At 36.4% G+C, this 55,318-nt stretch carries 50 protein-coding genes and 3 pseudogenes; 46 read left to right on the top strand and 7 right to left on the bottom strand.

Features of this window, described 5'->3' with window-relative positions; translation table 11 throughout:
* From QQS35_RS19555 to QQS35_RS19475, 17 genes and pseudogenes are all read left to right on the top strand, one after another.
* Positions 1-491 (top strand): annotated as a pseudogene (locus QQS35_RS19555) (hypothetical protein); the annotation flags it as partial.
* Between the two features lie 74 nt (positions 492-565).
* A complete protein-coding gene (locus QQS35_RS19550; RefSeq protein ID WP_285933920.1) occupies positions 566-1,177 on the top strand; it encodes an HNH endonuclease in 612 nt (203 codons plus the stop codon).
* A gap of 2 nt (positions 1,178-1,179) precedes the next feature.
* Positions 1,180-1,746: an SMI1/KNR4 family protein gene (locus QQS35_RS19545; RefSeq protein ID WP_285933919.1), complete on the top strand. Its 567-nt coding sequence runs from the start codon at positions 1,180-1,182 to the stop codon at positions 1,744-1,746.
* Positions 1,747-1,880: 134 nt separating this feature from the next.
* On the top strand, positions 1,881-2,009 hold the full coding sequence (locus tag QQS35_RS19540) for a hypothetical protein (RefSeq protein WP_285933918.1): 129 nt from the start codon (positions 1,881-1,883) through the stop codon (positions 2,007-2,009).
* Entirely contained in the window at positions 2,010-2,198 is a 189-nt protein-coding gene (locus QQS35_RS19535; RefSeq protein ID WP_285933917.1) for a hypothetical protein, read from the top strand.
* 25 nt (positions 2,199-2,223) lie between these two features.
* Positions 2,224-2,316: pseudogene (locus tag QQS35_RS19530) on the top strand (pre-toxin TG domain-containing protein); the annotation flags it as partial.
* A 193-nt stretch (positions 2,317-2,509) separates the two neighbouring features.
* Entirely contained in the window at positions 2,510-3,574 is a 1,065-nt protein-coding gene (locus tag QQS35_RS19525) for a 3-deoxy-7-phosphoheptulonate synthase (RefSeq protein WP_285933916.1), read from the top strand.
* Between the two features lie 232 nt (positions 3,575-3,806).
* Positions 3,807-3,908: pseudogene (locus QQS35_RS19520) on the top strand (helix-turn-helix domain-containing protein); the annotation flags it as partial.
* A gap of 64 nt (positions 3,909-3,972) precedes the next feature.
* Positions 3,973-4,935: a helix-turn-helix transcriptional regulator gene (locus QQS35_RS19515; RefSeq protein WP_285933914.1), complete on the top strand. Its 963-nt coding sequence runs from the start codon at positions 3,973-3,975 to the stop codon at positions 4,933-4,935.
* Between the two features lie 75 nt (positions 4,936-5,010).
* On the top strand, positions 5,011-5,643 hold the full coding sequence (locus QQS35_RS19510; RefSeq protein ID WP_285933913.1) for a type 1 glutamine amidotransferase family protein: 633 nt from the start codon (positions 5,011-5,013) through the stop codon (positions 5,641-5,643).
* 1,358 nt (positions 5,644-7,001) lie between these two features.
* Entirely contained in the window at positions 7,002-7,544 is a 543-nt protein-coding gene (locus QQS35_RS19505; RefSeq protein WP_285933926.1) for a CPBP family intramembrane glutamic endopeptidase, read from the top strand.
* Between the two features lie 187 nt (positions 7,545-7,731).
* Positions 7,732-8,493 (top strand): ATP-binding cassette domain-containing protein, encoded by a 762-nt coding sequence (locus tag QQS35_RS19500; RefSeq protein WP_285933912.1) that lies wholly within the window; start codon positions 7,732-7,734, stop codon positions 8,491-8,493.
* A 72-nt stretch (positions 8,494-8,565) separates the two neighbouring features.
* Positions 8,566-9,237, top strand: a complete 672-nt coding sequence (locus QQS35_RS19495) for an AAA family ATPase (RefSeq protein ID WP_285933911.1) — start codon at positions 8,566-8,568, stop codon at positions 9,235-9,237.
* A 161-nt stretch (positions 9,238-9,398) separates the two neighbouring features.
* On the top strand, positions 9,399-9,584 hold the full coding sequence (locus tag QQS35_RS19490; protein WP_285933910.1) for a hypothetical protein: 186 nt from the start codon (positions 9,399-9,401) through the stop codon (positions 9,582-9,584).
* 180 nt (positions 9,585-9,764) lie between these two features.
* Positions 9,765-10,229, top strand: coding sequence for a hypothetical protein (locus QQS35_RS19485; protein ID WP_285933909.1), 465 nt, complete (start codon positions 9,765-9,767; stop codon positions 10,227-10,229).
* 384 nt (positions 10,230-10,613) lie between these two features.
* A complete protein-coding gene (locus tag QQS35_RS19480; RefSeq protein ID WP_285933908.1) occupies positions 10,614-11,441 on the top strand; it encodes a nuclease-related domain-containing protein in 828 nt (275 codons plus the stop codon).
* Between the two features lie 80 nt (positions 11,442-11,521).
* Positions 11,522-12,427: an alpha/beta fold hydrolase gene (locus QQS35_RS19475; protein ID WP_285933907.1), complete on the top strand. Its 906-nt coding sequence runs from the start codon at positions 11,522-11,524 to the stop codon at positions 12,425-12,427.
* Positions 12,428-12,815: 388 nt separating this feature from the next.
* Here the strand turns inward: QQS35_RS19475 and QQS35_RS19470 are convergent, their stop codons facing one another.
* Entirely contained in the window at positions 12,816-14,003 is a 1,188-nt protein-coding gene (locus tag QQS35_RS19470; protein WP_285933906.1) for a Gfo/Idh/MocA family protein, read from the bottom strand.
* A gap of 546 nt (positions 14,004-14,549) precedes the next feature.
* Here QQS35_RS19470 and QQS35_RS19465 point away from each other — a divergent pair.
* The 11 genes from QQS35_RS19465 (at position 14,550) to cydC (ending at position 32,693) form a co-directional block, all read left to right on the top strand.
* Positions 14,550-15,836, top strand: coding sequence for a Gfo/Idh/MocA family oxidoreductase (locus QQS35_RS19465; protein ID WP_285933925.1), 1,287 nt, complete (start codon positions 14,550-14,552; stop codon positions 15,834-15,836).
* Between the two features lie 331 nt (positions 15,837-16,167).
* Positions 16,168-17,031: an ABC transporter permease gene (locus tag QQS35_RS19460; RefSeq protein ID WP_285933923.1), complete on the top strand. Its 864-nt coding sequence runs from the start codon at positions 16,168-16,170 to the stop codon at positions 17,029-17,031.
* Positions 17,031-17,900: a carbohydrate ABC transporter permease gene (locus QQS35_RS19455; RefSeq protein WP_285933905.1), complete on the top strand. Its 870-nt coding sequence runs from the start codon at positions 17,031-17,033 to the stop codon at positions 17,898-17,900. The genes QQS35_RS19460 and QQS35_RS19455 overlap by 1 nt, the downstream gene beginning before the upstream one ends.
* Positions 17,901-18,008: 108 nt before the next feature.
* Complete coding sequence (locus tag QQS35_RS19450; protein WP_407933996.1) at positions 18,009-19,520, top strand: type 2 periplasmic-binding domain-containing protein; 1,512 nt, start codon at positions 18,009-18,011, stop codon at positions 19,518-19,520.
* A gap of 160 nt (positions 19,521-19,680) precedes the next feature.
* Positions 19,681-21,954 carry a helix-turn-helix domain-containing protein gene (locus tag QQS35_RS19445; RefSeq protein ID WP_285933903.1) on the top strand — a complete coding sequence of 758 codons (2,274 nt, stop codon included), beginning with the start codon at positions 19,681-19,683 and terminating at the stop codon, positions 21,952-21,954.
* Positions 21,955-22,062: 108 nt separating this feature from the next.
* Positions 22,063-24,180 carry a glycoside hydrolase family 65 gene (locus tag QQS35_RS19440; RefSeq protein ID WP_285933902.1) on the top strand — a complete coding sequence of 706 codons (2,118 nt, stop codon included), beginning with the start codon at positions 22,063-22,065 and terminating at the stop codon, positions 24,178-24,180.
* A 168-nt stretch (positions 24,181-24,348) separates the two neighbouring features.
* Positions 24,349-25,500, top strand: coding sequence for an oligogalacturonate lyase family protein (locus tag QQS35_RS19435; protein WP_285933901.1), 1,152 nt, complete (start codon positions 24,349-24,351; stop codon positions 25,498-25,500).
* A gap of 1,323 nt (positions 25,501-26,823) precedes the next feature.
* Positions 26,824-28,161: a cytochrome ubiquinol oxidase subunit I gene (locus QQS35_RS19430; RefSeq protein ID WP_285933900.1), complete on the top strand. Its 1,338-nt coding sequence runs from the start codon at positions 26,824-26,826 to the stop codon at positions 28,159-28,161.
* Between the two features lie 14 nt (positions 28,162-28,175).
* On the top strand, positions 28,176-29,219 hold the full coding sequence (locus tag QQS35_RS19425; protein ID WP_285933922.1) for a cytochrome d ubiquinol oxidase subunit II: 1,044 nt from the start codon (positions 28,176-28,178) through the stop codon (positions 29,217-29,219).
* Positions 29,220-29,234: 15 nt separating this feature from the next.
* Positions 29,235-30,971: a thiol reductant ABC exporter subunit CydD gene (gene cydD / locus QQS35_RS19420; protein WP_285933899.1), complete on the top strand. Its 1,737-nt coding sequence runs from the start codon at positions 29,235-29,237 to the stop codon at positions 30,969-30,971.
* Positions 30,972-31,070: 99 nt separating this feature from the next.
* Positions 31,071-32,693 carry a thiol reductant ABC exporter subunit CydC gene (gene cydC, locus QQS35_RS19415; RefSeq protein WP_331490870.1) on the top strand — a complete coding sequence of 541 codons (1,623 nt, stop codon included), beginning with the start codon at positions 31,071-31,073 and terminating at the stop codon, positions 32,691-32,693.
* A 196-nt stretch (positions 32,694-32,889) separates the two neighbouring features.
* Here cydC and QQS35_RS19410 read toward each other — a convergent pair whose 3' ends face one another.
* From QQS35_RS19410 to QQS35_RS19400, 3 genes are all read right to left on the bottom strand, one after another.
* Positions 32,890-33,279 carry a hypothetical protein gene (locus QQS35_RS19410; protein WP_285933898.1) on the bottom strand — a complete coding sequence of 130 codons (390 nt, stop codon included), beginning with the start codon at positions 33,277-33,279 and terminating at the stop codon, positions 32,890-32,892.
* Between the two features lie 594 nt (positions 33,280-33,873).
* On the bottom strand, positions 33,874-35,115 hold the full coding sequence (locus QQS35_RS19405; protein ID WP_285933897.1) for an IS110 family RNA-guided transposase: 1,242 nt from the start codon (positions 35,113-35,115) through the stop codon (positions 33,874-33,876).
* Positions 35,116-35,536: 421 nt separating this feature from the next.
* Positions 35,537-36,277 carry an NADPH-dependent F420 reductase gene (locus QQS35_RS19400; protein ID WP_285933896.1) on the bottom strand — a complete coding sequence of 247 codons (741 nt, stop codon included), beginning with the start codon at positions 36,275-36,277 and terminating at the stop codon, positions 35,537-35,539.
* Positions 36,278-36,498: 221 nt separating this feature from the next.
* Between QQS35_RS19400 and QQS35_RS19395 the strand changes: the two genes are divergently transcribed.
* The 8 genes from QQS35_RS19395 to QQS35_RS19360 all read left to right on the top strand — a co-directional run bounded on the left by QQS35_RS19395 (position 36,499) and on the right by QQS35_RS19360 (position 44,316).
* On the top strand, positions 36,499-36,858 hold the full coding sequence (locus QQS35_RS19395) for a winged helix-turn-helix transcriptional regulator (protein ID WP_285933895.1): 360 nt from the start codon (positions 36,499-36,501) through the stop codon (positions 36,856-36,858).
* Positions 36,859-37,491: 633 nt separating this feature from the next.
* A complete protein-coding gene (locus tag QQS35_RS19390; RefSeq protein ID WP_285933894.1) occupies positions 37,492-37,917 on the top strand; it encodes a MarR family winged helix-turn-helix transcriptional regulator in 426 nt (141 codons plus the stop codon).
* A 202-nt stretch (positions 37,918-38,119) separates the two neighbouring features.
* Entirely contained in the window at positions 38,120-39,463 is a 1,344-nt protein-coding gene (locus QQS35_RS19385; RefSeq protein ID WP_285933893.1) for an NtaA/DmoA family FMN-dependent monooxygenase, read from the top strand.
* Between the two features lie 17 nt (positions 39,464-39,480).
* The gene (nfsA, locus tag QQS35_RS19380; protein ID WP_285933892.1) at positions 39,481-40,221 is read left to right on the top strand and encodes an oxygen-insensitive NADPH nitroreductase; all 741 of its coding nucleotides are present in this window, start codon (positions 39,481-39,483) and stop codon (positions 40,219-40,221) included.
* A gap of 38 nt (positions 40,222-40,259) precedes the next feature.
* Positions 40,260-41,693 (top strand): MDR family MFS transporter, encoded by a 1,434-nt coding sequence (locus QQS35_RS19375; protein WP_285933891.1) that lies wholly within the window; start codon positions 40,260-40,262, stop codon positions 41,691-41,693.
* A 166-nt stretch (positions 41,694-41,859) separates the two neighbouring features.
* Entirely contained in the window at positions 41,860-42,897 is a 1,038-nt protein-coding gene (locus QQS35_RS19370) for an LLM class flavin-dependent oxidoreductase (protein WP_285933890.1), read from the top strand.
* Between the two features lie 34 nt (positions 42,898-42,931).
* Complete coding sequence (locus QQS35_RS19365; protein ID WP_285933889.1) at positions 42,932-44,059, top strand: NtaA/DmoA family FMN-dependent monooxygenase; 1,128 nt, start codon at positions 42,932-42,934, stop codon at positions 44,057-44,059.
* Positions 44,060-44,094: 35 nt separating this feature from the next.
* Positions 44,095-44,316 (top strand): hypothetical protein, encoded by a 222-nt coding sequence (locus tag QQS35_RS19360; protein WP_285933888.1) that lies wholly within the window; start codon positions 44,095-44,097, stop codon positions 44,314-44,316.
* Between the two features lie 281 nt (positions 44,317-44,597).
* Here QQS35_RS19360 and QQS35_RS19355 read toward each other — a convergent pair whose 3' ends face one another.
* On the bottom strand, positions 44,598-44,987 hold the full coding sequence (locus QQS35_RS19355) for a hypothetical protein (protein ID WP_285933887.1): 390 nt from the start codon (positions 44,985-44,987) through the stop codon (positions 44,598-44,600).
* Between the two features lie 532 nt (positions 44,988-45,519).
* Here QQS35_RS19355 and QQS35_RS19350 point away from each other — a divergent pair.
* Both QQS35_RS19350 and QQS35_RS19345 read left to right on the top strand, forming a co-directional pair.
* Positions 45,520-45,909, top strand: coding sequence for a hypothetical protein (locus tag QQS35_RS19350; protein WP_285933886.1), 390 nt, complete (start codon positions 45,520-45,522; stop codon positions 45,907-45,909).
* A 244-nt stretch (positions 45,910-46,153) separates the two neighbouring features.
* Entirely contained in the window at positions 46,154-46,339 is a 186-nt protein-coding gene (locus QQS35_RS19345; RefSeq protein WP_285933885.1) for a hypothetical protein, read from the top strand.
* A gap of 63 nt (positions 46,340-46,402) precedes the next feature.
* On the opposite strand, the gene QQS35_RS19340 is transcribed toward QQS35_RS19345, so the two are convergent.
* Entirely contained in the window at positions 46,403-46,990 is a 588-nt protein-coding gene (locus tag QQS35_RS19340) for a CBO0543 family protein (RefSeq protein WP_285933884.1), read from the bottom strand.
* A 421-nt stretch (positions 46,991-47,411) separates the two neighbouring features.
* On the opposite strand from QQS35_RS19340, the gene QQS35_RS19335 reads away from it, so the two are divergent.
* From QQS35_RS19335 to QQS35_RS19300, 8 genes are all read left to right on the top strand, one after another.
* Entirely contained in the window at positions 47,412-48,407 is a 996-nt protein-coding gene (locus QQS35_RS19335; RefSeq protein ID WP_285933883.1) for a tetratricopeptide repeat protein, read from the top strand.
* 400 nt (positions 48,408-48,807) lie between these two features.
* Entirely contained in the window at positions 48,808-49,992 is a 1,185-nt protein-coding gene (locus QQS35_RS19330) for a glycosyltransferase family 4 protein (RefSeq protein ID WP_285933882.1), read from the top strand.
* Entirely contained in the window at positions 49,977-50,594 is a 618-nt protein-coding gene (locus QQS35_RS19325) for a TVP38/TMEM64 family protein (RefSeq protein ID WP_285933881.1), read from the top strand. Before QQS35_RS19330 ends, QQS35_RS19325 begins: the two co-directional genes overlap by 16 nt.
* Positions 50,595-50,786: 192 nt before the next feature.
* Complete coding sequence (locus QQS35_RS19320) at positions 50,787-51,803, top strand: glycosyltransferase family 4 protein (protein WP_285933880.1); 1,017 nt, start codon at positions 50,787-50,789, stop codon at positions 51,801-51,803.
* Positions 51,804-52,070: 267 nt separating this feature from the next.
* Positions 52,071-52,427: an RrF2 family transcriptional regulator gene (locus QQS35_RS19315; protein ID WP_285933921.1), complete on the top strand. Its 357-nt coding sequence runs from the start codon at positions 52,071-52,073 to the stop codon at positions 52,425-52,427.
* 30 nt (positions 52,428-52,457) lie between these two features.
* Positions 52,458-53,363: an NAD(P)/FAD-dependent oxidoreductase gene (locus tag QQS35_RS19310; protein WP_285933879.1), complete on the top strand. Its 906-nt coding sequence runs from the start codon at positions 52,458-52,460 to the stop codon at positions 53,361-53,363.
* A gap of 35 nt (positions 53,364-53,398) precedes the next feature.
* A complete protein-coding gene (locus tag QQS35_RS19305) occupies positions 53,399-53,626 on the top strand; it encodes a class I SAM-dependent methyltransferase (protein ID WP_285933878.1) in 228 nt (75 codons plus the stop codon).
* A 198-nt stretch (positions 53,627-53,824) separates the two neighbouring features.
* Complete coding sequence (locus QQS35_RS19300; RefSeq protein WP_285933877.1) at positions 53,825-54,424, top strand: class I SAM-dependent methyltransferase; 600 nt, start codon at positions 53,825-53,827, stop codon at positions 54,422-54,424.
* A gap of 52 nt (positions 54,425-54,476) precedes the next feature.
* Here QQS35_RS19300 and QQS35_RS19295 read toward each other — a convergent pair.
* The coding region (locus QQS35_RS19295) for an IS3 family transposase (protein WP_285929948.1) at positions 54,477-55,318 on the bottom strand (842 nt) is incomplete at its 5' end.

Raw genomic sequence — 55,318 nt, 5'->3', positions numbered from 1 at the left:
ACAAACAAAGGCAAGGGGAACAAACAAGTGTTGAAGATATTGTTTTAATATCAAATACGGCACTCCAAACGTTGATAGGACAAAAGGTAAGTCAGATTCCTTATAACGTCATGACTACAGAAATAGTACAAGATCGAGTAAAAGCTGCAAAATCAGCAAAAGCATCCATGGAAGTTATGAAAAATATTCTGCTAGATGAAGCAAAAAAGATGGGTGTTAAAACGACGAATAGTGTTTTAGAAATTTTCTCTACGATAGTCAACGATCATATAGAACGTTCCGATAAAACATTCGACTCTGTGGGTGACTTTGGTAATGCGATGACCTTTGGTGTTCCCAAAGGTATCTATTTAGGATTAATGGATAACTATTATCAAATGCTCGAAGATCCATCTTTGCGAACCATTAGTAATTATGTATCAGTTGGTGCCACCGATATGGTCATAGGGGCAGTTACCCAGAAGACCCACTATCTCCAGATCACTTGTTGAATAGCTTCGGATTTGCCTCGACGGTAGTCGGAGGAGGGGCTTATAGTAAAGTATTAGGTGATTCAAACCTATCGATGCCGAATAAAGATATAATTGCCAAAACTCAACAAATGGCAAAAGAACCAAGCGAAGTTGGGAGAGCTACCCTGCAAGATATGTTGGATTCCTTACAACCTTACCGATTGGACCCGGCCTTGGGAACGGTGGGTGGTCCGATGAATGTGGTTAACCCGGGGCTGTTGAGGAAGAAGTTGGAAGATACTTATTCGTTGGTTGTTAAGAGTATAGAAAATCCCAAAACAAGGTTACCAAGAACAAATGGTAAATGGGATGGAGAGCTTGGTAATGGGAAATGGTATTCTGATAAACCTGAAGTTAAGAGTGTAACGAATGGCAAAGGTGTAGAATTTATTGATGGTAGACCTAACTTCACACCTTGGAGTAAAGGTTCTATTAAATTTAAAGAAGGTATGTTAGATGGCTCTAAAAATGATTTTAATTTAGTGTATGAAAAAATTATGCAATTAAAAGGGTTTAGGTCACAAAATCAAGCAAAGTCCTGGTTAAAAGAAAAAGGCTTAACACCTCATCATAAAAGTTCTACTGAAATTGAGTTAATTCCAATAGATTTACATGCTAATATACCACATATAGGTTCAGCATCAGATTTAAGAGGAGGAAAATAAAAATGGACAAAATAATAAAGCAAAAATTAGATGAAATAATTGATTCAGAAGTGGTTGTATCAAAAAAAGAAAACGCGTATAAGTCAATCGAAACAATTGAAGGATTGTATGGAGTAGATTTACCATTAGACTATAAAGAGTTTTTACTTGAATATGGAGGATGTTTTATTAAAGAAAATATAATGTATCAGCCAATTGAAGTTACCCCTGTAACTCCCGAGGATGGTTTTGACTCGATAGGTGGTTTTTATGGTATTACTAATAATGTCTATAATATTGAATCAATCATTCAAACTTATAAAGGTATTTTAGGAAGTATTGTAATGCCTATCGCAGATGCAGATGGGGGAGATTTAATATGTATAGGCTTAAAAGATAAATACAGGGGAAAAATTTATTATTGGTATCATGAAAACGAAACGACTGATGAAGATGGAAAAGAATATTATTACCTTATAGCAAACTCATTTGAAGAGTTTATTTCAAAATTTTCATTTCATGAAAGAAAGAATAATGTCAATATAGATGATATCGAACTCTTCTTAGACGAAGATTTACTAAAAGATTAGTATTACATAAATAAATTATAAAAAACCTTGATTGCCAAAGTGCCTTTTGGACTAACATAAATTAGTGAGACAATATAAAACACCTTCGGAAATGGTACACTTAAGACAAGTACTAAAATCGGAGGTGTTTTTGCATGGGTAAAAAAGTATATTCAAGTGAACTTAAATGGGCAGTCGTCAGAGAAAAATTAAGTGGTAAGTTGACAACGAAAGAAATTCTATCCAAATATGATATTAAAAATAAATCTCAGGTAGAGACGTGAATGAAGTGGTATAAATCGGGAGAAGTTCATCGATTTGATCAACCAATTGGCAAACAATATACTTTCGGCCATGGTCCGGAATTTATGAGCGATGCGGAGAAGAAAGACCGTCAAGTATCTAATTTAAAGATGGAGAATGAAATCTTAAAAAAGTATTTGGAACTAGAAAAGGAGTTGGGAAAAGAATAGCCCTTCAATTGGTTGAACAGTTCAATATGATTACCTGCGAGTGAAAGATGGCGTCGATCCAATTACCGGTGTTGAACTAACAGCTGGTCAACGGGTAACCTATGCCGCAATGGCTGCGGGTATTGGGACCAGACCCTGTAGAAAGAGAAAGTGATCGTTTTGTCTGTAAGCGAAGGACATTATGATGTGGGGAATAGGCCTATTGGAATCAGATTATAAATTGAGATTTGGGGTCACCCAGGGATGAAGCAGTTTGAGAATTGTCAAGCTCGTATCCCCGTTGTATAATAGGAAGTTAAATAACAAACTTTTTGTGCGGTTTAGTAAAAAGGAGTATTAACATTATGACATTTAGAGAAATAAGCCCTAAAATCAATATTAAAGAAATGAAAGAGCTTGGGAAATTATCAGGAGAAGCGTTAAAGCATAAAGAAAGACGTGATAAGGAACTTAATGCAATTATTAAAGGTGAAGATGATCGCTTGCTTTTGGTAATCGGTCCTTGTTCATCTGATAATGAAGAAGCTGTTCTTGAATATGCTCGCCGCTTAGCAAAATTACAAGAGGAAGTTAAGGATAAGATTTTTATTGTCATGAGGGTATATACGGCAAAACCACGTACCAATGGTGATGGATATAAAGGTTTAATCCATCAGCCAGATTCAAAAGGTAGTCCTAGCTTGATTAACGGAATCAAAGCTGTTCGTGAATTACATTATAAAGTAATTACAGAGACTGGTTTAACAACAGCGGATGAAATGCTATATCCTGAAAATCTTCCTTTGATTGATGATCTTGTCAGCTATCATGCAATTGGGGCGCGAAGTGTAGAGAATCAACAACATCGATTTGTTGCCAGTGGTATTGATGCACCAACAGGCATGAAAAATCCCACTTCAGGTAATTTGAACGTAATGTTTAATGGTATCTATGCTGCTCAACATGCACAAAATTTTCTGTTTAATTACGCTGAAGTAGAAACGGAAGGTAATCCTCTTGCACATGCAGTTCTACGTGGAGGGGTAAATGAGTACGGAAAAAATATCCCAAATTACTATACAGAAAATTTACTAGACGCTATAAAATTTTACGAAAAAATGCATCTTGAAAATCCGTTTATCATGATTGATACGAACCATAATAACTCTGGTAAACAATATTTAGAACAAATTCGTATTGTTCGTCAAATTTTAATTAATCGTGAATGGAATAAACAAATTAAGAAATATGTTCGCGGATTTATGATTGAATCTTATATTGAAGAAGGACGGCAAGAAGAACCAATAGAATTTGGTAAATCAATTACAGACCCTTGTCTTGGATGGGAAAGTACAAAAGAACTTATTTATGAAATTCATAAAACAGAGGAAAAATAATGTAAAGGTGTCAGACACTCGCTAGTGACTGACACCTTTTTCTTGGATGCTTTAGGGAACACTTGTTCTGGATGATTTACGATATAATCTACGAAGATAATGTTCTATAAGGAGAGGTCGGCTAACCCCATTTGATGAAGGTGCTTAAATGTTATTCGATATTCTATTAGAGTAAAAGTTTTTAAGTTGTCTTATTTCGAATTTCTTTAATAAGCAAAGATGGAGTAGAACCCAGGTTTATAAAGAAGGAGATATGACTGTATATCACATTTGTGAAATTACAAATGTGTCTAGGGTCTCGTTATATAGAAAGCTATCGGAAATGGACAGTTGATGAGTTATACCAAAAATCGGAAAATATATAATAGAAAATAAATTTCATATAGAGGTGGAAGTGTATGCCTAAAATTGACAATATGCTAGCGATTCTTTGGATGCTTCGTTCAGGTGAAAAAATTACTGCAAAACAAATTTCGGAAAAGTTAGAGATGAATATAAGGACTGTGTACCGTTATATTGATACAATTTCAACAAGTGGCGTACCTATAATATCAGAACCAGGACATAACGGTGGATACACTTTATTGAACAATTTTATTGAGGCTCCTCTTTTTTTTGATTTTGAGGAGCAAACTTCACTATTGCACGCTGCTGATTTTGCAGAAGAAGCCGGATATTATGGAGGTGAAGCACTAAATAGGGCCATTTCAAAACTAAGTAAATACTCAAATGAAGAGCAGGAAACAAAGATAAACCAACATGTAACTAGTCTTGAAGTAATAAGTCGATTAAGTTCACGCTCTATGGAACCTTTTTTGAAGGAGTTGGAGCAGGCCGTAGCTGACGGGTACGCAGTAAAAATTACTTACCATAAAATTGACGAAAAGCAATTAACTTATAGATTGGTTGATCCGTACAGAATTATCTATTGGAATAATAAGTGGTATGTGATTGGATTTTGTAATCTTAGGAATGATATCCGTAGTTTTAGAGTAGATCGAATGGAAAGTCTAATGCTAACTGAAAGTAAGTTTAACCGGCCAGAAAATTTTTCAGCACGTGACTTTTTTATAAAAAATCTTTTACCAACTATAGAAGATAAGGAAGGGATTATTTCTTTGGTTATTAGTGGGGATAAAAATGTATTGGCTGATATTTGCCAACATTGGTTTTTAGGACATTATTTACAAGAACGGACTTCAAATCAAGCAGTATTCCTTCTTGAAAAAGATATCATACATACATATGTACCTTATTTACTTTTACCGTACAATAAATCTATTAAAGTTATTGAGCCAATCAGCCTTAAGAAAAGAATGATTGAAGTTTTGTCGGAATTAATAACATTTCATCAAAATTGATTACTTCCCTGACGCTAGGTGTCAGGGAAGTAATGTTATAGTTGGCTATATCAATTGTGATTGGAGTGTTATTGGATGCAAACAAAAAAAGTTTTTCTATATGTATTTAATACAATGTCGGACTGGGAATATGGATATTTAATTGCTGAACTAAACTCTGGAAGATATTTCAAAAAAGATTTAGCACCTTTAAAAGTAATTACAGTAGGAGCTAATAAAGAAATGATTACTACTATGGGAGGACTGAGCATAAAACCAGATATTTCCCTTGATGAATGTACTCTTGAGAGTAAAGATCTTTTAATTTTACCAGGAGGGACTACTTGGAGTGAAGAAATTCATCAACCTATCTTGGAAAGAATTGGCCAAGCTTTAAAGCTTGGTACTATTGTTGCTGCAATTTGTGGTGCAACGGAGGGCCTCGCGAATATGGGATACTTAGATACTAGAAAGCATACAAGTAATAACTTAGAATATACTAAAATGGTTTGTCCTAACTATAAAGGAGAAAAGTTTTATGAGTTGGGATCAGTGGTATCTGATGCGAATTTAGTTACTGCATCAGGAATAGCTCCTCTGGAATTTGCAATGGAGGTACTGAAAAAAATAGATGTATTTACACCAGATGCATTACATTCATGGTATAACCTAAATAAGACTCATAAACCTGAATACTTCTTCCAGTTAATGGATTCAATGAATAGATGAGCTAAAAAAAGCAACTTAGCAGATTTACATTAGTTTAAATAATTACCATGTTTTAGAGAAATTCAAAGAATGGTTTTTGAATATAACTTAAAAATGCTTATGGAGTAATGAAAAAGCCTAATTTCTCTATTAATTAACGGTAAGTTGGGCTTTTTAGTATTGAAAATTCCTTGACGTTGTACATCCGCATTTTCCTGACGATACGCCAAAAGTAAGCAGGTGTAGTTATTTATACTATTGAATACGCGTTATGCACCGATAAGGAACGCTTGTTCTCATTTTTTGGATGATTTATGATATAATCTACTTAGATAATGTTCTTTAAGGAGAGGTCGGCTAACCCCAGTTAAAAGGGGGTGATGCCTATATAAGTATGTATGAAAGTTTTGTTTCCATGTTTAGATTTGGAACTTTCTTGACTGCATTTCTCGCTTTGATCGTTTCTTTGATCAATAGAAAATAGACCTCCCTATTTCCCCACAAGTCTTTAGGTGAGGTCTATCGCAAAAACGTACCAATCCCTCTTGGGGGAACCGCTTATCTATAGGCCACAGTTACCTCTGTGGCCTATTTAGTTTATTACTTCTATGTGTAAATTATAACATATTTTATGCATATCAAAAGTTTAAAGCGTAGTGAGTAGTATGTTAATTGTGAGTGGCTGTTACCACGTGATTTTCTATTTTAACAGATTACGGGTGGTGCCTGGCACTAGTACTGAATTTTAATGATAGATTTCTTCAGAACTAGATAATTAATCAAAATTGAGTTGACCACTAGTAGTAAATCCTTATTTAACCTAAGATCCTTTTTTCTTCTCAGTTTTATATTCAGTGATTTTGTGCATCAAATTTTCTATCTATTTTACTTTAATAGATTGATAGTTTTTGACTTATTAATAAAAACTATATTCAATTTAATCTTGTTAAAAGGTATAATATAGAAAATGATAGTATTAGTCTGTCCCCCTTATAGTGGTGATACCAATCAAAATCTCGTGAAACAATCCTGTGAAACGAGATTATTCGGGAAGTGAACAGGCACCTGTATTCAGAGAGGAACTAGTAATGAAAAAGCTGATAGGTACAATTTTAAAGACAATAATCTTTTTTACAGTATGGATAATTTTGCTTATCCCAAATCTACAATTTAATAATGATGCATAACAGAGGGTATGGCTTGAATTCGGTCCGCTTGCTGCTGTTATTATACCGACTATAATTTTTGTGTTCATTGCAGAAAGGAATAAAATTAGGGTTCCGATAACACAAGATTTTGTTAAAAATTCCATAATAGGTATTGCATTAGGTGTCTTATGGCTATGTAGTGTGATAGCCTTTCTTTTGCTTACAAATACTATGAACATACAAGGACAAAATAATATTAACCTTATATGGATTTGGATTTTGGCAGCCCTTTTTAATGCAGCAATGCAGGAATTGCTTGTAAGGGGTTATCTGTATCAATTGTGGAAGCAAAAATATAATGTGGTTGTGGCAATTGTTTTAACAACTGCGTTATTTACCTTTATGCACGCTGGAGCATTTGAAGCAGGTATAATCCCAGTGATGAATGTTATTTCAATGAGTGTGTTTATAACATTACTATTGGAGTATACAGGTACAATAATTGCACCAATAGTTGCTCATTTTGTTTGGAATACGATTGGGGCAATTATACTTGGTGGTGTTTCTTTAGCACCTGATTATCCAAATCTTTTTAATAGCACGTTTCAAGGCAATTCACTAATATCAGGTGGCACCTATAAAATTGAAGGTAGTATTGTCGTTTTGATTGTTAACTTAATTCTGATTGTGAGTCTGTTCGCATGTAATAAAAGAAAAAATCGTATTCTAAAAGGAACAGGGAGTTTGCCACAAAAGGGCGCAATTGCTAAATAAGACTCAGTTTTTAAATACTTTACTTTTTAGGCTTCAAATTTAAACAGCCTTTAATACTGAATAATTATGTGCAACATTTAAAAGGTCTTTTACAAAAAATGATTGATTAATTGAATTAATGTTTATTTATTATATTTTCCCTTATAAGGGATCAACTATTTATGCTACGAAAATAAAAAAACTGAAAATGATTGCTTCATGGAAAGGAATAGATTTAGACGATTCTCTCCATATATTTCAAGGTATTAAATATGGATTAGGGGCTACTGGAACTTTTTTTAACACGAGCAAATATTTTGAGATTTCATTTTTGTTCCTAATTGTTGACTATTTAAAAAAGCAACCATTAGAAAGACGTAAAGAAATCTTAAATGATCCGAATAAATTAAAAAATGCAACAGAAGATGTACGCAAAGAAGTTGGTAAAAGAGTGCAATCACAGCATATTGTCCTACATCTATTCCTTCCAGAAAAATTTGAACGTATTGCAAGTAGTGGAAAAAAAGTAAGAATAGCTAAAGCATTCTCAGTTTTAATTACAAATACATCAGTTTCAGGTTTAGATCAACAACTTCTTGTAATAAGAGAAAAGTTAGAAGAAGAGTATTCAAATGAAACAATCGACTTCTATGAGACATCAGGTATTGCGAAAAGGTGGCAGAAATCAGTAAAACCTGAAATTCCTGTTGAGGATGATGGAATTGGATTGGGACATTCTCTTATTGAGAACGCTATCCCTACAGTTAATTTTAAGGATGTTAAAACTTTCCAAGATGGTTTAGTATTTAAGAACTTTGAATTACTTCTAAATCAAGTTACAACTGCAATTAGAAATGGAAAGCATATTATTTTGACAGGACCTCCAGGTACAGGTAAATCGAAATTAGCTAGTATGATTTGTGACATGTACAATGTGGAGGCAAAAATGGTAACTGCATCTTCTAACTAGTCAACCTATGAAACGGTAGGAGGTTATCGTCCAGATAGTGAGAGTAACTTGTATTTTGATAGTGGTATCTTTTTGAACTGTGTTAAAAATAAAGTAACGAAGAAATCTGAAAACACATGGCTTATCATTGATGAAATCAATCGTGCAGATATTGACAAAGCTTTTGGTTCATTGTTTTCCATTTTGACGGGAGATGAAGTGACGTTACCGTTTGACTCTAAAAGCGGAAAAACAATTACGTTGAAACCTCAAGGAGTTATGACTACCTTTGAGCCAGATGATCATACCTATGTAATACCAAATGACTGCCGTATCATTGCAACGATGAATATCATTGATAAAGCCTCTTTATATGAAATGAGTTATGCGTTTATGCGCCGTTTTGCATTTATTCCTGTTGGGATTCCAAATGATATTAACGACGACTTAACGCAACAATATTTAGATGTATGGGGTATGGATACCTATCCAAATGTATCGACACTAACAGTCATCTGGAAGGTGATTAACAATTACCGTAAAATTGGCTTAGCAATCTTTGAGGATATTGCAAAACATACACAGGAAAGTGAGGACTATACGTCGGCCATCATTTTATATGTGTTGCCGCAGTTTGAGGGATTATCGCTGCAACGTATTCAAGAGTTTATCAAGCAAGTTTCCGAACAAACTGATGTTATTATTGATTTAGATTATCTGAATGATTTCGCAGGAGATTTCTTTGGTAATGGTGGATTAGAATGAGTGTCAAAAAGGAGAAGTTACTTGAAGAAATCTCAGGGTATCTCCATGGCTATTTAAAGGCAGGGAGAGTAAAGATAAATTCTTTTCTTTCAAAAATGAATGTCAATATATCCAATATAGATTAGTTATTAACCATTCGCTTTTTGCTGAAAGAAGAAACAATGGAATTCGCAAAAATATTGCCTGTCCTTTTAAAGCGGTTTAAAACAACAACCATTGCCAAAAATGAAACACATATCGGTGAAGTTAGAGGGCAGATTGATTGGGGAGAAACAACCAAAGAACGCTTAGCGAGAAACTACAAAGATAGGACGATATTCTCGACCAGTGAAAGTGTACGTTCCTGATTAGAAACACTTACTTGATCAATACGTTGGATGTAAATGTTCCTTTTATAAGCATGCGCTATATTTTGTTTTAATTGTTTCCACTCAGAAAACCATGCTGCTTTTTCAAAGCCTTTTGTATATGGATCTTTTATTAAAAAACTTCTCCAAGAAACATTCATCGCACCGGAGAAAGAAGACGTGTTGTTTGAACTTTACTGGATTGTTAAACTAATTAAACAAAATACAAATAACAGTCAACTGCATTTAATGGATGGAACACAGAATATGTTGGCTTCTTGGGAAAAAGAGTCTTATCTATATAAACTCTACCACGATTCAACAGGGTCAAATAATATTTCCTTTCGTGTATCAGAAAATGAAGTAGCTGACAGCAACAATCCTTATTTAATTCAAAGATATCAATCTTTCGTTATGTCGAATAAATTAACTTCAGATATTTTTGATCGTGGATCAACAAAATTATTCTGGAGTGGTCGACCTGATTTCCTACTAGAAGTCTATGAAAAGGAAACAAATCTATTAGTGAAATTAATTATTGGTGAAGTGAAAAATACATCAAGTGTAGAATATGCAATTACAGGATTAAGAGAGTTAATAGATTACTTTCATCTAGCGAAAGATAATAAATCAGACTATTATTAGATGGTTCTGTTGCTGTTCAAGGAATATTATGTTTAGATGATGTGAATTTTAACGAAGGAAATGGTTGGAGTATACTAAGCGGCTGGATAAACATGAAAAGGAGACTGTTTCATCTTTTAAAAAACTTAATAACTCAGTAAATCAAAAACATGATGAGCTTGCTGGAGAGGTAAATCGTGTGCAAGTTGAAAACAAGTCGCTTATTAAGGGAGTGTCTAATATAAATAAGATCTATTTTGTAATAAACACAGCATTTAGTACAACTGTGCTGGGTATTTTAGTGTATTTAATTATAAAGTTAAATTGAAAAATATCCGATTGTTTGAGATTATTGAAGTTTAATCTGAGTATCGATTATAAATATACACCTCAAGGAGCAAAACCATGTTTAAATTTTTAAAGAAAAAGCAACCAGAAATAAAAGCTCAAGAAGTAAAACCAAAAACTAAAAACAACAAATCACCAACAAATAGAACCAATGATGAACTGGCAGTGGTTAAAGGACAGATTGGTGAGCATAAGATTGATATTCAGCTCGCACAAATGCCGAAAGAATATCGATACATAAATGATGTCATGATTAAAAATGCGAAATCAAAATCTGGATATTCGCAAATTGATCATGTGGTAATCACGCCTTATGGGATTTTTGTTATCGAGACGAAAAATTATCAAGGAACTATTTATGGTGGGAAAGATAGAAAGACGTGGTTAGTGAATGGGAAGTTTAAGTTCATGAATCCTTTCTATCAAAACTATGGTCATATTAAAGCACTACTACAGGTTGCTGGCAGTAAATACGAGGATCTTATTATATCCATGGTATCTTTCACAAAACGGTGCACATTTAAAATTGATGTAGAATTACGGAAGATAGCTTCCAACCATTTAATCGTCTATGATATTGAACTATCAGAATTTATCGAAAGAAAAGTCAATGTGCTTAGGTTGCAACATGACAAAGTGCTTTTAACAAAAGAGGAAATTGATAAAATCTATCAAAGTGTGCTAGAGGCAAACATAACGGATAAAGCCATTCGTTTACAACATAACGAAGCGTTAAAGAGTGCGCCTATTCAAACAACTCCAAAACCATCATCTACGAGTAAGTGTGTAGTTTGTAATAAAGCAGTGTCAGATAAAGTAAAAAGTTTTTGCCTATCAAACAAGCGATTTAACGGAAAAGTGTATTGTTTTGACCATCAGAAATAAAAGTTAGAGAGTCTATTTAATTAAATAGGCTCATTTTTTAGTTTTTGTTGACTTAAAACACAGATAAAAAGGAGAATATTATGAACGGACATATAACAGTTAAACATAAAAATATTTATTATAAGATTCACGGTGAGAATCATTTACCTGTATTTTTGTATTTACATGGGGGACCGGGAGCTGGTTCTTATGACTTTATTGAACATCAAGGTCAGCGGCTTTCACAGTTTGTGAGAGTCATTGCAATTGATCAAAGAGGGGTACTTCGATCGGATCCAATTGGGGATGAAGAATCATTCGGAATTTTTGACTTGATTGAGGACTGTGAATCCATTCGTGAGCAATTGGGGATAAAGAAGTGGGGTATCATTGGCCACTCATTTGGTGGGTATTTAGCCGTACATTATCAATTGCATTATCCGGAAAAAGTGACACAGATTCTGTTGGAATGTCCTATTTTTGATTTAGGAAGCACCGCCCGCTCACTTATTATAGGTGCTAATCGGGAATATAAGCGATTAGGAAAACATGGAATGGTGGAAGAGTCCTTGGCCGCTTCAAAGATAACTGATCCAGAAGAAACTTGGGAAAAATGTATAGAGTTTCTCGTGGATTTGGGTGAATATAAAGACAATTTGTATGTCCATGGGGAAGAAAAACACTTTTTTGATGATCTTGCCGAAAAGTCTGGTATTCCGCAAGAAAACTGGGAACGAGCTAGTAATCATCAGCTAAAGTTATATCAGGAAGGAAAGGTTTTTGAATCACTGCTTCCTCAACTTGAATCTGTTAATTGTCCAATGCTATTGATAAAAGGCAAATATGACTGGGTGACTGCAGATGATCAGCTTGCTGCGTTTACTAATGGGCAATCGAATCGTAAACTATACATGTTTAACCACAGCGGTCATTTTCCTAGGTTTGAAGAACCTGAATTGTATGTTAAAGTAATAAAAGAATTTATAAGCCATTCATCGGTGATTTAGTAGTGGGAATAAAAAGAAAATTTTTTTTAGTGAAAGGGCAATTGATGAAGATTAACTATAGAATTATTCAAAATTTTTTCAAAATGAATTCTATTTATTTATCGTGGAATATGGGATTTAGTTGTTTTTAATCAAACTTTACTTTAAAGCTATACTTGAACTGGATTCATCAGATAGCTTAAGGAAAGTAATGATCCAGCGACTTAAAATGGAAACGTATGGGTCAGTCCCTTCAAATAGACAAGTTTTGACGAAGAGGACACACATCCAATAAACAAGCAGTGAAATCAACCTAGGGACAAGAGGGGCACATCATACCTATGTCCCTCTACAGAGACATGATAAATTCAAAAGTAAAAACAGATTTCAAAACAAAGATCTGGTTTCTTCATGATTCCAAAAGTCTCACTGTCTTTCCTCTCTCAGCCCATTCTATCCCTTCATCACTAGGAAGTCTCCACTTGGTGTAGCAAGCTTGTAGCTGTTGTTCTAATCCATCCACCCACCATAATTTTTCTGCTTCTTCATAATTTACTAACACCTCTGAAAAAACTGTGGCATTTTCTAAAGACTCATGGATAGCCTGTATACAGGATACATGTGTAGAGGCTGCTTCTACACCACACAGAATATCTTTGTGCTGATTTGCTACCGCATCAATACAAACGTTTAGCTTGGCTAAAGTATTTTGTTGTGGATCTTTATACACTTTTTTATCTCCATTAGTAAAGCTAGCAACAATCTCGTTATGATTATTGTTAGGATTATAGGATATCGTTGCATTTTCAAATTCAATCTCATATTGTGGACTCTTATTCTCTAGTACGGTATGTGAAGCGTAATAATAAATTTCTACGTCTTCTGTAGTGTTCATTTTTATTGCACACGTGTCGAAGGTTTCTATATCATTTGTCCGATACAGCTCAGCGGTCACATCTTTTAGCAAACAGCTACTATCGATGGAAGATCCTAATAAATAAAACATGTGGTGTAGAAAATGTGCGGTTGCATTGTTCGCAATACTGTCAAAAATCATTTCATTATTAGAACTGTATTTTTTCCCCGCCCATCCAGTTCGTGCATAATATTCCTCGTTTCGCGGCCATAATACGATTGATTTCATCCGTTTTGGTTTTCCAAATAATCCATCAAGTACATCTTGTTTCAATTGTTGAACTGATTCTGTAAATGACCAGTTATAGCCAATAGCAAGAAACTTACCAGTTTGATCTCTCACTTTCATCATTTCTCCAACTTCTTTTGGATTACCAGTTGCAGGTTTCTCGCATAATACATTACTTCCATTTAACATTGCATGACAGGACTGTTGCTTATGGAGATGAATTGGTGTTGATATAATTGCGAGATCTGCATTGTAATTTTGATAAAAGGCTTCCAATGTATCGTAAATAGGTATATTTTTTTCAAGTAATTGTTCGTAATAATTGGAGTGTTTCGGATTAATATCAACAACACCTACTATATATGCAATTTCACTTTCATCTAGTGAATTTCTAACGTAGACGCTACCGTATCCACTTATCCCAACTAACACAATAGAAACTTTATTCTTCATGTAAATCCCCCTTGACTTTACTTATTTCTTTACTGAAATATCATAATCCATCAATTGTATTAGAACTTACACTATAATTCATTTTTGTTCGAAATCTATAATATTATATTAGACCTGTGAAACCAAGGAACCATTCTTACAAAAAACAAACAATTATAACATTCGAACATAAATGAAAGCGCTACAATCTAGTCGTATCAACGGTTTGAACTGCCTCTGGTTTTTGTGTGTTAAATCGAGAATTGATTGGTTGTCTAATTGCAAATGAAAGCGCTAAGATTAACCTAATCAATTTTTAGTCCCTTCCGTTGTTGCAAATCTAATTCAAAGAAAACCAAAATAATACAATCATCATTTTGAACGAGGTTAAGAAAAAAGCACTTCTCACAATTGGGCTAGAATTAGATTTAAATCATTTCGATATTTAGAAAAGGGGGGAGTATATAGAAAACATTCGAACAATCCTATCAAATTAAGTATGAAACGCAATGTTTCATTACGGTAAAAGAAGAACACCAAAACAATAGCAACATTAGGGAGCTGTATATAATGAAAAAGAAATATGTATTAGTTGGGACTGGAGGAAGATCAGAGTTTTTCTATGGTGCAGTAGTACGAGATTTCGGTGAGACCAGTGAATTAGTTGGATTTTGTGATATAAATCAAACGAGAATGAATTACGCCAATCGATTATTAGAAGAAAAATACGAACACCCACAAATCTCAACGTATTTGACTAGTGAATTTGATGAAATGGTCGCTAATGAAAAACCTGACACAGTGATTGTGACATCGGTGGATCGTACCCACCATACTTATATTATTCGGGCGCTTGAACTTGGATGTGATGTTATCACCGAAAAGCCAATGACTGTCGATGCGGAAAAGTGTCAGGAAATTATTGATATTGTGAACAAGACAGGTCGGCAAGTTCGAGTATCATTCAACTACCGATATGCACCACACAACACAAAAATTAGGGAACTAATTAAGCGAGGTACAATAGGCGATGTATTTTCCGTGAATTTCGAATGGGCGTTAAATACGCAGCATGGCGCTGATTATTTTCGTAGGTGGCACCGCGATAAACGGAATAGCGGTGGACTGTTGGTACATAAATCAACCCACCACTTCGATTTAGTTAATTTTTGGTTAGGAACAACACCAGAAACCGTCTACGCCTCTGGTGGGTTGCGTTTTTATGGTAGAGAAAATGCTGAAGCAAGAGGTGTTACTAATTTCTATCAACGAGCACATGGTAGTGATAATGCAAAGGATGATCCGTTTTCGATTGATTTAGAGGCAAATGAACATTTGAAGGAAATGTATTTAGAAGCTGAAAAAGAAGATGGATATCAACGTGATCAAAGTGTGTTTGGCGATGGAATAAATATTGAAGATACATTAGGTGTCATGGTTAATTACAAAAATAAAGCAATTTTAAATTATTCATTGAATGCATATTTGCCATGGGAAGGCTACATTGTTTCATTTAATGGAAGCAAAGGTCGAATTGAAGTCCGTGTTCGTGAGCAATCGTATATTAACTCAGGTGGAAATAAAGATGACGAAGGACGATTAAAGGAAAAGTCCATTAAAGTTCTGCCGATGTTTGGAAAAGCGTATGAGGTGGATGTAATACAAGGAAAAGGTGGCCATGGTGGTGGTGACCCTGTCCTATTACAAGATATTTTTGGTACACCTGTAAATGATGAATTTAATCGGGCAGCTTCTCATATTGATGGTGCAATGTCTATTCTTACAGGAATAGCAGGAAATAAATCATTAAACACAGGACTACCTGTTCGTGTGAATGACCTAGTGAAATTCTAACCCATTGTGGTCTGTTTCCTGGAAGAGTAGGGATATTAAGTTAGACTTCTACCGACACGACTAACCATTCTTACAAGTGACGAACAATTTATACTATAGGGCATATACACATACATCAGAGACTAGTAATGATAATAGATTAAAGCCTTTCTATATTTTGTGTATGAATTGGAAAATCAAATTTTTATTTGAAAGATAAAAATTAGAGAGGGGGAAGGGAATGAAGAATTATGCGAATAATCCAACAATTGATTCGGGAGTGAAACGAAATATTCCGATCAAGTCTAAGAGGAAGAAGAATCGTTATATAGAAAACATCCAAAAACATTGGATGCTTTATCTGATGATTCTCCCAGGGTTAATTTATTACATTATCTTTAAGTATATCCCGTTACTTGGAAGTGTGATTGCCTTTCAGGATTATCAAATTTTAAATGGGATAATGAACAGCCCTTGGGTAGGTTTGGAGAATTTCTATCATCTATTAAATTATCAAGATTTTCATGAAGTATTAAGGAATACTGCATTAATTGCCTTGTATCAATTGATTTTTCAATTTCCGGCACCAATCATCTTTGCTTTATTGTTTAATGAAATAAGGCTAATGATTGCCAAGAAAACGATTCAAAGTTTGTTTTACCTTCCGCATTTCTTATCTTGGGTTATAGTCGGTGGGATTGTATTTGAATTATTGTCTACAGAAGGGGTTATTAATGCCTTCCGAGAAATACTGGGGTATGAACCGATCTTATTTATGCAAGAAAAAGAGTATTTTCGAACTATTGTTGTTTTTTCGGGGATTTGGAAAGAGGTTGGTTGGGGAACAATCATTTATTTAGCTGCCATTACAGCGATTAACCCATCATTGTATGAGGCTGCAGTAATTGATGGAGCAAATCGTTGGAAACAAACGATCCATATTACATTGCCACTATTATTCCCAACTATATTAATCCTTTTCTTACTGAACATCGGGAACTTCTTGGAGTTAGGTTTTGACCAAATTTTCAACTTGTTAACTCCGATGACTTATTCTGTTGGAGATATTATTGAAACATATGTGTATAGAGCAGGTATTCTCCAAGGGCAATATAGCTTAACAACTGCGATCGGATTATTTCAATCTGTTATAGGGTTTGCGCTGTTATGGATTTTTAATCGGCTCGCAAGAAAAACAGGACAGGGGTTGTGGTAATGCGAATGTCAATTGGGGAAAGATGTTTTCAAGTATTTAACTACTCGTTTTTGATCATAGCAGCTGCAACTATGATTGCACCATTACTGCAATTATTAGCCGTCTCCTTTAGTTCACCAGTAGCCGCAGATGCAAAAAAGGTATTTTTATTGCCAGTTGATTTTACAGTAGACACGTGGGTGCATATTTTGCAAAATGATGTACTTTGGAGATCATTTTTTGTTACCGTTTTCATTACTGTGGTAGGTACATTTTTGAGTATGTTATTCTCTGTTTTAACAGCGTTCCCGTTATCTAGAAAAGACTTTCTACTACGTAAACCAATTATGTTTGCGATTGTTATTACAATGATATTTAATGCGCCGATGATTCCGTTTTTCCTAACTGTAAGAGAAGTAGGCTTAATGGACTCGGTTTGGGCACTGATTATTCCTGGGTTAATTAGCACATTCAACATGGTTATTATCCGTACCTTTTTTATGGGAATACCGAGTGATTTGGATGATGCTGCCAAAATTGATGGATGTAATGAATTCGGCCTCTTGTTTCGTATTTATTTACCATTATCGAAACCAGTGTTAGCAACGATTGGCTTGTTTTATGCAGTTGGTCTTTGGAACACATTTAAAACAGCGGTGCTTTTTGTGCGAAATCCAGATTTATGGCCATTACAAATGCGCCTACGTTCCTTTTTCGTATCAGAAGAACAATTATCGACGGTTGATTTGCTTGTTGGGGATTATGACTTTAATACGACAACATTGAAGGCAGCAACAATCATCTTTGCGACAATTCCAATCGTAATTGTTTATCCATATTTACAAAAATATTTTGTAAAAGGTGCAGTGCTAGGATCACTGAAAGAGTAAGACATCGAAATGTTATAAATGGCATAAAAGCCATTTAAATAAATGAAAAAAGGGAGGATTTTAGTTATGAAAAAGTCGTACTTGTTACTTATCCTATTGATTATGTCGATGCTCGTAATCGCTGTTGCATGTGATGATAATAAAACTGACGGAAACAATGATTCCAATTCTGAGAGTAATCAAACAGAAGGAAATGAAGAAGAGTCTGATGAGCCTGTAGTTGTAAAAGTATTTAAAAGTCATCTTGGAAAAGGAACGATTCCAGAAAGTGACGATCCGCATGTGCAGAAAGTTATGGAAGCTACTGGGATAGAATATCAATTAATTACTACACCCCCAGGATCTGATCCAGCAGAATATATTAACTTAATAATGGCGGAACAAGATTTACCAGATATCCTACGACCTATTGGTGGGGTTGAACAAACACTAATTTCACAAGGAGGAGCACTTGCACTAGATGAATTGCTTCCTAAATATGCACCACATGTATGGGAGCAAATTCCAGAAGAAGCATGGAAAATCGTTCGTACCGCATCAGATGATGGGAAAATTTACTATGTACCTAAAGTATTTATGATTCCTGAACGTTCACCACTATTGCGTAAAGATTGGTTGGACAATATAGGAATGGATATGCCTGAAACAACTGAAGAATATAAGGAAATGTTAGTTGCTTTTCGTGACGAAGATCCGAATGGAAATGGAGTACAGGACGAATTACCGACGTCCGGTAGAGAATTTGGAAGATGGATGGACCACCTATTTGCGATGTTTGGTGTAGCGATGTGGGAAGGCTACCCAGAGTGGGATATATATAACGGAGATATTAACTATGCAGGAACAACAGAGAATATGAAAGCTTCAATAGAATTTATTCGTGAGCTATATCAAGAAGGTTTACTAGACAATGAGACATTCTTAAATAAAGGAGATGTTTGGGCAGCAAAAATTGATAATGGTTTAGTAGGAAGCTGGTATCATCTACCTGCAAACTTAAATGATAATTTAATTATCATGCGAGAGCATTCACCTGATGTAGAAATTAGTGGAATGTCATTACCAAAAGCAGATGGGTTTGATGGTTATATTACCCAAAAGAGTATGGGTGAGCCAGAATGGATGATCCCAAAAACTGCTGAAGAGAATGCAATTAATGCACTGAAGCTGCTTGATTTCTACTATGACCCTGCCAATTCAGAGTTCATTCAGTATGGAATTGAAGATGTGCAGCATGAAGTAGTCAATGGAGAAAAACAGTTAATTCCTGCAACAGATGAAACACCAATTGCGTTAGGTATGTTGAACTTTACAACACAGGAAACAATGGACTTACGAATTGAAAATTCTTTCGAAGATGAAGATCAACAAATGATCAAAGATATCTTTAAGACTGCTACAAAAGATTCGCGACGGATTGCGGGTGATGGGATGCCTATTTCTGTGTATGAAGGCTATCCAGACATACAGTCCCATAAGTTGTTCCAAGAGTATATGACAAATATCGTTATTGGTGAATGGGAACTGGAGCGGTTTGATGAATTCGTCGAACGCTGGAAGGAAGCTGGTGGTGACGAAATAACAAAACGAGCACAAGAATGGTATGCACAAACAGAGTAGTAATTAGAGATTGACTATTATCAAGCACTCTTCTAATCATGTAAGAGGAGTGCTTGTGCCCATGATAGATGACGAGGTAGATAACAATATTTTTAAATAGATATAATCTAGTTGGACTTGAATAGAATAGTATGAAAACTATTAAATAAGGGGGAACCATATGATTCATATCTTTGAAAAATGGTTCAGACGTACGTTGTCCAATACGCAAACCCGTCTAGTACTTATTCTAATGTTATCTATCTGTGTTATTATCCTGATCGTCGGTCTTACATCTTACAATACTTCCAGGAATGTATTGCAAAAAGAATTAAATGCACCGCAACAACAGATGTTACAAATTAGTATGAATCATATCGATCAATACTTGAAGGAATCAGATAAAGTGGCAATTAAATTATCATTGAACAGTTATGTTAGTGAGTTTTTGACAAATGATAACCAAATTTCGCACCGGAATATTTCTCAATTATATCAAAATTTAGAAACCCTAATAAAAAATACAGCTTATATACATAGTATTTATATTTATTCAACTGATCAAAAAAGTATTGTAGGTTTGCCTCAAGGATTTAGTTCAGATCTCACTAATTTCAATGATTCCAAATGGGTTAGTGTCGTCGATGATTTTGTTGAGGATGAAATGGTGCTCGTAAAACAAAGATTTGTCCCTAATGGTCTGAAATATGAGGAATCAAATGTTACATTATTTCGAAAAGTAATGATTCAAGGTGAAATGAAGGGTGTCATTGCAATCAATCTAAAACATGAAGATTTATTTGCCAATTTAATCCCAACAGATGGTTTTAATTCAGATAGTATGCGCTTTATTGTTGATCAAAGTAATAATCTATTATATGTAACAAAAAACAATAGCTTTGATTCAGAAACGTTAGACTATGTAATGTCGAATGTAAATGAGGGGAAGTTAGATGAAATTAAATATCAAGAAAACATATTGCTGACTAACCAATTACAATCATCGTTTACTGGGTGGGAATATGTGTCTGTCGTTTCACAAGATAGCATACTGGCAAAAGCAAAAACGATTCGTAATGTTGTTTTTTCTATGTCTTTACTAGCCTTATTTGTAGGTATCATTGTTATTATTTATATTCATACTGTTGAATTACGACCGATACGTCGGATTAAACAACTATTTTCGATGGATGAGGAACAGATGTATCACCGTGATCTAGTCCACTTGGAACGATTGGTGTCTGATTTAGTCAGTGACAATAAACAACTTTCTCGTGTAATTCAAAAAGTAAGACAAGAGGCGATAACGAAATTTTTTTATGATATATACAAAGACAAATTGAAAGATGGTAACGAATTACAAGATAAGTGGCAGATGTATTTTGGAAAATGGACAGAAGATCCCATGATTATTGTAATGATTTCGATGGATAATTTTTATAAATGGAAGGATCGGTTTTCTAGACAGTACCAATCTGTCATTAAGTTTGCGATATCCAATGTTATGACAGAGGTATTAAGTGCACATTGGCGTACAGTATGTGTCGATGTGGAGCAAGACACAATGGTCATTATGTTACAACATAGGGAAGGAAAAGTAGAGTTAAAAAACCATTTAAGAATAGCTCTTTCAAATATTTATGAAGTTCTTGGTTTTACAGTAACTGTTGGTGTTAGCAACCCTAGAAGTGGTGTGGAAGGAATTATACCATCGATAAAAGAAGCAACTATTGCCCTTGATGAACGATTGTACAAAGGATATGGAAAGGTCATCTCCTATAAAGATGTTTCGAGGAGTGATACACAATCAACTTCTATCAATCCAATTGAAACCGAACAGTTAATGGAATTTATTCGTGTGGGTGATACACAAGAGTCGATACAAAGGTTGCATCGTATTTTTGCAATGATCGAACAAAATCATTCAGACCCTCGCACCGTTTATTTATTTTTAGAAACACTAGGGGAACGTCTAATGCATCGTAATGCTAACCGTCAACAAGTGGTTACATTTGTGAATCAGTTAAAAACGATGGAGTTAAAGGAAATTTTAATGTTGTTTATCGAAAAAGTTACAGATAGGACAGAACAAATACAACAATTAAGTCAGTCGAAACAGCATATCTTATGTCAGAAAATGATTGATTACATGAATGCGCATTTAGGAGATACAATTGGAATTCCTGAATGCGCGGATTCAATCGGGGTAAGTGTTAGTTTGGCAAGTCAATGGTTTAAAGAGGAAACAAACGAGACGATCTATAGTTATTTAACAAAATTGAGGATGGAAAAAGCAGCGCAGCTCTTAGTTGAAACAGATGAGAAAATATCAACTATTGCTTTTAAAGTAGGTTATCAACATGAAAACAGTTTTATTCGAGGGTTTAGAAAGAATAAGCACATGACACCAGGAAAATATCGGGAAATGCTAAAAAAACAGGCGAATATAGATTAAAAGTGTGGTGTTAACGATGGCATAACTTTGAACCAATCGTGACTTTTATTTGATGAAAACACTATTACATCCTTTCCCATGTTTTTAATAACGAAAAAGGAGAATTCGATGGATAGAAAAAAGATTGTTACAAAACACAATCCAATAGTGACAAAAGTAGATCCAGTGGCTCCACTCTCGATTGGTAATGGTGAATTCGGATTTAGTCTTGATGTGACAGGACTACAGACCTTTCCAGAAGCATATGAATCACCACTTGGAACACAATCAAATTGGGGTTGGCATTATACGCACGGAAAAGACGTATATTCAGACAATGATATTGTATATCAAAAATTTGATACCTACGGAAGAACTGTCGGTTATCCAATGAAACCTGAGGGGAAAGATGAAGCTTATCATTGGTTACGTCAAAACCCACATAGGCTACAACTCGGTCGTGTTTCCTTTCAATTTTTAACAAAGGATGGACGAGAGGTAAAAGTTGATGAGTTGACGAAGATTGAGCAAAGACTAGACTTGTGGAAGGGAATTATTGACAGTAGGTTCGTTGTCGATGGAGTGGGCGTCCGTGTGAAAACGGCCTGTCATCCAAATCAAGATTCGATTGCAGTTTCTGTTTGGTCACCACTGATTTCGGAAAATCGGTTACGTGTTTTTCAGTTATTTCCTAGTCCAGATATTACACATGATAGTTGGTCCAAGGCGATTCACCCCAATTGGAATCAAGATGCTCGTCATGAGACGGATATTGTTAATAAATCAAGTCAACATGTGCTATTGAAACGAGTGATGGATGAGGACTGTTATTATGTACGCTGGGATTGGACGGCAGGACAATTGGTGCAAACAAAGAAGCATCAATTTACGTTACAGCCTTCGGACGATTCAAAAGAGCTTCACTTTACTGTATCCTACAAGCCTGATGCACCTTCTCAAGTAGAGGTGACTGAAGTGTTTAATGCGAGTGAACTTCATTGGCAGTCCTTCTGGGAGGGTGGGGCATTTGTGTCCTTTGAGGGAAGTACTGATGAACGAGCTTTCGAGTTAGAGCGAAGAGTGATTTTATCCCAATATTTAACTGCGATTCACAGTGGTGGTTCGATTCCACCACAAGAAACAGGTTTTATGTACAACAGTTGGTTTGGTAAGCATCATTTAGAAATGCATTGGTGGCATGCCGCCCATTTTCCACTTTGGGGTCGTGCTGAATTATTAGAAAAGAGCATGGGATGGTATCTTGATATTTTACCACTTGCACAGGAATTAGCGGACTCACAAGGGTATGCAGGTGCACGGTGGCCCAAAATGGTTGGCTTTGATGGGAAACAAAGTCCGTCTCCTGTTGCACCAGGCCTTATTTGGCAACAGCCACACCCAGTCGCTTTGGCAGAATTGTTGTATCAAGCAAATTCTACAAGACAAACATTGCAAAACTATCAAACTATTGTATTTGATTCCGCTGATTTTATGGTAGATTTTGCACATTGGGATGAGGCGAGCAAATCATTTGTACTTGGGTCACCATTAATTCCAGCACAAGAATGCCATGATATGACAGAAAGTAAAAATCCACCATACGAATTGGAGTATTGGAAATATGCACTAGAAATAGCGATAGAATGGGCGAATCGCCTTGGAGTTTCTGCAAATCCTATTTGGAAAAAAGTAGCCAGTCATTTAGCTAAACCAACACATCTCGATGGCGTCTATTTGGCACATGAAAATTGCCATAACACATTTACCGAAAAAAACCATGACCACCCGTCAATGTTAGCGGCCTACGGTGTTTTATCAGGAACATTGATTGATCCAACGATTATGAAAAATACATTGGAAAAAGTGAAACATGAATGGCAATGGGAGACGGCATGGGGATGGGATTTCCCAGTCTGTGCCATGACAGCTACTCGTTTAGGTGAACCAGAACTAGCCGTTGATTTTTTAATGATGGAAGCAACGAAAAATACGTACTTAGTCAACGGCCATAACTATCAACGCCCAGGATTAACCGCCTACTTACCTGGCAATGGGGGCTTACTGACCGCCATAGCCATGATGATAAGTGGATGGGCAGTGGGAAATGTGGCTAGTACTCGTATTACAGCACAAAGTCAAGGATATGAAAACGAGGCTCGTTCTTCAGGCCAAGCTAATCCATGTCCTGGATTTCCTAAAGACGGCACATGGTCTGTTCAGGCAGAAGGATTGCAACCATGGCTTTAAACATGGGAATCGGAACGGTTTTTTTTGCACTGTAAAATTACTTGGAAAGGCTTCCCTAGCATGTTTTGCGGGTCACAGAAAAGCGAAAAAGCAAAAGTATGACTCGCAAGAGGTTGAGATGGATTAAGTATATGAGAAATGTACTCTGAGTTAAAAAATCAAAGGGGGATGTTACAAATAATGGGTAAAGGTAAAGTGTGGTTACCAGAGTGGAAACAGTATAAGGACAGGATTACAGGTGTTTCAATCACACAACTTACCGATTATACAGGCCATAGTCATCACCTATATTTTACTGAAAACGGCTGGTATGATAACGATAACAAACTACTGTTTTGTTCGGATAGGGAGAACAAAACCAATTTGTTTAGTATCGATATTCAATCAGGTGAAATTGTGCAATTGACTGATCATGATACAACCTATGGCAATCTGTCCACTTGTTTAGATACAACTGGCAAGAAGGCCTATTTCCGCAGAAGGAATCAACTGATTGAGATTGATTTAGAGAACTTAAACGAACGCTTAATCTATGAAGGTCCAGCTGATCTGGTCGGCGGTAATATTAACTGTACTACGGATGGTAAATCAATCATTACTTGTGTGCATGAAGATTTTTCCAGTAAATTTACGATAGATTTGAAGAATGGTTATGTTGGTCATCGCAAATTAATGGAATCAAAACCGAAGTCTCAAATCATGGAAATAGATATCGAAAAAGGCAAAGAAAGAGTAGTACACGAGGAAGAGAATTTTATTACCCATATCAATACATCTCCGAAGCATAGTCACTTAATCACTTTTTGCCATGAAGGACCCTGGCAATTGGTTGATCATCGAATTTGGGGTCTAAACTTAAAATCGGGTGAAGCTTGGAAAATACGTGAACGGAAACGAGATCACGAGATGGTTGGACATGAATATTGGTATCCCGATGGGGAGCATATTGGTTATCATGGGTTTAGACAAAAAAATGGAACAGGATTTTTTGGTAAAATTCGTTACGATAATACCGCAATGGAAGAGGTAGAGTTTGACTTTATCAACTGGCATGCCCACTCTTTTGGTTTCGATAAAGTGGTTGTCGATGGTAGAGCACCACTTCATAATTTGATTGTGTGGCAGAAAGAGAATGGAGTATTTTCTAAGCCGAAAATACTATGTGAACATAGGTGTAGTTTTCATGTGCAAAAGGTTCATGCACATCCACGATTCACACCATCAGGAGATAAGCTGTTGTTTACGAGTGACCGTAATGGCTATGGGAATATATATTTAGTCGATTTACCAACTGTCTTTGAACAATTACCAGATTATTAGAGACAAAGGAACCAGCAATCGCTTGTGCAGTGTATTGTGACTCTTTAGGGTATGATGTGAGCATCATTTTGGGTAACTAATATTGTTGTCCACCTTTAAAAGGAGGCTCTAGCCACTCTTGTACTTAATTAATGTATAATCTGTGTGCTGAAGAATACTCGATGCGTGAACATTTTTAAGAATTAAGTATAAGCGGCAAGGCCTTTTATATAATCTCATTGTTGGGATAGACAACTGGCTTCACCAAAGGCTTATAGTAGGCCAGGTTTTCTTAGGTTGCAAACTGACATGCACGGATGTTAAAAATATACTCGTGCTTGTCAAAGTGTTTGTACACGGTGACAGGAATCGTGATTGGATAAGGCTCAGATATTGAACAAGATACATTAGCAAGTGTAAAAATTTGTGAAGATGGAACAATTAATGCGAAAATTGAACTAGCCCAAAGCGATGTTATTAGTCCTAAGGATTTAGCAGTAACCAGATATAGTCAATTATCTGATGAATTATTATACCGTGATGATTGGGAAACCTTGACGATAGAGTTTGTTGGAGTTAGAAAAATCATTATGAACATATCAGAAAAGGAAACTAATGAGTTCGGAGATTATTTTCCAACATTGGAAATTGAAAAAATTTAGAATAACTAAAGCACCCTCTTGGGGGTGTCCTTTTTATTATATCTGCGTAACTTAATGGGTAAGTAGACTTCACCAATATACATATAGGATATGTAGGTTTACTGCCCTCCCAATGTTCAGAGCAAATAATAAGAAATAACCTATTTTGTAACCATAATCAAATGTTAAAGTGTCAGGCACGAGACAAGGACAATTGTCTAGTGCCTGACACTTTTTTAAAATCACCCTCTATTTGAAGGAGTTACCTTACGAGATATGAAGCCATACAAATATAACCGCATCATATCATCCGTGAGATCACGTAGCTGCTCAGGGGTGAATAATAAATCATCAGAGTCGTTAGGTCATAACGGATAAAACCGTTTTGCTTCCCGAGCTTCCTTATTTCCATGTGATACGTGTTATAAGTTGTTTTTTTAACGGCAGCAAGGTCATCCTGGATAGATGCGATAGCTGTATCTAATTAACTAGATATACAATCCTAGCGACAGGTCCTCGATTTTCAAAGAAAGCATAATCTTGTTTTAATACTTTGAGTACCATTGGTAAGAAAGTAGACAGGAGAACCGTGCCTGTGTCATGGGTGCTGACAGGCACTATTTACGACGCAAAAAATGAATGTATAAAATATCCATCTAGAACAAGAATAACCATGTAAATTAAGTTTGAAAGGGAGAGAATGATGGATAATGTATTGCTTGCTCGAATGCTGTTTGGGTCTTCCCTGATCTTCCATATTATTTTTGCAACATTAGGGGTGGGCCTTACGCTAATGATTCTCATTGCTGAAATATTGAGGGTGATTAGAAAAGACAATGATTATGGAATCCTTGCAAGGAGATGGACAAAAGCTGTTGCTATTTTACTTGGTGTGGCCATTCCATCTGGCACGATTGTAGCTGTCATGCTTGCATTATTATGGCCAGGTTTTATTGAGGTCGTAGGACAAGTCATTGCTTTACCTTTTACGTTAGAAATATTTGCATTCTTTATTGAGGCTTTATTCCTTTCGATTTATGTGTATGCTGCTAGTCGATTAAGTTCTACGATGCGGATCATCAGTGTTTTTTTCGTCGCACTTGGAGCTACAGCATCTGCTGTATTAATTACCAACGTACAGGCATGGATGAATACACCAACTGGATTTAATGTTGTGAATGGAGAAATTACAGATGTTCGTCCGTGGGAAGCGGTCTTGAATCCAGCCTTTGGATATACGGCTGTGCACGTAGCAAGCAGCGCATATATGGCAACTGCGTTTGTTGTTGCTTCTGTTGCAGCTTATCAATTATTAAAACCCAATTTGAAAGCAAGTGAAAGAACGTATCATAGAAAAGGGCTAATGATTGCGCTTGTTTTTGGTGCCATTACATCTATTTGGACTGCAACAAATGGTCATTCATCTGCTGTAGGGTTACATGATAACGTACCAGTTAAGCTAGCAGCTGCTGAAGGGCTATTTGAAACACAGTCAAATGCTCCACTAGCAATTTTTGGTACACCTGACCCAGAAGCAAATCGGGTTGTCGGCGGTATTGAAGTACCAGGAATGCTCAGCTATCTGGCAACTGGCTCTACGGATGGGGTGGTGGTTGGACTAAATGAATTTCCACGGGACGAGTGGCCACCTCTATTTGTTCATACATTATTTAACATCATGGTCGGCATTGGGACTTTACTTATTGGGCTATCATTTGGAGCGTTAGCTTATCGTATTGTTTTTAAAAAAAGAGAATATCCGAATTGGCTGCTAATTCCTTTAATTGGAGGGGGACCTCTTGCCATGCTCGGCATTGAAACTGGTTGGATTTTTGCCTGCATTGGAAGACAACCTTGGACAATTTATGGCATACAACGGACTGCAGAGGCTGCAACCAAATCAGCAAACCTCGGAACATTCTTTGTCATATTTATTACGCTATATGTTTTCTTATTAGTAATAACAGCACTAGTTATGCGTATCTATTTCCGACGCAATCCACTTATAAATGAATTTAACAGTCAAACCACATCGGTTTAGAGAGGAGGGGAATTATAATGGAAGCTTATGTTGCGATTATAATCATCTGGTTGTTTTTGCTTTTCTATGCATTAGGTGGAGCGATAGATTTTGGTGCCGGCTTTTGGTCCATGTTCTATTTTGGACGGAAAGAAACGACAGCGGCAAGCATAGCTAACTTGTACTTAACTCCTTCCTGGAAAGTAACGAATGTCTTTTTAGTTTTATTTGTTGTCGCTTTAGTCGGTTTTTTTCCGCACGCTGCTTTTACTTTAGGGTCGTTCATGATTGTTCCAGTAAGCTTTGTGCTCATTTTACTTATCATAAGAAGCGCTTTTATGGTGTATTCCTATTCGGTACAAAAGTATACGAAGCTATTTACTTACATCTCTGGAATTACCGGTCTATTAATCCCAGCACTAATGCTTAGTATTCTTCCAATCATGATTGGTGGGTTTGTCGAAGTGGTTGGTGACCGTCATTATATTCTTTATGACAGACTGCTTACTAGCCCAACACTTTATGCACACATCGGCTTTGGATTATCTGCGGAATTGTTTCTATCCTCTCTATTCCTAAGCGATTACGCTAGAGAAGCTAAATCAATGGAAACGTATAAGGTGTATAGAAGAAATGCGATCATTCTAGGTCCGATTATGATTGGTATGGCTGTTGCTGCAACCATGACACTCATACCAGAAGCGATGTGGATGGTTGAAAATATGGCAAGACAATGGCATCTATTCGCATTAAGCATCGTTGTTTTTTCTGTCGGATATAGTGCACTATGGTGGCCTTCGAGGAAAGGACGGATCGGGCAACCTCGAGTTTCTGTCCTATTTATGGTGGTTCAAATAGGCTTAGCAAGCTTTGCATATGGTTGGAGCCATATGCCTTACATTGTCTATCCAAAACTGACAATATATGATGCGTTTACCAATATTGAAATGTATTATTCACTCCTTTGGGGATATGCAATCGGTATGGCGATTCTTGTGCCATTATTCTATTGGTTTTGGCAGCTATTCCTTAAAGATAAGCGGTATCTTACAAATGAAAAAGTGGACGATGTGCGGTAACTAGGAGGACAAAAGGTGAAACAACTAAAAGATATTGCCAAAAAACATAAAAAGGATACATATTCTCTTTCGTTTACTGCGTTTGTTATTGGGGCTATGACGGTAACGCAAGCTTTATTAATTGTGTCGATTGTCATGCTCATTTTTTTGGAAGAGAAGTCGTTTTCAGCTGTTACTTCGCAATTAGCAACTCTTCTAGTTGTGTTTTCACTAAGGGGGGGTTTTTCCTATATTCATGGAAAAATTGGTATTGGAATGGCATCGAAAGCAAAAAATCATTTTCGTAAATCATTGATTACGCAATACACGAATAACCCTATTCAAACATCTATAAAAGGGCAATCAGGTAAACGCGTAACGCTTGTTACGGATGTGGTTGATGAAATTGACCCTTATTTTAGTAAATATTATCCACAAAGAATCTTATCTTCTATTGTATCACTCATGCTATTAGCAGCAGTGTTTTGGCAAAACTGGGTTTCAGGCGTCATTATGCTTGTGACGGCTCCTCTCATTCCAATTTTTATGATAATAATTGGTAAGAAAACGGAAAAAAAGGCCATCCAGCAATTGGAAAAACTCACTTCCCTTGCAGGGAAATTTCTTGATAGCTTGCAAGGGTTAATCACATTGAAGCTTTTCGGAAAAGGGAGGGAAGAAGCAGCCGCCATAAAAAAGAGTAGCATGGAGTATCGTACAGCAACAATGGATGTACTTAAATTCGCATTTCTTTCATCGCTTGTACTCGAGCTCATTTCGATGCTTGGGATTGCGTTAATTTCTTTGGAGGTTGGACTTCGTCTAGTGGTTTATCAAAACATCTCTTTTTTTGCAGCATTTTTTGTCCTGGCAATTGCTCCTGAGTTTTATAAGACGTTGAAGGATGTCGGCAGTGCCTTCCATGCAGGTAAAGGAAGTATTGCTGCTGCACAAAAAATAGTAGATGAGTTGGAGGAATCTGATCAAATCATCCAATGGGGGAACGAACAGTTGTCACAAGCAGCTGGACCTCCAAGCATCAGGCTGAACAATCTTTCTTTTACGTATGGTGAGGATCATTTTTCTTTAGAGGGTATCGATGCAGCATTCGATCCTTATAGCCAAATTGCCATTGTTGGTCCAAGTGGTTCTGGCAAAACAAGCTTACTTCACTTAATAGCTGGCATGTACTTGCCTTCAACCGGAGAAGTTTTGATTAATAATCAGTCACTTTTTAACTATGATGAAGGAGAATGGTTCGACAAGCTCATTTATATATCACAGGACCCTTACATTTTTTCAGGTACAATTAAAGACAATATCTTGATTGCCTGCCCTGGGAAAAATATCTCCCAAGAAGTGCTGACCTATGTATTAGAAAAAGCAGGGCTTACAGAGCTTATTGGACAATTAGAAGATGGCACCAATACGTTAATTGGGGAAGGTGGCAGAGGTTTATCTGGTGGGGAAAGACAGCGAATTGCACTTGCCCGTGCCTTTTTAAAAAGACCTTCGATTATATTGTTTGATGAGCCTACCGTTGGATTAGATCTATATACAGAAAGCATTTTGCAAGAATCGATAAAAGAGCTGGCTCAAAACGCGACAATCATTACTGTCGCACACCGATTACATACAATTAAACAAGCAGACTGTATTTTGTATCTTGAAAAAGGGACTTTAATAGGGAAAGGTACGCATCAAGAGCTTATTGAAAATACAAAGGATTATTTGACGATGTTAGAAGAACAGCAAGGAGGTATTGCTGGATGACGGATTTAAAATTCGTAATCAAGTTGATGTTAATCGAACGGAAAGATATGTATATTTTCGATAGTATTTGGAATACTTGCTGGAATATCCACAGTTGCCGTGTTTGCAAACAGTGGTTATATCGTATCGAAGGCAGCACTTCTTCCACCGCTTTATATACTAACTATTTTTGTAGCGTTGTTAAAATTATTCACCGTCATTCGTGCCTTTAGTAAGTATGCGGAACGCTATTACTCACACAAGGCTACGTTTACTATACTAAGTAATGTAAGGACCTTTTTCTTTACAAAACTAGAAGCCCTTGCGCCTTCACTTTTTCAAAGATTTCGCAGTGGTGACTTGTTAGCCAGGGTTGTTGGTGATGTCGAAAGCTTGCAACACTTATTTCTTCGCGTTATTTATCCACCAATTGTCATGCTCGTTGTTTTCCTTACGACGATCATTTTTACAGCACTATTTTCCTTGCCTGTTGCATTAATTCTTTTAACAGGACTAATCATAACCGGCTTTTGTATCCCCCTTATATTTGCTAGGAAACAGCGGGACATCCAATCAAATATACGACAAAATCGCGCTCAGCTATCTACGGACACAACCGAATTTTTATATGGCTTTTTAGATTTAAAGCTTTATCGGAAAGTCCCTTTTAAAGAAAAGGCACTGCGTCAAACCTCAGACGATTACATTGAAAAGCAAGAAAATAGAGGAAAGCAGGAACAATTAAGTTTTGCAGTCAATCACTGGTTTTCTCTCGTTACTTCCTGGTCTGTGCTTGCTTTAGGGTCTTACCTAGTATCTACAACTGAGCTTGATAGCGTATTTTTAGCCATGCTTGTTCTCGTCTCTTTAACGGTATTTGAGACGGCAGCTCCAATGACAGATGCACCGAGTTATTTCGAAGATTCTAGAAATGCTGCAATTCGGCTGTTTTCTATTATAGATGAAGCCCAGAACCAACAAGAACTGAAAAGCAAAAACAGATTAGTAGAGCTACAGAAAGCACCGGAAATGGAATGTAAAAATGTTGATTTTTATTTTGTAGGAGAATCTCGCCCAACTCTATCTAATGTTTCTTTACTATTACCGAGTGGTTCCAAAACTGCGATTGTTGGACCAAGTGGTTCTGGAAAATCTACATTGCTTCATCTATTACTAAAACTTTATTCGCCGTCTAGTGGAACAATTACGATACAGGGGCAACCGTTAGATAATTTAGATGAAAATCAGCTTTGGGAAAACATCTCCCCAGTTCTCCAAAGTAATCACTTCTTTTATGGTACGGTTAGAGATAACTTAAAACTTGCAGGTGAACGTTTTTCTGACAAGGAAATGAATGAAATACTATCCTGTGTAAAACTAGACCATCTATCCTTAGGTGATAAAGTTTTAGAAAAAGGGGGAAATCTTTCAGGTGGTGAACAACAGAGGCTTGCGATTGCAAGAGCTATGCTTAAAAAGGGAAACCTTTTGTTTCTTGATGAACCAACCTCGTCTGTTGATCCCATTACAGAACAGCAAGTGATGAACAGGCTATTTACACAAGCAAAAGGGAGCAGCCTTGTTCTCATCAGCCACAAACTAACTGGGTTAGAACGGATGGACCAAATCATCGTTATGGATAAGGGAAAGATTATCGAAAGTGGAACATTTCACGATTTAATGAAAAGAAAAGGTTATTTTTATCAAATGAAGAAGATAGAAAAAAGCGTTTTTTATAAATAGAATCTGTTCCATAACTGTGTTAAAAATTAAACGATTGGATCACATCGAGGTGTGTGCAATTGTGTATGTGTAATGTTTGTCACCACGCGTCTAATGTCTAGTTAGACAAGACATTAGACGGGTGATATACAGTCTAATTAACATAACTCAAGGATGTCAGGCACTACAAAAAGATATCCAATGACCTGCCACATTTTTAAAACCACCCTCTATTTGAAGGAGTTACTTCACGAGATAAGAAGCCATACAAATATAAACGCATCATATCTTCAGTGAGATCACGTAGCTGCTCAGGGGTGAATAATAAATCACCAGAGTCGTTAGGTGTTTGCCAGTCATAACGGATAAAACCGTTTTGCTTCCCAAGGTTCCGTACTTTCATGTGATACGTGTTATAGGTTGTTTTCTTAACGGCAGCAAGGTCATCTTGGACAGATGCTATAACTGTATCTAATTTATCTAGATATACAATCCTGGCGACAGATGCTCCGTTTTCAAAGAACTCATAATCTTGTTTAAATACTTTGAGTACCATTGGCAGAACAATATAGGCATGTAGAGTCGTATTCATCTGTTGATTAAGCATGGAAAACACTCGCTTTTTATTTTTTATTATAATACGAACAAACGTTCTTGTAAATGTGAAATAAATTTTAACAAAGGATGAATCGATGCAATTATTGTTGCGATTTAAATGAAAGTTAAGTATCACGGAAATTATGGAGAGTATTTTTTGATGTAGGATACGATTAATTTATGGTTAGTTAAACAGAGAATCTTGATTACGTCCACTGAAATATACCACCTCTGAGATACTCTTTACCACTAAGTCCAAAAGATTGTACCAGTAAATGACAGACGTTTTACCACGGAATAATTTTGTGCACTTAATAATGTGATCGATAGATTTACCCTAGTATTACGTAATAGACAAATACTGTGCAAATGTCCATACTTATGGAAAACTCGAACAATAATTCTTTGTCTTCTGATATGATTTAAGTATGAATATTTATGATATTGTGAATTTTTTTCACTTAAACTAAACCAGCTAATAGTTTGTCAATATTTTTCAATAAAAAACTTTAAATAGTCATGATATACTAAAAAAGTGCATGCTAAATAACCTTCCTTATTACCTGTGTTGGAAGGTTTTGTGTTATTTAGTTAGATATAGTTATTATGCTATATCTTGGAAAGTGGTATTGCTTTTTAAAAGGGCAAAGATCCAATGTAACAGCTTATTTACACAAGCAATTACAGCGACTTTAAAAGGCTTTCCTTCCTCACGCTTCTTGTCATAGAATTCACGTAACTTCTTGTTGCGAGGAATGATCTCGTCGCTAGTCTTACTCTTACGACAGTCACGAATAGCACAACGTACTGCCATGTATAAGGCATGTCGAAGTCTACTAGATCCTCTTTTAGTTATTCGGTTCTGAGTGGCTGAGAATTTACCAGATTCAAAGACACTAGGATCAACACCTGCGAAAGCAACAAGCTTTTTAGGATTATTAAATCTGTCTATCTCGCCAATTTCAGAAATGATCGTTGCAGCGATCTTTTCACCGATACCGGGGATAGATTTAATATTATGATATTCTTCAATTTCTCTAGCGAGAGTGTCTATCTCTTTCTCTTTCTCTAACTTGGATAGATGCTCTTTATATTGAAGAATGATATTCACATACATACCAAGACTTAAAATGTGACTCTGGTAAACGGTTTTTTCAAAAGGATTGCGAATTGCCGCATCTTTAAGCTTTTGTGCTTTTTCGGTTGCCCAATTCATTGATCGACTTTTACATAGTCTATGGATTGTCTCAATAATTATTTCTTCACTCGTTTCCAAAATATCTTCAGAAGAAGGAAACCTTTGAAGAGTTAAGAGTGAAACCACTGAATACAAATCCCCAAAAACCCCTTTATATTCAGGAAATACTTGTTCAAGCACAGCCTGAAATTGAAGCTTTGTTTGCATCGCAACTCCAGTAATATTCTCATATTGTCTTGTGAGATTACGGAGGTTTAACAGCTGGACCCCTCGTTTTTTATGAGGTTCTAATTCTTCTTTGTAGAACAACTCACAGAGAAGATATGCATCAATAGCATCCGTTTTAACTTTCCTCAAACTCGAACTCCTAGCTTTGTATGAAATTAAAGGATTGATGATAATTAATAGATAACCACGCTCCTCCAGATAATGAACAACAGGAGTTTGATAATGTCCAGTTGCCTCTAATATGACAGGTGGCTTCTTACCAGACTCTTTCTTTACATCCTCAAGAAACTCTACCAGTAAATTAAGTCCCTCAAGTGTATGAGAAACTTTGAAACTCTTACGAAATGCTTTCTCCTTGTCCAAGAAAGCTTGAACTTGGCTTTCCCCTTTTGAAATATCCAGACCAACGACTGGATTCATTCTCTATCTCCTCCTATAAAATCTGAAAATTGCCAGTAACCCCTAATGCCTAATGTAGTATCATAGCTTCGCTTGTTATACGAGATCTAGGTCTCAACCAGCCTCAAACATGTTTCTACAAGTAGGGGGCGAACGGTTTAGTTGACGGGATCAATGTCCCACGAGCAGTTACGTTCTACCCTGGCTACTGATATAATAAGACCATATAAAAAAAGGTCAACCAGAAATATTTAGCATTCTGGCTAACCTTATAATACGAACGAGCAGGATAGTGCAAGAAGGAGTTCATCATTTCTTAATACGTATTAGACGGATACTGCGCAATAACAACTTTTGTTACACAAAAAAATTAAATCGGACTGGAAGCACTTTTATATGGCTATACAAAAAGGTGCGCTCTAACTGAGTGCACCTTTTGTTTTTATGAATTGTATATTTCTCTGTTTATGTTAACAATATCCTTATGTGAAAATGCCTTTTTTTCTGCAAAGAGCTCTTCAAACCTTTCCATTACCTTATCTCGTAGTATTGGAGCTTTTTCTTTATTTGCCTTTTTCAACGCTTTCGTAAGTTCGTCTTTCGTTAGCTCTGTGCAGTATGCGGGAGTTCCTGGCTGTTGTCTCCAAGAATCACTTAAAGAACCACTGTCTACTGCGTCGAAGCCTAGCTCGTTTACCACGCCCATGATTACTTGTTTTTGTGATAGATTATCACCGGCAGCTGTCATGGCAATTCGTCCACTAGAATCTTCGGATGTTCCTTCATTTTCTAAAGTATAGGCTAATAAATTGTTAAAAGCTTTAATGATAGGTTTGTCTAATTGATTTGAAACCCAAACACTTTCAACCATCCCGTTCTCGATTTCTTCAATTTTTCCGTCTCTAAAAGGGTAGTAATTTGAAGTGTCTACAATGATTACTTCCTCCGCGACTTGATCGATAATGTTCCGAATGCTTGGTAGTGCTTTTGTAGGGAGGGATATGATAAGAACATCAATATTATTAATTGCATCCTCTACAGGCACAGCTGTTCCAGCAAGCTCTTTCCCTTCTAAACGTTCAATTCCTCGTGCATCTGCAATTTTTACAGCATGTCCACTTTTAACTAATTTTTTAGAAATAATTGACCCAATTGGTCCTGCACCTATAATTCCAAATTTCATTATTGTTCCTCCTAAAGTATTTGTATATAAAAGAATTATTTAGCTAAAGTTACACAAATATATGTTTATCAAACAATAAACATATATAAGATAATATAAATGTATTGAGTATTTATGTTACATATACTAGAATATAATCATTTCTCATCGTTTTGAAGTAGGCATTAAAAATTGACGTAGTACATTTTTATGTACTTAACAGTAGAAAGTAGGTGAAGAAGGTGTCTAGGATATGTAAGGATGGATTTGATAAAGAGTGTATAAAGGAACAAAGAGAATTTTATGGCATTGCTTATACCCAAAATTTACTGTCGGGACGTTGGAAATATGTAATTCTTTGGTTTCTAAAGTCCAAAGAGCGTCGTTATAGTGAAATTAAAGCTTTTTTAGGAGACATTTCACAAGGTTCCCTTACAAAGCAACTTAGAGAACTTGAAACAGACGGAGTGATTAATCGCAAAGTATATCCAGAGGTTCCTCCTCGTGTAGAGTATTCTTTAACCTCAAAAGGGGAAGAATTGATTCCTATTATTGATTTAATGGAAGAGTTTGGGAAGAAGTTTGGGGAGCAAGTAGACTAACCAAAGAGAACACTTACGTCACTTACTGTTCAACCTTCTAAAACTATAACTACCAAATAGAAGTTGTGTGAGTGGGAGATTGTTCAAACCACATTTTTTTCTTTTACTATAAAAATTCATGAAGAATAATAAAGCAGCTGGAGGAAAAGTTAAAAGATTCAGCTGACTAACGTGGCAGCTTTTTGTACTAACTAAGCAGGTTAACAAAACAAAGACTTCTTTTGGGAACAAACAAGGATTAATTATCATTTGTTTGTTCTTTTTTTATTCTTTTTAAATCCGTCTATACAATATCAGCTATCTTTTCACCTGTTTTTGACCTTTAGGTACAAAATAATGTACTACGTCATTTTTTATTGCCCTCTTTCAAAATATGTAAATTGATTTTATTATAGTGTATGTAACAAATCACTTATAAAAACAAGTTGATAGGCAAAGGGCAAAACATGCGCATTTTAACGTAAACGAGCGGTTGTTGATCAAGTCTCAATGTGGGGAATACACATTGACCTTCGTTCTAGATGAGATCTGCTTGGTATAATGTATTAGGTCTTTTACAATAATGGACACCTAAATTTCACAATGATATAGTTAGCATACTAATTATATATTATGACTAGTGGAGGCATATCTATGAACGATAAGGTTGAATGTGATATTCGTGAGTCGTTAGATAAAATTTCATCCCGAATGCGTCGAGAATATAATGAAAATTTAAGAGAACTTAATCTTTATGTAGGTCAGGATAGACTGCTTGCTCGTTTGTGGTTGGATGATGGAATAACACAAATGCAAATATGTGAACATTTAAAATGCGAGCCTCCTACGGTAACTAATATGGTTAAATCGCTTGAGCAAAATGGGTTCATATACCGTAAACGAGATGAACAAGATGCAAGAGTTATGCGAATTTATCTAACGGACAAAGGGAAAGAATTAGAAAAACCGGTTGATTTCAAATGGAAGCAGCAGCAAGAAAAATTACTCGGTTCAATTTTACCGGAAGAACGCTTAATCTTAAGGGAACTTATGAAGCGAATAGAGAGAAACTTGTTCTAAGTTTCCTCTTATAGATATTTAGCCTGCTAATTAATTTTTCGGTATTATGAGCAAGCGTCAAGCTGGAACTATGATATCCGTACTTGCTAAAATGCTTTAAATTAGTTAGCAAGCTAAATAGTAACCGGTTTGGTTGGAATGGATATACTTATTGCTCTTTTGGTTGCTTGGAGACTATCAATAAATAAAGGAGAAGAGATACATGAAAAAAAGAAAAGAGATGCAACTAGCACTACAAATGGTTTCTGGATACGGAGCCGAATTCAGCGCCTGGAGAATGCCTGGTACAGATCCAGCAGCCTACACAAATACGGATAGTTACGTGGAACGAGCTAAAATAGCTGAAAAAGGAAAATTTCAAATGATCTTTATCGCTGATACTCCGGCATTGACCGTCGATTTAGGACCTCAGACTCCTATGTTCCCTATGGACCCTATGTTAGCACTAATGGCTGTAGCTAGAGAGACGAAACATATTGGACTTGTGGCGACACATTCAACGACATTCAATTATCCATACAACATTGCACGTCAGTTCAAAGCACTCGATGTTATAAGTAATGGGCGTGTAGGATGGAATGCGGTCACTTCATCCCTCCCAGTAGCGGCAGCAAATTTTGGTGCTAAAGTTGCCAGTCGCAAAGAACGCTATGACATGGCACATGAATCCATCCAAATTGTTCAAGCATTATGGGGGAGTTGGGAACAAGATGCGTGGACGTTAGATGCAGAAGGAGGAAAATTTGCCGACATGGACAAAATTCAGCCTATCAATCTTGAAGGGCAATATTATTCATCCCGTGGTCCTTTGCCAATACCTCCCTCTGAGCAAGGCCAGCCAGTTATTTTCCAAGCAGGTGGAGGAGAAGAAGGACTGGAATTGGCGGGTAGGTACGCTTCTGGGGTCTACGCTAACCCTTATGATATAGAAACTGCTCGTGAACATAGGCAAGCGCTTCGCCAAAGTGCAACTCGTTTTGGTCGAAATCCCGATGACATTAAGATGTACGCAGGTTTTATGTTTTCCATCGGTTCAACGAAAGAAGAAGGTTTAGAACGACGAAGACAGCTTATGAGTTTTAATCCAGAGGAGATACCAGGAAGAGTAAGTTACCTTGGTTCCATGGTCGGTTTACCACTATCAGTGAATTCGGTAGATATCGAACAACCTTTATCAGCTGACTTGTTGAAAAAGGCATATGCCAACCCAATGGATCCACGTTCCCACAGAGCTTTAGAGCTACTAGGAAAAGGGCTATCGATTCGAGATGTTCTTGCACATGGGGTCATTAACTATCATCCTGTAGTGGCAGGTACCCCCATACAAGTTGCTGATTTCTTGGAAGAATGGTTTTTGGCTGGTGCATGTGACGGCTTCTCGGTTGTTCCGGATATTGCCTATGATGGAGTTGCTGATTTTGTGGAACATGTTGTTCCAATCTTGCAGGAACGCGGTTTGTTCCACAAAGAATATGAAGGAAAAACACTGCGCGAGAATATGGGAGTTCCTTATCAATACGGAAGTTTGAAAAATAACAATAAATAATAGAGGAGAGGATCCAAATGAATAATACCCTTGAATTACTTAAAAATCATACATCAATTCGATCTTTTACAGATCAACCACTGACAGAGGCACAACGAGATGCAATCTTTAAGGCAGCTAATCAAACGTCATCATTCAGTCTACTACAAGTGGTTTCTATCATTAGAATTACAGATCCGGAACTGCGAAAAAAAGTGATGCAACTCTCTGTAAATCAACCTTATATTGAAGAAGCAGCAGAGTTTTGGATTTTCTGTGCGGATTTTAACAGAAATCATGAAATTGCACCAAAGGTAGACCTTGACTATATTGAGTACCTTTTAATAGGTACATTCGATGCTGGGCTCATGGCTCAAAATGCTTTAACTGCAGCAGAATCAATGGGACTCGGTGGTGTCTATATCGGTGGGGTAAGAGCTAATATTGAAGAATTAACCGAGGTATTAAATTTACCAGAGTATGTGATCCCTTTAGTGGGACTGTGCATTGGCCATCCTGCTGGAGAGAAACCTGGAATAAAGCCACGTTTACCTAAATCGATGGTAATGTTTGAAAATCAGTATCAGCCATTAGATGAAAAAAAATTGGCAAATTACGATCAACAGATGCGTGAATATTACCAAGATCGACCTGTTAAAGCTCCTTTCTCAGTGAAGAAAGTAAAGGGATGGAAAGATCATATTGAGGATCATCTTGAGAGAAGCAGACTGCCCTTTATGCTTGAGTATTTAAACAAACAAGGATTTGCTAAAAAATAATCTGATATTATTAAAATTGATTTACGAGGAGATATAAAATGAAGAATCAATACAATACGCGTGCCATTATGGCATCGCTGCTTATCTGTGGTTTCGTCGGCATGTTCAGCGAAACTGCTCTCAATATTGCAATGACTAATTTAATGGAAGTATTCCAAATTTCGGCCGCAACTGCACAGTGGTTAACAACTGGATTCTTGTTGACTCTAGGTATTTTAATGCCAATAAGCGGGGTGTTACTCCAGATTTTTACGACAAGACAGATGTTCACAGGTTCGCTCATCAGCTTAATTGTTGGTACATTAATTGCGGCGCTCGCATTCAATTTTGAAATGTTAATGTTAGCCCGAGTTTTGCAGGCTGTAGGTATGAGCTTGTTGCTTCCACTCTTGTTTAATACCGTTCTTGTCATCTATCCGCCTGAAAAGCGGGGTGCGGCAATGGGGTTCGTCGGACTTGTTATCATGTTTGCTCCAGCCACCGGACCGACCATAGGCGGTTTATTAATCGAATATTTAACATGGCATTACATCTTTTGGTTATCACTTCCACTTTTGATTATAGGGTTGTTGATAGGGTTAAAGTATTTGAAAAACGTTACTGATGTCACAAAGCCTAGGATCGATCTTCTATCTGTCTTATTGTCAACGGTCGGTTTCGGAGGAATTGTCTTTGGCTTCAGTAAGGCGGGCGAAGGAGCTGAGGGTTGGAGCAGCATGGTCGTAGTCACATCAATTGTCGTTGGGCTTGTTGCGCTGGTATTGTTCATACTACGTCAAAACTTAATGAATGTTCCGATGTTGAATCTGAGCGTTTTCAAGTTTCCGATGTACACCATTGGGCTACTTCTAATACTATCCTGTATGATGATTGTTATGACGAGCATGATTATTCTGCCGATGTTTCTGCAAACTGGGGCAGGACTGTCTGTTTTCATCGCCGGACTCATGCTTTTGCCGGGCAGTGCGTTGAACGGCATCCTATCACCACTAGTGGGCCGTTTATTCGATAGATATGGACCGAAATGGCTAGTTACACCCGGCCTTGTTCTCGTTGCAGTCATGTTATGGTTTTTAACTACCATATCCCCTGCTTCTTCAGTGGCTTTTATCGTGGCTTTGCATATCGGTCTCATGGTAGGGGTATCTTTGATTTGGATGCCTGCTCAAACGAACGGACTAAATCAATTACCGCCGGAATTATACCCGCATGGTACGGCAGTCTTAAACACACTGCAGCAGGTTGCAGGCGCGATTGGTATAGCGGTCGCAATCAGTATCCTTACTGGTGGGATGGAGAAATACTTGCATAGCTCCTCCGATCCTACTCAGCTGACCGAAATAGCAAACGCGATGACGGTAGGATCACAAAGTGTGTTCTGGTTCACGATGCTCATTGCATTGATTGGCTTGATCTTAGCATTCTTCATTCGCCGGGTAGTCAACCACGAGGAGAGGTATTCAGCGCATTGATGCTATTATAAATAACAACAGGGTCACTTAGAAAATTAATATATAAGTTGATCCTGTGTATTTATCTTTTCCAGGTGTTTTACTTGTTATATACCCGATAACTGTAAAAGAAAAAAGTTCTTTTATAAATAGTTATTATTCTATTGATAAAAAGGAGTTTTATTGAATGGTCAAAAATGAACTTAATAATGATCTGCAGTTATCCATCTTAGATTTTGTACATGTATATCCTGGTAGTAATCCTGTTCAAAGTTTAAAAAATTCAACGGAGATGGTCCAACTAGCTGACAGATTAGGTTATAAGAGATACTGGTTCACGGAACATCATAATACTCCTAGTCAAATTAGTACATCTCCGGATTTGTTAAGTCTACACGCAGCTTCACATACCAAAAATATACGTGTAGGTTCAGGAGGGATTATGTTACCTAACCATAGTCCATTGAAAGTGGTAGAAAACTTTACATTACTTGAAGCACTCTATCCTGGCAGGGTAGACCTTGGAATAGGAAGAGCATCGGGAACAGATGGATTAACTGCATTAGCCTTACAACGTTCACAAGAGTCAGTTACTGCAAATGACTTTCCAGAACAATTAAATCAATTACTCTCGTTTTTTTCGCGAAATTTCCCAGCTCAACACCCTTTCAAGAAGATAATAGTTCCAGGGAATGAATCAATAGTACCTGATATGTATATGTTAGGTTCTAGTCAGAGTGGTGTGCAGTTCGCTATAGATAAAGGACTTGGTTTTGTGTTTGCAGCCCACTTAGCTCCTAGATTAGCGATTTCAGTGCTACGTTTATATCGTGAAAATTTTAAGCCATCCATTTTTATGAACGAGCCTAAAAGCATGTTAGCTATTGGAGTTATTACAGCAGAAACAGAGGAAGAGGCAAAATATTTGGCTGGGCCATTGGAATTAATGTGGGCAAGAATGGCAACGGGTTCGCGCGATCTTTCATTTCCATCAATAGAGGAAGCCAGTAAGTATGTTTATACATTACAGGAAGAGGAAGCCCGTCAATATAATAAAGACCGTTTTGTTATTGGGAGTGTAGCCAATGTTGCTGAAAAGTTAAAACGATTGGCAAAAGAAGCTTTAGTAGATGAAATTATGATCGCTGATTATTATCCTAGTCAAGAAAGCAGACTAAAAGGACACCAATTACTATCAGAAGCATTTGATCTTCCATCTAAATAGCCAATAAGACTAAAACGAATAGAAGGTGAAATGAATGAAAGAGAAAAAACAACTTAAAATAGCCGGGACTATAGATGGGGTAGGCTGGAATTACATGGGCTGGTTTCACCCAGATATGCCAGCAAATGCTAGTGAAAGCATTGATTACTATGTAGAAAAAGCAAAAAGATTAGAAGAAGGAAAGTTTGATACTATCTTTTTAACTGACGTTAGCCATATTGGTCCAGGTATGATTCCTCATTACCTTAGTATGTTTGAAGGTGTAAGTATTCTATCCGCCTTAAGTATGGTGACTCATTCCATCGGGCTTACTGCCACAATTGCAACTTCCTATGCTGATCCATTCACTGTTGCACGTCAAATGGCTTCTCTTGATAAAATCAGTAATGGTCGAGCAGGATGGAATGCTGTCACTTCTAATCCAGGAGGACTAGCGAATTATAGTCGCACTCATCTTTCAAAAGCAGACTTGTATCCAATGAAAAAAGAGTTTTTAGAGATTGTCGAAGGTCTTTGGGACTCCTATGAGGATGACGCATTTATACGGGATAAAAAAAGCGGAGTATTTTTTGATCCAAAAAAAATGCACGCTTTAAACTACAGAGGAAACTATTTTTCCGTGGATGGCCCGTTAAATATAAGCCAGTCCAGACAAGGAAGACCAGTTATTTTCCAAGCTGGAACTTCTTCAGATTTCATGAATATTGCCTCAAAGCATGCCGACGGTGTATTTCTCCCGGCTGATAATTTAGAAGATGCAAAAGCTTTTAGTCAAGAGTTAAAGAGAAGAGTAGAATTGGAAGGGCGTTCGTTTGATGATTTCCTACTTACGATTTCACATAACCCGATTGTAGGAAGAACAGAAAGAGAAGCTGAAGAAAAATTTCAGGAACTGCAAGCACTGATGCCGATTTACCGTATCCCAAAACCGAAAATTTTTGGTTCGGCAGAAAAGGTAGCAGATCAAATTCAACACTGGTACGAGGCAGGGGCGATGGATCTATTGCTGCTAAGACAGGAGCATCCTTCAGGGTTTGATGACTTTATTGATTTAGTCGTCCCTATCTTACAAGAAAGAGGAATTTTCCGTAAAGAATATGAATCAAACACCTTACGTGGGAATTTAGGTTTACCTTATCCAGAAAATAGATTTTCTATCTAATTATACTTTGATTAAACAGAGGAGAGGTGTGACCAATGAAAATGGAGGACATTATCCTCACTTGTATAAAAGAACACCCAGGAATAAGTGCAAAGAAGATTGTTTCATGTTTGGATTCAAAAACAAATAATTTATTAGTAACGGAAGAAACGAATCCTCAAGCTTCTATTTTTAAACAATTAAGGACCCTGAAGAAAAAAGGGAATCTTCATAACAGAGGTGATCGCTGGTACTTTATGAATCGAAATATTGGATAATTGGCATTTAATAGTTCTTTTTTGGTTGTAATTGATTAACTATTTATTATACTAAATGTGTTTATTAACTGAGCAACTTCAGCATTTGTGCCACTGCCACTACCCGAAGTATGTCGACATCATCGACAAAATACGGTGGTGACAGGCACTTTTTGTAATGTCTGTCACCACGCGTCTAATGTCTAGTTAGACAAGACATTAGACGCGTGATATACAGTCTAATTAACATAACTCAAGGATGTCAGGCACTACAAAAAGATATCCAATGGCCTGCCACATTTTTAAAACCACCCTCTATTTGAAGGAGTTACTTCACGAGATAAGAAGCCATACAAATATAAACGCATCATATCTTCAGTGAGGTCACGTAGCTGCTCAGGGGTGAATAATAAATCCCCAGAGTCGTTAGGTGTTTGCCAGTCATAACGGATAAAACCGTTTTGCTTCCCAAGGTTCCGTACTTTCATGTGATACGTGTTATAGGTTGTTTTCTTAACGGCAGCAAGGTCATCTTGGACAGATGCTATAACTGTATCTAATTTATCTAGATATACAATCCTGGCGACAGATTTTCCGTTTTCAAAGAAAGTATAATCTTGTTTAAATACTTTGAGTACCATTGGTAAAACAATATATGCATGTAGCGTCGTATTCATCTGTTGATTAAGCATGGAAAACACTCGCTTTTTATTTTTTATTATAATACGAACAAACGTTCTTGTAAATGCGAAGAAAATTTTAACAAAGGATGAATCGACGCAATTATTGTTGCGATTTAAATGAAAGTTAAGTATCAAGGAAATTATGGAGAGTATTTCTTTGATGTAGGACACGTTTAATATATGGTTAGTTCGTTAAACGGAGAATCTTGATTACGGCCAATGAAATATACCACCTCTGACATACTCTTTACCACTGAGTCCCAAAGATTGTACCAGTAAATGACAGACGTTTTACCACGGATTAATTTTGTGCACGTAATGGTGTGCCTACAATAGATTTACCCTAGTATTACGTAGTAGACTAAATACTGCGTATTAAAATGATATTACCTATCAGTGACTTAAGAAAGAATTATTTATTTAAAGTAAGAACAGGAGTTTTAAAAAATATTCACTGTATCTAATGTCCTAATTTTGGACTGTAGTTTCTTTATTGATATTTCCTCTAATCTTGCTCTACTTTAAAGTAGATAGAAAAAGGATGTTTGAGTTGTTTTTCTTTGGGTACACAGTACATATGCTTTGGACATATATTGATATTGTACTCGAAAGGTATGGATATTTTGTTCATACATATTTTCTCACACCAGTATTACCGATGGCATTAAATATGACCGCTTCTGCTCTTCCAGTAGGATTCCTATTTATTTATCAATATTGTACTAACAATAAGAAAAATTTCTATTTGTGTACTCTACTATTAAGTGCAGTGTTTGCATTTGGCTTTTCAAGCTTAGAAGCCCATTTTGGATTGCTAGAATTTAATAAAGGAATGAACCAAATTCACGTATTTTTTATCGATGTAGTAATAGTATTTATTTCTTTTTGGTTTACAAAATCTATTTTAGGAAAAGTAAATCATGCAAAGTAGTATTTTAAGTAATAGCGTTTTAAAATAAGGTAATAAGATGGGATGAAGTCAACAGTAATCTGTTGGCTTAATTATATATTTGTAGATAAAATTCTGCCAGGTAAAACTATACTTGCTAACTCAGAGACGATTATCCAAAATATTCAAGGGCTAAAAGTATAGAAATAATGATAGCCCTATAATTAGTTGGTGTTAATGGTTATTACTTAGTTAGCAAATCAAAACTAAGGTAGAGATAATTGTTATGAACCTAGGTCAGGAAATAATATTAGATGTTGTGGCAGCTTTAAAAGAGTTGTATCCTGACATCGGAATGGAAAATACAAAGTATAAATTGTCTACTGTTCAATCAAAGTATTACATTCATAGAGTTGAGTTAGGTGAGGTTCATCCTGCTCTTAAGTGTAAAATACAATTGTTCATTTGGTAAAGATGATAAACAATGTAACTATGTTAATGAAGGAATAAAGCACTTGCCAAAAAAGGAAGTGCTTTATCTTCTGTTTTCGATTTGTTTGACTTTAAGTATTGTCCATCTAAATATCCAGCCAATAAAAATGTAAATAGGGAAGGAATATATGTATTTCCAGTTATATATTTCGTAAATCCCTAACCACTGTGTTAATGGTTCAAAAACAAAAGAAAAAATAAATGAAGTGATTGAAATGGCTGTTAAATATGATTTCCAATTATTAAAGAATTGATAAATTATCATATAAATAATTGGTAAATGAACATGATGAATTACAATTATTGGAGGTATCACGGGTACTACGCTGTCTGGGTATGACCACAATACTAATGAAATACCGATTAAATCTAATATAAAACCTGTAGTTCCTATCAAAAGACCAAACGAAGCAATTTCAATAATTCGTGTTTTATCGAGAACGATAAGCCATATTATAAAAAAGATAACTGTAGTGGTAAAAAGCAGCCACCAATTAAAAGAAAATAAACTATTAGTGAGCCAGTAGTCCATAAGCTGATCTCTAATTTGCCTGCGTTGTCGGATTATTTCATCCCAATTAGGAGTTATCGAAAATAAATTAACCATCGTTAATATTTTAACTAAATACATTCTGAAATATCTCCTCGAAAAATACCTTTTACCAGTATAATGGCCTATTTACTGTTAATATATTCTTTAGCAGGTGTTATATTGAAAAAAAGCAACTAACAAAAGTTCTTGTTGCACAGCACAAGGATACTGTTCAACAGATAAAGAAATTCTACATTCGGTCACATTGCTAATGATCATAAGCCTAATTCTTCAGTGCGATATGATAGCTCCAATTAAAGAAGAATAAATGTAAGAATTTGAGCAAACGGCCGTCATTCTTATTAAAGAGTTTAGGAATCAGCCCCTTCACATGGACAAGTGTTCACAAGGAGGGGCTGTTTTTATGGTGGAAAGGAAGCAGGATCAGTCACATGCTTCCAAGTTATAATGCATTATGAGATACTTTAAGTATATTGGAAAATAGAAAGGTGTCTTTCAAGTGAATTTGCAACAAACATTAAGTGAAAAAGATTATGCGGTAGTTGATAAACTACTAGCAAACCTAACCGCAAGTGATCATTTCCTTAAAGAACTATCTTTGATTTTAAAAGAATGTGTTTCTTTAAAAAGTAATCTTTCTGATGATATTCGTATCTTGTATACGCAGTTAGAGCGTGTAACTACCTTTCAGGAGGAATGCAAATTTATTTTAATACGTGATTTGGACATCATATTATCTGAAATGATGAACCCCACAAGTGATCCAGTGTCCATCTATATCGATGAAAAGGAAGAAGAGAACGTTATATCTCTGTACGTAAAAGCCTTTGAAGGTAACGTAGAAGCCCAACTCCAACTTGGTCATTTTTATACATCTATTCAACGTGATGAATGGGCCTTTGACTGGTTCAAAGTAGCAGGCGATACCGGTAGTGTGGATGCCCTCTACTTTCTAGGGAATGCGTATTTTGTTGGAAAAGTTGTGGACCATGATTGGGAAAAAGCTTATTTTTATTTTAAAGAAGCTGCGGAAAAAGGTCATGGGGATGCTTTAAACAATTATGCGGATATGTATTTACGCGGGGAGTATGTGGAGAAGAATGAAAAAAGAGCGCTAGAACTTTTCAAGGAAGCAGCCGATAAAGGTGTACCAGAAGCAATGTACACACTTGGCTATATGTATGAAAAGGGTGTTGGAACAGAAGTAAACATGGAAGAATCCAAACGACGGTTTACGGAATCAGCACTTTTTGGTGATGTGTTTGCAGCAAATCGCCTCGGACATGAAGCAGTGGAAAATGGTCGTGGGGATGAAGCGATATCGTGGTATCAAATGGCTGCTGATAGGGATGACCCTTATGGGGACTTTAATCTTGGTGTTTGTCATGAGAATGGAATTGGAACCCAAGTTAATATGAAAAAAGCTAAATATTGGTATCAAAAAGCTGCTTTAAAAGGTGATGTTCAGGCAAAGCAGAGGTTGAAAGAGTTTTAAATGTATCGCATTTATTTTCGTGCTTGATACAACGAATGGTCTTAGGCATGCCAAGCCAAAAATAAAGGGTGACAGGAACTATTTTGTTGTCTACTTTTAAAGAGATTTGTTGTAATCATTGTCGTATATCTAAACAATAAGAAGTAACCGTCCTCCTAGGTAACGGTTACTTCTTTTGTTAAACGAAACTTCATTTGGTCAACCGTTCTTTATTCGATTTGTAGCTGAATTGTAACTGGGGTCAGATCCTTCAAATGGACAAGTGTTCATGAGGAGGGTCTGACCTTTGTTTATATTTTACTGAATCTTTACAATTTTTTATACTTTCTTAGCACAAAGTTAAAAATTGTAAATTATACTATAAAAGGGCAGTTATATAGTTAAAACTGGAGGATTACATATGAAAATCTTAATTACAACAGAATTGTATTCTCCTGTCATTAATGGAGTAGTCACTTCTATTGTAAATTTGAAGAAAGAGTTACAAAAATCAGGTCATGAAGTCCGTGTTCTCACCTTATCAAATGAAATAAAATCATACGTTACTAATGAAGTCACCTATATTGGTTCCTTAGGTGTCGGAAAAATATATCCGGGCGCACGTGTAACGATTTTGAAAAATTGTAAATACCTAAAAGAACTAATGGAATGGTGTCCAGATATCATCCATTCGCAATGTGAGTTTAGTACCTTCCGTTTAGCAAAACATTTAGCAAAGACTCTTCGGATTCCTATTATTCATACGTATCATACTGTTTACGAAGATTATACACATTATTTTTCCCCCAATCAGAAGTGGGGAAAAGCGGCTGTAGCCTTTTTTTCAAAGAAAGTTCTTAAACACGCTACCAATGTGATTGCACCAACTGAAAAGGTCAGTACGTTGTTACAGGGCTATGGTGTGAAGCAACCAATTAAAGTAATACCAACGGGAATTGACTTATCAAGCTACAAACCAAGCAATTCGATACAAGTAAGAAATAACCTGCGCAACCAATTAAATATACCGGTAGAGGACCATTTATTAATATTTGTTGGCCGCTTAGCAAAAGAAAAGAAACTGGAAGAAGTGTTATCCAACTTCTCTCGCGTCACACTTGAAAATATTTCCTTACTTATTGTTGGTGATGGGCCACATCGACAGTATCTTGAGGAATATGCAAGAAAACTGAACATAGAAGATAAAGTTATCTTTACGGGGATGGTACCACCACAGGAGCTCCCACCTTATTATCAATCAGCAGATATATTTGTTAGTGCCTCCAATAGTGAAACACAAGGATTAACATACATTGAAGCATTAGCAAGTGGATTGCCTGCATTATGCCGGAAGGATCCATGCTTAACAAATGTTGTAGAAAACGGGTCAAATGGTTGGCTCTTCGAAACCTTTGATGAATTTGAACGTTACCTGGAGAAAATGCTTTTGGATCAAAATGAATATAAACACTTATCTTTCCATGCGATAAAGAAGGCCTATGATTACTATTCTTCCACTGTTTTTGCCAAAAACTTAGAACATGTCTATGATGATGCGATAGTTTTATATCAGCAAAACGAGAATCGTGATTGTTTAAACCAATGACCACCTTAAATAAACAAAAGCAATTAACAATAATATGGAACATCCTTACAACCATTGGTTTAATTGGTTGTATTCTCTTTTTCATTTATGGAATTAAAAGTGAACTTTTTTATTCAAAAGAAGCTTTAGAAGACTTTCTTGGCCAATTTGGAATATGGGCACCTGTATTGTTTGTTGCCCTGCAAGCTGTGCAAGTGATTATCCCCATCTTACCTGGAGGTATCAGCTTGCTTGGTGGTGTATTAATTTTCGGACCTGTGATGGGTATTATTTATAATTATATCGGAATTTGCTTAGGTTCAGTCGCTGTCTTTTTAATTGCAAATAAGTATGGCGACACGGTTATACATTTCTTGTTCAATCCAAAATTACGTAAGAAATATCACGGCTGGGTCAATCATCGGAGATTTGGGCTTTTTTTTACTTTCATGATATTTTCTCCGGTCGCGCCAGATGATTTTCTATGTTATTTAGCTGGAACAACGAAGATGTCGTTAAGGAAATATACCACTATCATTTTAATTGGTAAGCCATTGCCAATTGTCCTTTACAGTTTTGGGCTAGAGTGGATCTTCCGTCATGTGGTGTCTATTTTTTCTTAAATTAGATTGTTTTACATAGACTCTTCGCATATCTAAAGTGAAATCTTCCTAATTGTCAACGTATTACTTTGAATTACCATTAAAAAAGTCAGACCTTTGCCGTTTTTATAGAGTTTTTAAAAAAGGCCACGTCTAATAAAACTTTCTAACGGCGGATGCCGTGAGTCTATTTACATGATAGGAGGAAAGAATGTGAAAGTATTGCTATACGAGGGATCATTAAATCTAATAAATAAAAGTGGTATTGGGCAAGCAATCCGTCATCAAAGGAAGTCATTGGAACATTTAAATATTGCTCACACAACGAATCATAAAGAGGAGTTTGATATCGTTCACTTAAATACTATTTTTCTGAATTCCCTTTTCATGAGCTGGCTGGCTAAAAGAAAAGGAAAGAAAATTGTCTATTATGCACATTCGACAATGGAAGATTTCCGCAATTCCTTTATTGGATCCAATATCATCGCACCATTTTTCAAAAAGTGGATCTCTTATTGCTACAACAAGGGAGATATTATTATAACGCCAACAGAATACTCGAAGTCTATTTTAGATACATATGGCTTGCGACGCCCTGTGTACAGCTTGTCCAATGGTATAGATACACAGTTCTTTCATAGAAGTGTGGAAGCGAGAGACAGATTCCGAAAAAAATACCGCATAAATAATCACAAAAAAGTAGTCATATCTGTTGGTCATTTTATGGAACGAAAAGGGATTGATGATTTTATTCTTTTAGCGAAACAGTTGCCAGACTATCAATTTTATTGGTTTGGACATACAAGTATGAACCTTGTCCCGGTAAAAATTAAACGAGCAATGCAGCAGGAGGATATTCCTAACCTTCACTTCCCAGGCTTTATAAACCGTGAGGAACTCCGTGATGCTTATTGTGGAAGTGACTTATTTCTTTTTTTGACACATGAAGAAACAGAAGGGATTGTTCTGCTTGAAGCCTTAGCAGCAAAATTACCTGTTTTAGTTCGTGATATACCGATTTATGGGCAATGGTTGGAGGAAAATGTCCATGTCTATAAAGCAAAACAATTGCCATCGTTTAAAAAACAAATGATAGAGATCTTAGAGAATGAAGTGCCTGATTTAACGGACAATGGGTACGAGTTAGCATTAGAAAAGGACATCGTAAATATAAGTAAAAGATTATTGGACCTATATAAAATAAGCAACAAGTCGGTGAATTCAAAATAACGATCATTCCAGAAAGAGGATCTTGTTAGATTTATAATATAATCAGTTTGTAATTTGAAAACAATAAAAAAACTTAGGGCATTACTTAAAGTGATAATCAGTATATCCGAAGTATAAAAATTCCCAAGTTGACTTCCTTCACGTCAAGTGATAAGGTTATTTGTATCGCAGATATTAAGAGTCTTTAATATCCCTTAATAAATAAGGAGGTAATGTATGAGGTATTCAAACGCGACAAACTACGCCCTGCATACGATGGTCCATTTAATGTTGCAGCCTGGGGGGAGTTCGGTGGGAGTGCAGGAACTGGCTGAAATGCAGCATCTTTCCCCGACGTACCTTTCTAAGATATTAACCAAGCTTACAAAAGCCGGTTTGATTGTTTCGACGCCTGGCGCAAAGGGTGGTTATAAAATATCGAGAACAAAACATGAAATATCCTTTTTGGATGTTATTCATGCGACTGAAGGAGATACTAGCTTATTCGACTGCTCCATTCACCATGAAGGCTGCTTAATTGAGAACGTCATGAAGCAGGCGGAGGAAAATATGAAAAAAGAACTGGAATCAAGGCTTTTGATCGATATTGCTAAAGAGGTAGAATCCAAGCAGAAAGAAGGATAAAGTTAAATTCATTTTAAAGGAGTGGACCAGATGATATTAGATTGCGCTGTGATTGGCGGAGGACCGGCTGGACTGAATGCTGCTTTAGTACTTGGAAGGTCAAGACGTAAAACAATCCTGTTCGATGACAACAAACCGAGAAATTCGGTAACTTCCGAGTCCCACGGATTTATCACAAGGGACGGTGTAAATCCACAGGAATTAAAAAGGGTTGCCCAGGAAGAATTAAGCAGGTACCCGGATGTGAGCATTGAAAAGCAACGGGTGCATCGTATAAATAAAGAAAACCGATTGTTCCAAGTAGAGACAGAAAGTGGGGAAGTATTCAGCGCGAAAAAGATTATCCTCGCAACCGGCTTTACGGAGGTCCTTCCGGATATCCCGCGGGTAAAAGAGTTCTATGGCAAGAGCCTGTTCAGCTGTCCTTTCTGTGATGGCTGGGAAATAAGAGATCGACCGCTGGCAGTGATCGCAGATGATCAGAAAGCATTTCATATGGCAAAAGTCGTGTCCAACTGGACGAACGATTTAATTATTTTTACCAATGGAAATAAAGTACTTTCACTGGAAGAACATGAATTACTCAAAAGCAAAGGCATAAGTATTAATGAAAAGAAGATTGCCGCTCTCATTGGTGAAGAGGGGATGCTAGAAAAAATTCAGTTTGAAGATGAAACAACAGTTCTCCGTGAAGGAGGGTTTATAGCTGCGGAATGGAAACAGGCAGCTACCTTTCATTCTTCACTCGAATATACATTAAACGAGCAGGGTGGGATTGAAACGGACAGTTGGCAACGCACGAATATGGAAGGAGTGTTTGCTTGCGGAGATACGCGAATTGCCGGCCCCTCCCAATTAATTATTGCAGCGGGGGAAGGTTCTATGGCTGCTATCGCTGTGAACGCAGCACTGATAGAAGAAAAATTTAAACAGTAGAAACATAAACAGCTACTTATAAAAGTAGGATCTATATGCATCACCCACATGGCAAGCACAACAAAGGAAAGGTATCATACTTGGAAATTCCCGAACGTAGAAGAGAATTCTCCCCGGAACAGCTACTGAACATGATTCCTGTAAAAGAAGCAGACAATATATTGGACTTTGGAACAGCAACCAGTTATTTTACCATCCCTGCTGCGAAAAGGAATAAGGGCAATGTATACGCGCTGGATATCGACACATCCATGCTGGAATAATAAATGAAAAAGTCTTAGAAAAACAGCTCACAAATAGTTAATTAAAGACATTAGATATCTCTAAAGTGTGTAATTGAGTTTCACCATACATCAAATTGACAAGCTAGTTTGCTGCCCAATTTTTAAACATATTTGTAATTGAAAGTGTTTTTTATTCCGCTCAAAAAGTATCTTTATGAAGAAATAGGAGTGTGCCATATGGAAGAGAACGTCTTTGAACAGATTGCCCAAAAATATGATACAGAGGAAAGAAAGGAGTTAGCTCATGTAATAGTCAACGAAGTGCGACATGAGCTACAACATAGTAAATCAAAGGCTTTACTTGACTATGGGAGTGGTACCGGCCTAATTAGTTTAGAATTAACAGACCTAGTCGAATCCCTTATATTGGTGGATTCCTCCGAACAAATGGTAGAGGTTGCGAAAACGAAAATTACTCGAAATGGAATAACCCACTCAACAGTACTTCAATCAGATTTTACACAAGAAACACCAGGTTTTAAGGTGGATATCATCGTCATTTCACTCGTTCTTCTTCATATCCCGGATACGAATAAAATCCTGAAAGCGTTGTACAAGGTATTGAATGATGGTGGGAAGTTAATCATTGTGGATTTTGACAAAAATGAGCAAATAAATCATCCAAAAGTTCATAATGGTTTTTCGCAGAATGAACTAACAGAGAGATTAACACAAGTCGGGTTTAAGTCAACTAAAATCAAGACATTCTATCATGGTAAACGAATTTTTATGAAACAAGATGCGTCTTTATTTATAGCTGGTAGTATAAAGAAATAAAGTTGTTAAATGAACTGACATAGCGATATGAGACACATATAAAACACCTATTTTAGGCTGCCACGACGCCAAATTCTTTTGGCGTAAGGTAGCCTAATTTTTCTTGAATTCTTTCCTCATTATAATGTTTAATGTATTCATCCACTTTCTCAACAACAGTAAAGTTGGATAAAGAATTGAATTTAATATACTGAAATTCCTCTGACTTTAAACTAGAATGAAAGGATTCAATTACGGCATTATCCCAACAATTTCCTCGTCTTGACATACTGCTGACAAAATGGTTTTTCTTCGCGTTATTCTGATAGGCATACGATGTATAAACACTCCCCTGGTCTGAATGAAGAATGACACCTTCTGGATTATGACGATTGATTAATGCCTCTTCGAGTGTATCAATCACCAGCGGCGTCTGTTGATGGTTATACAGCTTATATGCAATGATTTCATTACTATACAAGTCCATAATGGATGAAAGATATAAGGTTTCGCTCCCATATTGAATATACGTAATATCCGTTACCCATTTCTCATTTGGTTTAGAAGCAGTAAAGTCACGTTGTAGAATATTCGGTGCAATTACTTCTGATTCCCCTTGTGATTTCCATCTTCGCTTTGGTTTCACTCTACACTGTACATTGTGTTTTTGCATGATTTTCTGTACTGTATTTCGGTGTAATTCAATATTATGATCACGCTTCAACAACTTTTTAATCTTACGGTGACCACAACGATATTTGTATTTTTTGCATAGTTCTATAATGATATCTTCATGTGGATTCCGATAGGTGATTCCACTATTCATCCAACGATAGAATGTAGAACGTGGCACTTCTAGGGCAGACAAAATAGAAGTGATTGTGTACTTCCCCTTGAATTGTTCAACCAATTGAA

Origin of the sequence: Aquibacillus rhizosphaerae (assembly GCF_030282825.1) — a bacterium.
Classification (GTDB): Bacteria; Bacillota; Bacilli; order Bacillales; family Amphibacillaceae; genus Aquibacillus_C; species Aquibacillus_C rhizosphaerae.
The sequence above is the reverse complement of the archived record's forward strand: the minus strand, read 5'-3'. Positions and strand labels throughout refer to the sequence as shown.

What these genes read in the sequence shown, in the direction of transcription:
- QQS35_RS19340 (WP_285933884.1), bottom strand. Translation starts at nt 46,990, where the DNA reads ATGTATTTAGTTAAAATATTAACGATGGTTAATTTATTTTCGATAACT.
- QQS35_RS19470 (WP_285933906.1), bottom strand. Translation starts at nt 14,003, where the DNA reads ATGAAGAATAAAGTTTCTATTGTGTTAGTTGGGATAAGTGGATACGGT.
- QQS35_RS19330 (WP_285933882.1), top strand. Translation starts at nt 48,808, where the DNA reads ATGAAAATCTTAATTACAACAGAATTGTATTCTCCTGTCATTAATGGA.
- QQS35_RS19310 (WP_285933879.1), top strand. Translation starts at nt 52,458, where the DNA reads ATGATATTAGATTGCGCTGTGATTGGCGGAGGACCGGCTGGACTGAAT.
- QQS35_RS19550 (WP_285933920.1), top strand. Translation starts at nt 566, where the DNA reads ATGCCGAATAAAGATATAATTGCCAAAACTCAACAAATGGCAAAAGAA.
- QQS35_RS19545 (WP_285933919.1), top strand. Translation starts at nt 1,180, where the DNA reads ATGGACAAAATAATAAAGCAAAAATTAGATGAAATAATTGATTCAGAA.
- QQS35_RS19350 (WP_285933886.1), top strand. Translation starts at nt 45,520, where the DNA reads ATGTTTGAGTTGTTTTTCTTTGGGTACACAGTACATATGCTTTGGACA.
- QQS35_RS19500 (WP_285933912.1), top strand. Translation starts at nt 7,732, where the DNA reads ATGATTGCTTCATGGAAAGGAATAGATTTAGACGATTCTCTCCATATA.
- QQS35_RS19360 (WP_285933888.1), top strand. Translation starts at nt 44,095, where the DNA reads ATGAAAATGGAGGACATTATCCTCACTTGTATAAAAGAACACCCAGGA.
- QQS35_RS19315 (WP_285933921.1), top strand. Translation starts at nt 52,071, where the DNA reads ATGTTGCAGCCTGGGGGGAGTTCGGTGGGAGTGCAGGAACTGGCTGAA.
- QQS35_RS19540 (WP_285933918.1), top strand. Translation starts at nt 1,881, where the DNA reads ATGGGTAAAAAAGTATATTCAAGTGAACTTAAATGGGCAGTCGTCAGA.
- QQS35_RS19405 (WP_285933897.1), bottom strand. Translation starts at nt 35,115, where the DNA reads ATGAATCCAGTCGTTGGTCTGGATATTTCAAAAGGGGAAAGCCAAGTT.
- QQS35_RS19430 (WP_285933900.1), top strand. Translation starts at nt 26,824, where the DNA reads ATGGATAATGTATTGCTTGCTCGAATGCTGTTTGGGTCTTCCCTGATC.
- QQS35_RS19490 (WP_285933910.1), top strand. Translation starts at nt 9,399, where the DNA reads ATGGAATTCGCAAAAATATTGCCTGTCCTTTTAAAGCGGTTTAAAACA.
- QQS35_RS19355 (WP_285933887.1), bottom strand. Translation starts at nt 44,987, where the DNA reads ATGCTTAATCAACAGATGAATACGACGCTACATGCATATATTGTTTTA.
- QQS35_RS19400 (WP_285933896.1), bottom strand. Translation starts at nt 36,277, where the DNA reads ATGAAATTTGGAATTATAGGTGCAGGACCAATTGGGTCAATTATTTCT.
- QQS35_RS19450 (WP_407933996.1), top strand. Translation starts at nt 18,009, where the DNA reads ATGCTCGTAATCGCTGTTGCATGTGATGATAATAAAACTGACGGAAAC.
- QQS35_RS19435 (WP_285933901.1), top strand. Translation starts at nt 24,349, where the DNA reads ATGTTACAAATAATGGGTAAAGGTAAAGTGTGGTTACCAGAGTGGAAA.
- QQS35_RS19455 (WP_285933905.1), top strand. Translation starts at nt 17,031, where the DNA reads ATGCGAATGTCAATTGGGGAAAGATGTTTTCAAGTATTTAACTACTCG.
- QQS35_RS19445 (WP_285933903.1), top strand. Translation starts at nt 19,681, where the DNA reads ATGATTCATATCTTTGAAAAATGGTTCAGACGTACGTTGTCCAATACG.
- QQS35_RS19535 (WP_285933917.1), top strand. Translation starts at nt 2,010, where the DNA reads ATGAAGTGGTATAAATCGGGAGAAGTTCATCGATTTGATCAACCAATT.
- QQS35_RS19505 (WP_285933926.1), top strand. Translation starts at nt 7,002, where the DNA reads ATGAACATACAAGGACAAAATAATATTAACCTTATATGGATTTGGATT.
- QQS35_RS19375 (WP_285933891.1), top strand. Translation starts at nt 40,260, where the DNA reads ATGAAGAATCAATACAATACGCGTGCCATTATGGCATCGCTGCTTATC.
- QQS35_RS19480 (WP_285933908.1), top strand. Translation starts at nt 10,614, where the DNA reads ATGTTTAAATTTTTAAAGAAAAAGCAACCAGAAATAAAAGCTCAAGAA.
- nfsA (WP_285933892.1), top strand. Translation starts at nt 39,481, where the DNA reads ATGAATAATACCCTTGAATTACTTAAAAATCATACATCAATTCGATCT.
- QQS35_RS19370 (WP_285933890.1), top strand. Translation starts at nt 41,860, where the DNA reads ATGGTCAAAAATGAACTTAATAATGATCTGCAGTTATCCATCTTAGAT.
- QQS35_RS19390 (WP_285933894.1), top strand. Translation starts at nt 37,492, where the DNA reads ATGAACGATAAGGTTGAATGTGATATTCGTGAGTCGTTAGATAAAATT.
- QQS35_RS19345 (WP_285933885.1), top strand. Translation starts at nt 46,154, where the DNA reads ATGAACCTAGGTCAGGAAATAATATTAGATGTTGTGGCAGCTTTAAAA.
- QQS35_RS19305 (WP_285933878.1), top strand. Translation starts at nt 53,399, where the DNA reads ATGCATCACCCACATGGCAAGCACAACAAAGGAAAGGTATCATACTTG.
- QQS35_RS19440 (WP_285933902.1), top strand. Translation starts at nt 22,063, where the DNA reads ATGGATAGAAAAAAGATTGTTACAAAACACAATCCAATAGTGACAAAA.
- QQS35_RS19410 (WP_285933898.1), bottom strand. Translation starts at nt 33,279, where the DNA reads ATGCTTAATCAACAGATGAATACGACTCTACATGCCTATATTGTTCTG.
- QQS35_RS19510 (WP_285933913.1), top strand. Translation starts at nt 5,011, where the DNA reads ATGCAAACAAAAAAAGTTTTTCTATATGTATTTAATACAATGTCGGAC.
- QQS35_RS19460 (WP_285933923.1), top strand. Translation starts at nt 16,168, where the DNA reads ATGCTTTATCTGATGATTCTCCCAGGGTTAATTTATTACATTATCTTT.
- QQS35_RS19515 (WP_285933914.1), top strand. Translation starts at nt 3,973, where the DNA reads ATGCCTAAAATTGACAATATGCTAGCGATTCTTTGGATGCTTCGTTCA.
- QQS35_RS19365 (WP_285933889.1), top strand. Translation starts at nt 42,932, where the DNA reads ATGAAAGAGAAAAAACAACTTAAAATAGCCGGGACTATAGATGGGGTA.
- QQS35_RS19385 (WP_285933893.1), top strand. Translation starts at nt 38,120, where the DNA reads ATGAAAAAAAGAAAAGAGATGCAACTAGCACTACAAATGGTTTCTGGA.
- QQS35_RS19300 (WP_285933877.1), top strand. Translation starts at nt 53,825, where the DNA reads ATGGAAGAGAACGTCTTTGAACAGATTGCCCAAAAATATGATACAGAG.
- QQS35_RS19475 (WP_285933907.1), top strand. Translation starts at nt 11,522, where the DNA reads ATGAACGGACATATAACAGTTAAACATAAAAATATTTATTATAAGATT.